This is a genomic window from Ruegeria sp. AI2, assembly GCF_056541275.1.
The window spans coordinates 1-57158 of record NZ_JBQFYB010000016.1; the positions used below are offsets into that span (position 1 = coordinate 1).

Annotated in this window: 55 protein-coding genes (1 of these 55 running past the window's edge); 30 read left to right on the forward strand and 25 right to left on the reverse strand. The window is 56.0% G+C overall.

The features are described from left to right. The first annotated feature begins 268 nt into the window (after positions 1-268). Together ACR0LL_RS18650 and ACR0LL_RS18655 are read left to right on the forward strand one after the other, a co-directional pair. Complete coding sequence (locus tag ACR0LL_RS18650) at positions 269-499, forward strand: type II toxin-antitoxin system CcdA family antitoxin (RefSeq protein WP_209599023.1); 231 nt, start codon at positions 269-271, stop codon at positions 497-499. Continuing rightward, positions 499-798 carry a CcdB family protein gene (locus ACR0LL_RS18655; protein ID WP_209599024.1) on the forward strand — a complete coding sequence of 100 codons (300 nt, stop codon included), beginning with the start codon at positions 499-501 and terminating at the stop codon, positions 796-798. The genes ACR0LL_RS18650 and ACR0LL_RS18655 overlap by 1 nt, the downstream gene beginning before the upstream one ends. Before the next feature lie 54 nt (positions 799-852). Here the strand turns inward: ACR0LL_RS18655 and ACR0LL_RS18660 are convergent, their stop codons facing one another. The 4 genes from ACR0LL_RS18660 to ACR0LL_RS18675 are packed head-to-tail and all read right to left on the reverse strand — an operon-like array spanning position 853 to position 5967. Then, entirely contained in the window at positions 853-1797 is a 945-nt protein-coding gene (locus ACR0LL_RS18660; RefSeq protein ID WP_209506853.1) for an ABC transporter substrate-binding protein, read from the reverse strand. A 44-nt stretch (positions 1798-1841) separates the two neighbouring features. Beyond that, entirely contained in the window at positions 1842-2849 is a 1008-nt protein-coding gene (locus ACR0LL_RS18665) for an ABC transporter permease (RefSeq protein ID WP_480588693.1), read from the reverse strand. After that, the gene (locus tag ACR0LL_RS18670) at positions 2849-4372 is read right to left on the reverse strand and encodes a sugar ABC transporter ATP-binding protein (RefSeq protein WP_480588694.1); all 1524 of its coding nucleotides are present in this window, start codon (positions 4370-4372) and stop codon (positions 2849-2851) included. The genes ACR0LL_RS18665 and ACR0LL_RS18670 overlap by 1 nt, the downstream gene beginning before the upstream one ends. 41 nt (positions 4373-4413) lie before the next feature. After that, on the reverse strand, positions 4414-5967 hold the full coding sequence (locus ACR0LL_RS18675; protein WP_480588695.1) for a UxaA family hydrolase: 1554 nt from the start codon (positions 5965-5967) through the stop codon (positions 4414-4416). Between the two features lie 81 nt (positions 5968-6048). Between ACR0LL_RS18675 and ACR0LL_RS18680 the strand changes: the two genes are divergently transcribed. From ACR0LL_RS18680 to ACR0LL_RS18705, 6 genes are all read left to right on the forward strand, one after another. After that, positions 6049-6786 carry a GntR family transcriptional regulator gene (locus tag ACR0LL_RS18680; RefSeq protein ID WP_480588696.1) on the forward strand — a complete coding sequence of 246 codons (738 nt, stop codon included), beginning with the start codon at positions 6049-6051 and terminating at the stop codon, positions 6784-6786. Beyond that, positions 6783-7835, forward strand: coding sequence for an aldo/keto reductase (locus ACR0LL_RS18685; protein WP_480588697.1), 1053 nt, complete (start codon positions 6783-6785; stop codon positions 7833-7835). The genes ACR0LL_RS18680 and ACR0LL_RS18685 overlap by 4 nt, the downstream gene beginning before the upstream one ends. Further along, positions 7825-8253, forward strand: a complete 429-nt coding sequence (locus ACR0LL_RS18690) for an RbsD/FucU family protein (protein WP_480588698.1) — start codon at positions 7825-7827, stop codon at positions 8251-8253. Before ACR0LL_RS18685 ends, ACR0LL_RS18690 begins: the two co-directional genes overlap by 11 nt. Further along, positions 8250-9080: an amidohydrolase family protein gene (locus ACR0LL_RS18695; RefSeq protein ID WP_480588699.1), complete on the forward strand. Its 831-nt coding sequence runs from the start codon at positions 8250-8252 to the stop codon at positions 9078-9080. The genes ACR0LL_RS18690 and ACR0LL_RS18695 overlap by 4 nt, the downstream gene beginning before the upstream one ends. Before the next feature lie 134 nt (positions 9081-9214). Then, positions 9215-9970, forward strand: coding sequence for an SDR family oxidoreductase (locus tag ACR0LL_RS18700; protein WP_480588700.1), 756 nt, complete (start codon positions 9215-9217; stop codon positions 9968-9970). A gap of 18 nt (positions 9971-9988) precedes the next feature. Continuing rightward, positions 9989-10831 carry a fumarylacetoacetate hydrolase family protein gene (locus ACR0LL_RS18705; protein ID WP_480588701.1) on the forward strand — a complete coding sequence of 281 codons (843 nt, stop codon included), beginning with the start codon at positions 9989-9991 and terminating at the stop codon, positions 10829-10831. Positions 10832-10900: 69 nt separating this feature from the next. Here the strand turns inward: ACR0LL_RS18705 and katG are convergent, their stop codons facing one another. Further along, positions 10901-13081: a catalase/peroxidase HPI gene (gene katG / locus ACR0LL_RS18710; protein ID WP_480588702.1), complete on the reverse strand. Its 2181-nt coding sequence runs from the start codon at positions 13079-13081 to the stop codon at positions 10901-10903. A 107-nt stretch (positions 13082-13188) separates the two neighbouring features. On the opposite strand from katG, the gene ACR0LL_RS18715 reads away from it, so the two are divergent. Beyond that, positions 13189-14121: a hydrogen peroxide-inducible genes activator gene (locus ACR0LL_RS18715; RefSeq protein ID WP_480588703.1), complete on the forward strand. Its 933-nt coding sequence runs from the start codon at positions 13189-13191 to the stop codon at positions 14119-14121. 31 nt (positions 14122-14152) lie between these two features. On the opposite strand, the gene ACR0LL_RS18720 is transcribed toward ACR0LL_RS18715, so the two are convergent. From ACR0LL_RS18720 to ACR0LL_RS18730, 3 genes are read right to left on the reverse strand one after another with little or no spacing between them, the layout of a single operon-like run. Next, positions 14153-14488 carry a carboxymuconolactone decarboxylase family protein gene (locus tag ACR0LL_RS18720; RefSeq protein WP_480588704.1) on the reverse strand — a complete coding sequence of 112 codons (336 nt, stop codon included), beginning with the start codon at positions 14486-14488 and terminating at the stop codon, positions 14153-14155. Positions 14489-14499: 11 nt separating this feature from the next. Further along, positions 14500-15255 carry an amino acid ABC transporter permease gene (locus tag ACR0LL_RS18725; protein ID WP_267365874.1) on the reverse strand — a complete coding sequence of 252 codons (756 nt, stop codon included), beginning with the start codon at positions 15253-15255 and terminating at the stop codon, positions 14500-14502. A 9-nt stretch (positions 15256-15264) separates the two neighbouring features. After that, positions 15265-16005, reverse strand: a complete 741-nt coding sequence (locus tag ACR0LL_RS18730) for an amino acid ABC transporter ATP-binding protein (protein WP_480588705.1) — start codon at positions 16003-16005, stop codon at positions 15265-15267. Between the two features lie 121 nt (positions 16006-16126). Here ACR0LL_RS18730 and ACR0LL_RS18735 point away from each other — a divergent pair, with 121 nt between their 5' ends. Then, complete coding sequence (locus tag ACR0LL_RS18735) at positions 16127-16897, forward strand: transporter substrate-binding domain-containing protein (protein WP_480588706.1); 771 nt, start codon at positions 16127-16129, stop codon at positions 16895-16897. A gap of 73 nt (positions 16898-16970) precedes the next feature. Here ACR0LL_RS18735 and ACR0LL_RS18740 read toward each other — a convergent pair whose 3' ends face one another. The 6 genes from ACR0LL_RS18740 to ACR0LL_RS18765 all read right to left on the reverse strand — a co-directional run bounded on the left by ACR0LL_RS18740 (position 16971) and on the right by ACR0LL_RS18765 (position 23561). Beyond that, positions 16971-17927, reverse strand: a complete 957-nt coding sequence (locus ACR0LL_RS18740; RefSeq protein WP_480508274.1) for a dipeptide ABC transporter ATP-binding protein — start codon at positions 17925-17927, stop codon at positions 16971-16973. Next, positions 17924-18901 (reverse strand): ABC transporter ATP-binding protein, encoded by a 978-nt coding sequence (locus tag ACR0LL_RS18745; protein WP_480484647.1) that lies wholly within the window; start codon positions 18899-18901, stop codon positions 17924-17926. Before ACR0LL_RS18745 ends, ACR0LL_RS18740 begins: the two co-directional genes overlap by 4 nt. Positions 18902-18905: 4 nt before the next feature. Next, on the reverse strand, positions 18906-19808 hold the full coding sequence (locus ACR0LL_RS18750; protein ID WP_480588707.1) for an ABC transporter permease subunit: 903 nt from the start codon (positions 19806-19808) through the stop codon (positions 18906-18908). Further along, the gene (locus tag ACR0LL_RS18755) at positions 19808-20815 is read right to left on the reverse strand and encodes an ABC transporter permease subunit (protein ID WP_480588708.1); all 1008 of its coding nucleotides are present in this window, start codon (positions 20813-20815) and stop codon (positions 19808-19810) included. Before ACR0LL_RS18755 ends, ACR0LL_RS18750 begins: the two co-directional genes overlap by 1 nt. Next, the gene (locus ACR0LL_RS18760; RefSeq protein ID WP_480588709.1) at positions 20815-21909 is read right to left on the reverse strand and encodes a M24 family metallopeptidase; all 1095 of its coding nucleotides are present in this window, start codon (positions 21907-21909) and stop codon (positions 20815-20817) included. The genes ACR0LL_RS18755 and ACR0LL_RS18760 overlap by 1 nt, the downstream gene beginning before the upstream one ends. 68 nt (positions 21910-21977) lie before the next feature. Then, positions 21978-23561 (reverse strand): ABC transporter substrate-binding protein, encoded by a 1584-nt coding sequence (locus tag ACR0LL_RS18765; RefSeq protein WP_480588710.1) that lies wholly within the window; start codon positions 23559-23561, stop codon positions 21978-21980. Positions 23562-24733: 1172 nt separating this feature from the next. Here ACR0LL_RS18765 and ACR0LL_RS18770 point away from each other — a divergent pair. From ACR0LL_RS18770 to ACR0LL_RS18780, 3 genes are read left to right on the forward strand one after another with little or no spacing between them, the layout of a single operon-like run. Further along, positions 24734-25918 (forward strand): M24 family metallopeptidase, encoded by a 1185-nt coding sequence (locus ACR0LL_RS18770; RefSeq protein WP_480588739.1) that lies wholly within the window; start codon positions 24734-24736, stop codon positions 25916-25918. A 3-nt stretch (positions 25919-25921) separates the two neighbouring features. After that, positions 25922-27079: an acetylornithine deacetylase gene (argE, locus tag ACR0LL_RS18775; RefSeq protein WP_480588711.1), complete on the forward strand. Its 1158-nt coding sequence runs from the start codon at positions 25922-25924 to the stop codon at positions 27077-27079. Continuing rightward, positions 27080-27961 carry a DMT family transporter gene (locus ACR0LL_RS18780; RefSeq protein WP_480588712.1) on the forward strand — a complete coding sequence of 294 codons (882 nt, stop codon included), beginning with the start codon at positions 27080-27082 and terminating at the stop codon, positions 27959-27961. A gap of 90 nt (positions 27962-28051) precedes the next feature. On the opposite strand, the gene ACR0LL_RS18785 is transcribed toward ACR0LL_RS18780, so the two are convergent. From ACR0LL_RS18785 to pcaQ, 10 genes are all read right to left on the reverse strand, one after another. Further along, the gene (locus ACR0LL_RS18785; protein WP_480588713.1) at positions 28052-29551 is read right to left on the reverse strand and encodes a mannitol dehydrogenase family protein; all 1500 of its coding nucleotides are present in this window, start codon (positions 29549-29551) and stop codon (positions 28052-28054) included. Beyond that, positions 29551-30324, reverse strand: a complete 774-nt coding sequence (locus tag ACR0LL_RS18790) for an L-iditol 2-dehydrogenase (protein ID WP_480588714.1) — start codon at positions 30322-30324, stop codon at positions 29551-29553. The genes ACR0LL_RS18785 and ACR0LL_RS18790 overlap by 1 nt, the downstream gene beginning before the upstream one ends. Continuing rightward, positions 30321-31325 carry an ABC transporter ATP-binding protein gene (locus ACR0LL_RS18795; RefSeq protein WP_480588715.1) on the reverse strand — a complete coding sequence of 335 codons (1005 nt, stop codon included), beginning with the start codon at positions 31323-31325 and terminating at the stop codon, positions 30321-30323. The genes ACR0LL_RS18790 and ACR0LL_RS18795 overlap by 4 nt, the downstream gene beginning before the upstream one ends. A gap of 12 nt (positions 31326-31337) precedes the next feature. Then, the gene (locus ACR0LL_RS18800) at positions 31338-32168 is read right to left on the reverse strand and encodes a carbohydrate ABC transporter permease (RefSeq protein WP_209506825.1); all 831 of its coding nucleotides are present in this window, start codon (positions 32166-32168) and stop codon (positions 31338-31340) included. 12 nt (positions 32169-32180) lie between these two features. Next, entirely contained in the window at positions 32181-33047 is an 867-nt protein-coding gene (locus ACR0LL_RS18805; RefSeq protein ID WP_480488815.1) for a carbohydrate ABC transporter permease, read from the reverse strand. Between the two features lie 106 nt (positions 33048-33153). Then, a complete protein-coding gene (locus tag ACR0LL_RS18810) occupies positions 33154-34458 on the reverse strand; it encodes an ABC transporter substrate-binding protein (protein WP_480588716.1) in 1305 nt (434 codons plus the stop codon). A 93-nt stretch (positions 34459-34551) separates the two neighbouring features. Then, the gene (locus ACR0LL_RS18815) at positions 34552-35577 is read right to left on the reverse strand and encodes a LacI family DNA-binding transcriptional regulator (protein ID WP_480588717.1); all 1026 of its coding nucleotides are present in this window, start codon (positions 35575-35577) and stop codon (positions 34552-34554) included. Between the two features lie 62 nt (positions 35578-35639). Next, positions 35640-35765 (reverse strand): hypothetical protein, encoded by a 126-nt coding sequence (locus tag ACR0LL_RS18820; RefSeq protein ID WP_480588718.1) that lies wholly within the window; start codon positions 35763-35765, stop codon positions 35640-35642. A gap of 59 nt (positions 35766-35824) precedes the next feature. Beyond that, positions 35825-36481 carry a class II aldolase/adducin family protein gene (locus tag ACR0LL_RS18825; protein WP_480588719.1) on the reverse strand — a complete coding sequence of 219 codons (657 nt, stop codon included), beginning with the start codon at positions 36479-36481 and terminating at the stop codon, positions 35825-35827. Positions 36482-36524: 43 nt separating this feature from the next. Next, positions 36525-37466: a pca operon transcription factor PcaQ gene (gene pcaQ / locus ACR0LL_RS18830; RefSeq protein ID WP_480588720.1), complete on the reverse strand. Its 942-nt coding sequence runs from the start codon at positions 37464-37466 to the stop codon at positions 36525-36527. Positions 37467-37563: 97 nt separating this feature from the next. Between pcaQ and pobA the strand changes: the two genes are divergently transcribed. The 7 genes from pobA to ACR0LL_RS18865 all read left to right on the forward strand — a co-directional run bounded on the left by pobA (position 37564) and on the right by ACR0LL_RS18865 (position 43290). After that, a complete protein-coding gene (gene pobA, locus ACR0LL_RS18835) occupies positions 37564-38733 on the forward strand; it encodes a 4-hydroxybenzoate 3-monooxygenase (RefSeq protein WP_480588721.1) in 1170 nt (389 codons plus the stop codon). Then, the gene (pcaD, locus tag ACR0LL_RS18840) at positions 38733-39521 is read left to right on the forward strand and encodes a 3-oxoadipate enol-lactonase (RefSeq protein WP_480488805.1); all 789 of its coding nucleotides are present in this window, start codon (positions 38733-38735) and stop codon (positions 39519-39521) included. Before pobA ends, pcaD begins: the two co-directional genes overlap by 1 nt. Continuing rightward, complete coding sequence (gene pcaC / locus ACR0LL_RS18845; protein WP_480588722.1) at positions 39514-39891, forward strand: 4-carboxymuconolactone decarboxylase; 378 nt, start codon at positions 39514-39516, stop codon at positions 39889-39891. The genes pcaD and pcaC overlap by 8 nt, the downstream gene beginning before the upstream one ends. Positions 39892-39943: 52 nt before the next feature. After that, complete coding sequence (gene pcaH / locus ACR0LL_RS18850) at positions 39944-40672, forward strand: protocatechuate 3,4-dioxygenase subunit beta (RefSeq protein WP_480560454.1); 729 nt, start codon at positions 39944-39946, stop codon at positions 40670-40672. A 2-nt stretch (positions 40673-40674) separates the two neighbouring features. Next, the gene (gene pcaG, locus ACR0LL_RS18855) at positions 40675-41292 is read left to right on the forward strand and encodes a protocatechuate 3,4-dioxygenase subunit alpha (protein ID WP_480588723.1); all 618 of its coding nucleotides are present in this window, start codon (positions 40675-40677) and stop codon (positions 41290-41292) included. A gap of 48 nt (positions 41293-41340) precedes the next feature. After that, a complete protein-coding gene (locus ACR0LL_RS18860; RefSeq protein ID WP_480488797.1) occupies positions 41341-42162 on the forward strand; it encodes a 3-oxoadipate:acetyl-CoA acetyltransferase in 822 nt (273 codons plus the stop codon). 66 nt (positions 42163-42228) lie between these two features. Further along, positions 42229-43290, forward strand: coding sequence for a 3-carboxy-cis,cis-muconate cycloisomerase (locus tag ACR0LL_RS18865; protein WP_480588724.1), 1062 nt, complete (start codon positions 42229-42231; stop codon positions 43288-43290). Between the two features lie 453 nt (positions 43291-43743). Here the strand turns inward: ACR0LL_RS18865 and ACR0LL_RS18870 are convergent, their stop codons facing one another. Continuing rightward, positions 43744-44526, reverse strand: a complete 783-nt coding sequence (locus ACR0LL_RS18870; protein WP_480488793.1) for a DeoR/GlpR family DNA-binding transcription regulator — start codon at positions 44524-44526, stop codon at positions 43744-43746. A 146-nt stretch (positions 44527-44672) separates the two neighbouring features. On the opposite strand from ACR0LL_RS18870, the gene ACR0LL_RS18875 reads away from it, so the two are divergent. The 10 genes from ACR0LL_RS18875 to ACR0LL_RS18920 all read left to right on the forward strand — a co-directional run. Continuing rightward, the gene (locus ACR0LL_RS18875; RefSeq protein WP_480588725.1) at positions 44673-47096 is read left to right on the forward strand and encodes a GcvT family protein; all 2424 of its coding nucleotides are present in this window, start codon (positions 44673-44675) and stop codon (positions 47094-47096) included. 15 nt (positions 47097-47111) lie between these two features. Then, positions 47112-48044, forward strand: a complete 933-nt coding sequence (locus ACR0LL_RS18880) for a phosphotransferase (protein ID WP_480588726.1) — start codon at positions 47112-47114, stop codon at positions 48042-48044. A 724-nt stretch (positions 48045-48768) separates the two neighbouring features. Next, positions 48769-49338 carry a helix-turn-helix domain-containing protein gene (locus ACR0LL_RS18885; protein WP_480477671.1) on the forward strand — a complete coding sequence of 190 codons (570 nt, stop codon included), beginning with the start codon at positions 48769-48771 and terminating at the stop codon, positions 49336-49338. Between the two features lie 221 nt (positions 49339-49559). After that, positions 49560-51146, forward strand: a complete 1587-nt coding sequence (locus tag ACR0LL_RS18890) for an ABC transporter substrate-binding protein (protein ID WP_480588727.1) — start codon at positions 49560-49562, stop codon at positions 51144-51146. Between the two features lie 54 nt (positions 51147-51200). Then, on the forward strand, positions 51201-52142 hold the full coding sequence (locus ACR0LL_RS18895) for an ABC transporter permease (protein ID WP_480484621.1): 942 nt from the start codon (positions 51201-51203) through the stop codon (positions 52140-52142). Positions 52143-52267: 125 nt separating this feature from the next. Further along, a complete protein-coding gene (locus tag ACR0LL_RS18900; RefSeq protein ID WP_480588728.1) occupies positions 52268-53005 on the forward strand; it encodes an ABC transporter permease in 738 nt (245 codons plus the stop codon). Between the two features lie 10 nt (positions 53006-53015). Further along, complete coding sequence (locus ACR0LL_RS18905; RefSeq protein WP_480588729.1) at positions 53016-54011, forward strand: ABC transporter ATP-binding protein; 996 nt, start codon at positions 53016-53018, stop codon at positions 54009-54011. After that, the gene (locus tag ACR0LL_RS18910; protein WP_480588730.1) at positions 54008-55009 is read left to right on the forward strand and encodes an ABC transporter ATP-binding protein; all 1002 of its coding nucleotides are present in this window, start codon (positions 54008-54010) and stop codon (positions 55007-55009) included. The genes ACR0LL_RS18905 and ACR0LL_RS18910 overlap by 4 nt, the downstream gene beginning before the upstream one ends. After that, a complete protein-coding gene (locus ACR0LL_RS18915; RefSeq protein WP_480588731.1) occupies positions 54999-56798 on the forward strand; it encodes an aminopeptidase P family protein in 1800 nt (599 codons plus the stop codon). The genes ACR0LL_RS18910 and ACR0LL_RS18915 overlap by 11 nt, the downstream gene beginning before the upstream one ends. Before the next feature lie 173 nt (positions 56799-56971). Further along, positions 56972-57158: the beginning of a M24 family metallopeptidase gene (locus ACR0LL_RS18920; protein WP_480588732.1), read on the forward strand. It continues 917 nt past the right edge of the window; the window shows 187 of its 1104 coding nt (coding positions 1-187); its start codon is at positions 56972-56974; its stop codon lies off the right edge, out of view.

A 57158-nucleotide genomic window follows, 5' to 3' on the forward strand; every position in this document is an offset into this window, starting at 1 on the left:
CGCCGAACAGGGAAACCTCGACCAACTCATGCAGAAAAACGGACCCTTCAAAAACCTCTTCGACCAACAGTTCAATAAACACAAACAAAAACAAAAAGTCGCAGAATAACCGGGGAGGCAAGAACTGAGCGCAAAGCTCTTTTCAGGCCAAAAACCTCCTGATTGCCACGTGCCGCTGAACAGAGGGCTTCCACGCTTCACGTAATATGCGCATGTTTGACGCGCATATCGTGTGATGGTAAAATGGCGCAGATCTGAGGGTAATCAAATGAATGCTCCATCTCGTAAACCGACAAATCTATCACTGGATGGCGATATGCTGTCTGAGGCGCGGGATCTGAAGATCAATCTTTCCCGCGCAGCCGAAGACGGCATTCGGGCCGCAGTCGCCAGCGCAAAAGCTGAACGCTGGAAAGCCGAAAACAAGGCCGCACTTGAGAGTTCCAACGCGTATGTCGAGCGTAATGGCTTACCGTTGGACACCTACAGACAGTTCTGATGCCAAAATACGATGTGTTCCCCAACCCGTCAGGTGACGGGTATCTTTTGGACATCCAGAGCGATCTGCTGAGCGGGTTGAACACACGCGTCGTCGTGCCCCTGCTTCCCGAAGCGACCGCGCCGATCCCGGCCACCCGGCTCAATCCCGTTTTTGATATCCAGGGCAAACCGTTTGTAATGGCAACCCAATTCATGGCTGCTGTTCCGGTGGGCATCCTAAAATCGCCGGTCGACAACCTTGATGATCACTTTGCGCAGATCACCGCCGGCATCGACATGCTAATGCAGGGATTCTGACAAGCTTCTGGCCCTTGGAGAACCAAGAGCCAGGAACAAGTTTGACAATGAAGATCAGTCGTACAGCACTGCCGCGATCTTCGGATCGTCGATGTTGGATGCGTCGTAATAGTAGAACCCGGTATCAATCAGGGCAGGAACTTCTTCGCCCTTCATCGCGGCCACAGCAGCCTTGACGGTTTCATACCCGATGCCCACGGGATTCTGAGTGATTGCACCGGCCATCAGCCCGCTTTTGATCGCATCTTTCTGGGCCTTGCCACTGTCATATCCGATGATGACTAGCCCCTCGGTCCCCAGTTCCTGCACCCCGTTCACCACACCGATGGCCGAGCCTTCGTTGGTGCCGAAGATGCCATTCAGATCGGGGTTCGCCGTCAGGATCGCTTTGGTCACCTCGGTCGATTTCAGGTGGTCACCCTGACCGTATTGAACCGTGACAACTTCGATATCCGGGTATTTTTCGGCAATGCGATTGACGAAGCCGTCGCGCCGGTCGATGCCTGTGCGGCTGGTCTGGTCATGTGCAACAACGGCCACTTTGCCTTTGCCGCCAATCATCTCGGCCATCTTGTCCGCAGCCAGCGCAGCCGCGGCCTGATTGTCTGTTGTTGCTGTAGAAACCGGAATGTCGCTGTCAACGCCACTGTCAAAGGCAATGATCGGAATGCCCTTTTCATCAGCTTGCTTCAACAGTGGAATAGCGGCCTGGCTGTCCAGAGCGGCAAAACCGATGGCCTTGGGGTTATTGGCCAAGGCCGCCGCCAGCATGTCGATCTGACGATCCACCATGGTTTCGTTGTCCGGGCCTTCAAAGGTGATCGTGACACCGTATTCCTCGGCGGCCTGTTCCGCACCGGACTTTACCGCCTGCCAGAACTGGTGCTGAAACCCTTTGGACACCAGCGGAATATATATGTCTTCCGCTGATGACATAGTTGCAGGTATCGAAAGGCTGGCCGCACTCAGGGCCCCCAAAATGAAACGACGTGTTAGCATGTCTTCTCCTCCAGTTGGTCTTCGTTTCTGATTTTTGTGACTGTTCAACCTGTCTTCCTGCGCCGCGCCATATCGGCATAAACGGCCAGAATGATGATCGCGCCGGTGACAACGGTCTGCCATTCCTGCGCGACGGACAGCACCCGCAAACCATTGGTCAGAACTGCCATGATCAGGGCACCGATCAGGGTTCCAAGGATTGTACCACGCCCACCGGACAGGGACGTGCCCCCGATCACGACGGCAGCGATGGCTTCCAGCTCGTAGCCAAGCCCCAGCGCGGGCTGCGCCGAATTCAGTCGCGACGCGATCAGAATTCCACCGATACCGCAGATCCCACCTGCCAGAGCGTAAATGCGCATCTTCCAAAGATCGGTATTCACCCCCGATAGGCGCACCGCCTCTTCGTTTGATCCCAGCGCAAAGGTGTATCTGCCCAGAACCGTGCGCCCCAGAATGTACGAAGCTGCAATGGCAACAAGGAAAAGGATCAGCACGCCATTGGGGATCGGCAATGCGGGAAAAACCTCTCCGATCAGCGACCCGCGCGAAATCTGGTCAAAGCCCGGCGTGTCGTTGAAGTAGATGGGCCGCGTGCCGGATATCACCAGCGACAACCCTTTTAGGATCAGCATCATACCCAGCGTGGCAATGAAGGGCGGGATTTTCATCTTGGCGACAAAGGTGCCCGAGCACAGCCCGCAGAACGCACCCGCCGCAATCGCTGCCGTAACCCCCAACAACAGTGGCATTCCGAGATAGGTCAGCACGACACCGGCGATAACGGCACAGAACGTCATCAGAGTTCCCACGGAGAGGTCGATCCCGCCAGTTATGATGACCAGTGTTGCAGCAACCGCCAGCACCCCATTGACCGATGTCGCCTGCAAGATGGCGATCATGTTCGAAGTTTGCATGAAGTTCGGCGACGCGATTGAAAACCCGATCAGCAAGGCAATCAAGCTGGCGAAGGCCAGCAGCTTTTGGTAGGCGCCGCTTTCCGAGAGCCCCGCCAGTGGGCTTTTCTTTTCGATTTCCGTTGCTGAGGTCATTACGTTGTTCCTGTTATCTGCATCGCCGCCGCCCGCTGCGTCGCCAGATGCATGATGTCTTCCTGAGTGGTGGCTTTGCCGCCCGGCAAAATGCCGGTCAGTCGGCCTTCGCACATCACGGCAATGCGATGGCTTAGGCGCATGATCTCGGGCAGTTCCGACGAAATCACGATGATCGTCTTGCCTTGACCGGCCAGTTCTTCCAGCAGCTTGTAGATTTCAGATTTTGCGCCCACGTCGATACCGCGCGTGGGCTCATCGAAAATCAGGATATCGCAATCCCGCAGCAGCCATTTGGCAATGACAACTTTCTGCTGATTGCCGCCGGACAAAAGACGCACCTCCTGCGTGTCCGAAGGCGTGCGAATGCCCAGCTGCGTGATGTAACCCTTGGCCGTCGTGCTGATTTCACCATCGTTCAGAACACCGACACGTCCGGTGAACATATCCATCGACGCCAGTGCAACATTGTCGCGAACGCTCATCCCGGTGGCCAGGCCGAAATGCTTGCGATCCTCGGAAAGATAGCCAATGCCCGCCTTGACGGCATCGGATGGCGTGCGGATCGAGACCACCTGCCCATGCACCCGGATTTCTCCGCTATCCTTCGGATCTGCCCCGAAGATTGCCCGCGCAACTTCGGTACGTCCGGCACCCATCAACCCGGCAAAGCCCAATATCTCACCCTTCAGCACCGAGAAGCTGACATCGCGGATATCGTGACCCCGACACAGCCCGGTCACTTCCAGCGAAACTTCCGCATCGCTCAGATCGGGGGGAACCAGCGGCTCTTCCTTGACTTCGCGACCTACCATCATCGCGATAATCTGGCTGATCGGCGTTGCTGCCGCGTCAACGGTGCCAACGTACTCTCCGTCGCGCATCACCGTAACCCGGTCAGCAATCTGCTTCAGCTCATCCATTTTGTGGCTGATATAGACAATGCCCACGCCTTCAGCCTTCAGACGGCGGATGATCACGAACAGCTCGGCAATTTCAGCATCGTTCAGGGCCGCGGTCGGTTCATCCATGATCAGAACCCTGGACCGGTAAGAAAGGGCCTTGGCGATCTCGACCATCTGTTGTTTCGCAATGGTCAGACTGCCGACCTGCGCCTTGGGGTCGAGGTTTAGGTTCATGGATGCGAAAATCTCGGCCGTCTGTACATTCAACGCAGCATCGTTCAGTCGGCCAAACCGTTTACGAGGTTCGCGGCCGATAAAAATATTCTGTGCCACCGTCAGATCATTCATCAGGCTCAGTTCCTGATGGATGATGCCGATACCCAAAGCCTGCGCCTCGCGTGGCGTGGTTGGGTTTGCATCACGCCCTTCGATTTGCAATGTGCCACCGTCGCGCTGATAAATCCCCGAGAGGATTTTCATCAGCGTGCTTTTGCCCGCGCCGTTCTCGCCCATCAGCGCGTGAACTTCGCCGGGCACCAGATCGAACTGCACTGATTTCAGCGCATGGACTCCGGGAAAATGTTTCTCGATCCCCGACATGTCGACCAGTTTTGTCATTTATCCTCCCAAACACCCCTCTCCCCAAGGGGTGGTGCCGCCTACATCACCGCGCCGATTTGCCAGGGCACAAACTCGACCCCACCAAAGCCAAGTTCTTCGCTTTTTGTTTGTTCGCCCGATGCGACGCGGATCAGCATTTCGAACAGCTCTTCGCCTTTTGCCTCAATGCTCACACCGTCTGTGACGATATCCCCACAGTTCAGATCCATGTCTTCCGACATCCGGGCATACATTTCGGAGTTGGTAGCCAGCTTGATGCAGGGTGTTGGCTGATATCCCGAAACCGAGCCCCGCCCGGTGGTGAACACGATCAGGTTCGCGCCTGACGCTACCTGCCCCGTGACCGAGCATGGATCAAAACCGGGGCTGTCCATGAAAACAAAGCCGGCTTTGTCGATTTTCTCGCCGAACTTGTAAACACCGCGCAAGGGCGCGGTGCCGCCTTTGGCGACGGCGCCAAGCGATTTCTCAAGAATGGTCGTCAACCCGCCGCGCTTGTTGCCGGGGCTTGGGTTGTTGTTCATCTCGCCGCCGTTGCGGTGAGTATATCCCTCCCACCAGCGAATGCGTTCGATCAGCTTTTCGCCGACCTCAACGGTCTCGGCCCGCCGGGTCAAAAGGTGTTCCGCGCCATAGATTTCCGAGGTTTCGGACAGGATCGTCGTACCGCCATGCCGCACCAACAGATCCGACGCATAGCCCAAAGCAGGATTGGCGGTGATCCCGGAATAGCCATCTGACCCGCCGCATTGCATTCCAACCGTTATCGCACTGATCGGCGCAGGTTTGCGTTCGGCCTTGTTCGCGAGGTCGGCAATCCCGCGCAGCTCGTTCAATCCACGTTCAATGGTACGGCGTGTGCCGCCCTCACTCTGAATGGTCATGTAACGCAGCACGCCATCAGGACGGATCGGACGACCCCCAACCAGATCGGCCACCTGCATCACTTCGCACCCCAAACCGATCAGCAGGATACCGGCGAAATTCGGGTGCTGGGCATACCCAGCCAATGTCCGAAACAGTGTGGCGTAGCCTTCATCTTTGCCCGACATGCCGCATCCAGTGCCATGAACGATCGGGACGATACCGTCCACATTCGGGTACGCGTCCAATAAGCCCCGTTTCTCGGCGGCTTCGGCGATGAACCGCGCCACGGAGCCTGAGCAATTCACCGTTGTCAAAATGCCGATGTAGTTGCGCGTGCCTACCTTGCCATCGGCGCGGTGGAAGCCCTGGAAGATACGGTCGCCTGAAATCTCGGGCAGCGGCGCGTTCGCGCTTGCATATGCGTAGTCCTGCTGATGCGCCCCCATACCCAGATTATGGACATGAACATGCTCGCCCGCGGCGATATCCGCTTTGGCCTGACCTATGATCTGTCCATAGCGGATCACATTCTCACCCGCCGCAATCGGGGCGGTGGCAATCTTGTGCCCGCGTGCGATGTCCGTGGGAAGCCGTATCGATATCCCATCCGGTTGCGCGTCGGCCTTCAGGTCGCGCAACGCGATGATCACGTTGTCATCCGGGTTCAGCCGGATTGTGTCACGAGCCGGGCCTCCCGGGGTTTTGATCTCTGAAACTGGGTGCATGGATTCCCCGCTTGTTCGCCACAGAGCTACGGGGATAATCCACTCTTGTCAACTAACATGTTAGTATGATAGTTCAGATTCATGAACGACCCATACGACATTGACGCCACCCGCCTGCCCGACATTTCAACATTTGAGGGATCGCTTGCGCAGAGGGTTTACCAATCCATCAAACAGGCGATCCTGGCACTGGATTTCCCACCCGGTGCCAATCTGAGAAAGGCACCGATCTGCACGCGCCTGGGTGTATCCCGCGCACCTGTCGCGGACGCCATCACCAGGCTTGCCGCAGAAGGGCTGGTGGATGTGGTGCCGCAATCGGGTACACGCGTGTCCTATTTCTCGATGGATGAGATCCGCGAAGGCGCCTTTCTGCGAGAGGCCCTGGAGCTGGCAACAGTGGCCAAGGTTGCGCGTGACCTGACCGATTATCAGCGCAAAAAGCTGAGCCGCAACGTGCGCCTGCAAGAGCTGTTGATCGAAGATGACGACATTGCCGGGTTCTATCACGCGGATGAGGAATTCCACGCCCTGTTGATGGCGTTCACCGGAATGCTGCGCCTGCCGGATGTAGCGCAGACGGTGTCGCTACAGGTCAGCCGCGCGCGTATGTTGCTGTTGCCGACACCCGGCCGCATCGCGGAAACACTGGCCGAACACCGGGCGATATTCGATGCCATCTGCGCTCATGACGAACGTGCAGCACAAGACGCCATGCGCCATCACCTTGGGCAACTGATGCCTCGGATCGAACGGCTACAACAGGAAAGACCGCAGCTGTTCAATTTACCCCCCCAAAACACCCGAGAGGCAGGATGACCGTTTCGCAAACCGCCCTTCTGAACAACAGGACGTCCCGGCCTGTACCGCTGACCCGCATGGGGTTTGGCGGGGCGCCTTTGGGCAATCTTTATCGCAAGGTCTCGGATGCTGATGCGCAGGCTGCGTTGCAATCCGCTTTTGACGCAGGCATCCGGTTCTTCGACACCGCGCCGCAATACGGGTTGGGGCGGTCCGAGTATCGCTTTGGCGAAGCGATCAGGCGGTTTGGGCGTGAGAACATTCAGCTATCGACCAAAATCGGCCGCCTGCTGCTGGATTGCGAACCACATGAGGTGACGCCTGAAGCGTTTGTGGACGTCCCGCAGAAACGCATTGTGTTCGACTATACCTATGACGGCGTCATGCGGTCATATGAGGCAAGCCGGGACCGGATAGGTGTTGCCAATGCGGACATTCTTCTGGTGCATGACGTCTGCGCTTTCAGTCAGGGCAGTCAGGAAATGTCAGACGCCAAAGTACGTGAGTTGTTCGATGGCGGCGGGTACAAGGCGCTGGTTGAACTGCGCGATGCAGGTGAGATCGCTGCGATTGGCGCGGGTGTGAACGAATGGCAGGTTTGCGAAAAACTGCTGGGTCTTGGCGATTTCGACGGGTTCCTGCTGGCAGGTCGGTATACGCTTTTGGAGCAGCAAGCTTTGGACAGTTTTCTGCCACTTTGCGAGAAACGCGATGTGGGCATCATTCTGGGCGGGCCGTATAACTCAGGTATCCTCGCCACCGGAGCGGTGCCTGGGGCCAAGTATAACTACTCCGATGCGCCTGAGGATGTTCTTGAACGGGTGCGCAGGATCGAAACTGTCTGTGCGGCCCATGACACACCGTTGATCGCAGCCGCGCTGCAATTTGTTTTGGGACATCCCGCCGTGAAAACGGTTGTTCCGGGCGCTGTCAATGCGGCCGAGGTTCAAGCCAATGTCGCCCTGCTGGAGCGGACTATCCCCGCCCAGCTTTGGTCAGACCTGCGTACCGAAGGCCTGATCCGGCCAAATGCCCCCTTGCCCAAGGAACCTGTCAATGCTGCGTAACCTCGACCCGCTGTTGTCTCCTGAGTTGCTGTACGCCCTGCGCGCCATGGGCCATGGCGATGACATCGTTATTGCGGACGCCAATTTCCCAGGCTCCAGCCTTGGGCCTGACTGCATCCGTGCGGATGGTTCAACGGCAAGTGATCTGCTTGGCGCTGTGTTGTCTGTCATGCCGCTGGATACATTCGTGCCCGACCCCGTGCTGACCATGCAGGTTGTCGGTGATCCCGAAGCCGTGCCCGAGGCCGTCGCGGATTTCCAGAAGATCATCGACGCGCAGGCTGACAACCCCGCGCAAATTCAGGGTCTGGACCGGTTCGACTTCTACCAACGCGCGGCATCCGCATTTGCCATCATTCAGACCGGCGAGCGCAGGCTGTACGGCAACATCATCCTGAAGAAAGGCGTGATCGCATGAAGATCGACGCCCATCAGCATTTTTGGGCACTGGCGCGTGGTGACTATGGGTGGCTGACACCGGATTTGGGCCAGATTTACCGGGACTTCGGGCCAGATGATCTTGCGCCGTTGTTGCAAGCACAGGGCATCGACGGGACAATTCTGGTTCAGGCAGCGCCGACCGTTGCCGAAACGAAGTACCTGTTGTCACTGACGGACAAGACACCTTTTATCAAAGGTGTGGTTGGCTGGGTCAATTTTGACACTCCGGATGCGAGCGCGCAAATCGCCAAGCTTGCCGCTCATCCCGCTTTGGTTGGTCTGCGGCCAATGATACAGGATATCGCTGATCCGAACTGGATGCTCGGCGCAGCCCTGAGACCTGCCTTTGAGGCCACCCAATCTAACGATCTGACTTTCGATGCCCTCACCCTGCCCCGCCACCTGGGGCCGCTGCGTCAACTTCTGACACAGCACCCGGACATGCGGGTTGTGATTGACCATGGCTCGAAACCTCTGATCCGGGAGGGTGTACTTGACGGGTGGGCCGAAGACATGGCCGCCATCGCGCGGGACACTAACGCGTTCTGCAAACTGTCCGGTCTTGTCACCGAAGCTGCGCCTGACTGGACGGTTCGGGACCTGTACCCCTATGTGGATCACCTACTGAACACGTTCGGGCCATCGCGGTTGATCTGGGGCAGCGACTGGCCGGTCTGCACATTGGCCAGCAGCTATGAACGATGGATAGATGCAACCGACGAACTGCTAAGCGCACTTTCCTCCAATGACCGTGCGGCCATCCTCGGAGGGAATGCGGCAAAGGCTTATCACATCAGGATTTGACGGTGCCGCACCGAACCCCAAACACGCACTGCTTTGCGCCCGCTGAACCTGCCCAATCTTTTCCCTGAGGCGCGAACAACAAGGCAGTTATCCCCAACACACCACCCGGCTTCGGGAAAATCATGAGGACCAGAATGACATCGCATCAGCCTTCTGACCGACTAAAAGGCAAAACCGCATTCATCAGCGCCGCTGGGCAGGGCATCGGACGTGCCACGGCCGAACTGTTCGCTGCCGAAGGCGCGCATGTCTTTGCCAGCGACATCAACGAAACCACTTTGGCCGGGCTTTCGGAGATCAACGGGATTTCTCCAATCCATCTCGACGTGACAGACGCGCATGCCGTGAAACGTGCCGTGGCTGAATTGCCACCGCTCGATATCCTGTTCAATTGCGCGGGTTACGTGGCAAACGGGACCATTCTTGAATGCGAAGAGGACGACTGGGATTTCAGTTTCGATCTTAATGTGAAGGCCATGTATCGCCTGATCCGTCTGACCCTGCCCGCGATGTTGAACAACGGCGGGGGGTCGATCATCAATATGTCCTCGGTCGCCTCGTCGATGAAAGGCGTTCCGAACCGGTTTGTATATTGCGCATCAAAGGCTGCCGTAATTGGCCTGACCAAGTCGATCGCCGCCGATTTTGTCACGCAGGGCATCCGGTGCAATGCAATCTGCCCCGGCACCGTCGACAGCCCCAGCCTGCACGAGCGTTTGAGGGCGACGGGCGATTACGAAAAGGCGATGACAGATTTCATCGCCCGCCAGCCGATGGGGCGCATTGGGACCGCGGACGAGATTGCCGAACTGGCGCTCTACCTTGCGAGTGAAAGCAGCGCATTTACCACAGGTCAGCCCTTTGCCATTGATGGCGGATGGGCGATATAATCTGAAAGGGATCACAATATGAAACTACTGCGGTTTGGCGCCTTGGGTGCAGAAAAGCCCGGGTTGCTGCACGACGATGGCACAATTCGCGACCTGTCAGGCGTCATCGACGATATTTCGGGCGATGTTCTCAACGACGAAGGGTTGGCGCGGCTGCGCGCGCTGGATCCACAGGATTTGCCGATGGTTGAAGGCAACACCCGTTTAGGGGCGTGTGTCGGCCAAGTGGGCAAGTTCATTTGCATCGGCCTGAACTATGCCGACCACGCGGCAGAAAGCGGTATGGAATTGCCGCAGGAACCTGTGATCTTTTTCAAGGCGACATCGGCCATTATCGGGCCGAACGACACGGTGGAAATCCCGCGCGGGTCCGTCAAGACCGACTGGGAGGTCGAATTGGGCGTGGTGATCGGCAAGGAAGCGAAATACATCTCCGAGGCCGAAGCGATGGATCACGTCGCGGGCTATTGTGTGGTCAATGACCTGTCGGAACGTGATTTTCAGCTTCACCGCTCGGGGCAGTGGGTCAAGGGCAAGTCGGCAGACACATTCGGCCCCATCGGTCCATGGCTGGTGACGCGGGACGAGGTTGCAGACCCTCAGAACCTGCCGATGTATCTTGAGGTCAACGGCCACCGTTATCAGGACGGCTCGACCCGGACGATGCACTTCGGGGTGGCAACTGTGATCTCACACCTGTCGCAATTCATGTCCCTGCAACCGGGTGATGTGATCTCGACCGGAACTCCGCCGGGTGTGGGCATGGGGCAAAACCCGCAAGTCTATCTGAAACCCGGCGATACGATGGAGCTGGGCATCGAAGGCCTGGGTGTTCAAAAACAGAATGTGATCGCGGGATAATCGGGCACTATCAGATGTCTGCCCGAACACAATATCAGGCGAGGTTTCCCTCGCCTGATAATTTTTGACTTAGGCTACCAGATCGAACCGGTCGTTGGTCATAATCTTGGTCCAGGCCGCCACGAAGTCGCGCACGAACTTCTGGGCATTATCGTCCTGAGCATAGACCTCGGCGTAGCCACGCAGGATCGAGTTCGAGCCGAAGACCAGATCCGCGCTGGTTGCGGTGAACCTGACCTCACCCGAGGCGCGATCACGCAGTTCATATGTGCCGCCGTCAACCGGGTGCCAGCTGAGCGACATATCCGTCAGGTTGACGAAGAAGTCGGTGGTCAACTGACCCACGCGATCCGTGAAGACCCCATGCGCCGAGCCGCCATGATTGGCGCCCAGCACACGCAGGCCACCCACCAGAACCGTCATTTCCGCAGCGGTCAGACCCAGCAGTTGCGCGCGGTCCAGCATCATCGCCTCGGGTGATACCGCGTATTCCTTCAGCTGCCAGTTTCTAAACCCGTCCGCCAACGGCTCCAGCACCGAGAAGCTATCGGCATCGGTCTGCTCATCCGTTGCGTCGCCGCGACCGGCCGAGAACGGAACCGTCACGTCAAAGCCTGCGGCTTTGATCGACTGTTCCAGACCGACGTTACCCGCCAGAACGATCACGTCGGCGATCGAGGCCCCGGTTTCCGCTGCAATCGGCTCCAGCACGCCCAGCACTTTTGCCAGACGCTCGGGCTCGTTCCCTGCCCAGTCTTTCTGTGGTGCCAGACGGATACGCGCACCGTTTGCGCCGCCGCGTTTGTCCGAGCCACGGAAGGTACGGGCACTGTCCCACGCGGTGGTGATCATCTCGACCGCGGTCAGACCACTGTCGGCGATCTTTGCTTTGACGGCATCGACGTCATACCCGGTCGAACCGACAGGGATCGGGTCCTGCCAGATCAGCTCTTCTGACGGGACGTCTGGGCCATAGTAGTTGACACGTGGCCCCATATCGCGGTGGGTCAGCTTGAACCACGCGCGGGCAAAAGTGTCAGCAAAGTAATCCGGGTCAGCCATGAACTTCTGACAGATAGCGTTGTAAATAGGATCGATCTTCATTGCCATGTCCGCATCGGTCATGACCGGCATACGCCGAACCGAAGGGTCGGTCGGGTCGACCGGCTTTTCCTCTTCCGGCATGTCGATGGGCTGCCACTGTTGTGCACCCGCGGGCGATTTACCCAATTCCCACTCATAGCCGAACAGGTAATCGAAAAAGCCCATATCGAATTTGGTCGGGTTTTTCGTCCACGCACCCTCGATACCAGAAGTGAACGCGTTGGTTGCCTTGCCGTTTTGATCGGGGTTGTCCCATCCCAGACCCTGACCGGAGACCGGGCAGGCTTCGGGTTCGGCGCCGATATGATCGCCCGCCATCGCGCCATGCGCTTTGCCGACCGTGTGACCACCACAGGTCAACGCGGCGGTCTCTTCGTCATTCATCGCCATGCGGGCAAAGGTTTCGCGGATGTGCAGCGCAGTTCTTGCTGGATCCGGGTTGCCGTTCACACCTTCTGGGTTCACATAGATCAGGCCCATATGCACCGCGCCCAGCGGGTTTTCCAGCGTTCCGGGTGTTTCCAGATCGCCATAGCGGTTCTCGGACGGGGCCAACCACTGGTTTTCCGACCCCCAATAGACGTCTTTTTCCGGGCCCCAGATATCTTCGCGGCCAAAGCCAAAGCCAAAGGTCTTCAGACCCATGGATTCGTAGGCAACCGTTCCCGACAAAACAATCAGGTCTGCCCAGGACAGCGCGTTGCCGTATTTCTTTTTCACCGGCCAGAGCAGACGGCGCGCTTTATCAAGGCTGGCATTGTCCGGCCACGAGTTCAGCGGTGCAAAACGGATGTTGCCCGAACCTGCGCCGCCGCGACCATCCCCCAGGCGGTACGACCCGGCAGAGTGCCACGCCAGACGGATCATCAGGCCGCCATAGTGGCCCCAATCGGCTGGCCACCAGTCCTGACTGTCGGTCAGCAACGCTTCGACGTCAGCACGAACAGCATTGAAATCCAGCCCTTTGACCGCTTCGCGGTGGTTGTAATCCGCGTCCATCGGGTTGGTGCGGGTGTCGTGCTGGCTCAGAATGTCCAGGTTCAGCGCATCCGGCCACCATTTGGTGACAGAGTTGCCTGTGCCCGTGTTCCCGCCATGCAAGACTGGGCAGCCGCCGGATTGATGATTGTGGGGATTGCCGTCCATTGAAAATCTCCTGAGTATTTACTGAGGGGTTCAGATGTCTTGACTCGTACCCCACAGTTTCGATAATTGGAAATTTGTAATTACTATCATTGTGATTAGTTTTTTCTATGAAGTCACTCACGCTTAAACACCTGCGCTACTTTGAAGCGCTTGCCACCTACCGCCATTTTGGCAAAGCCGCGGCGGCCAGCGCGATTTCGCAACCCGCGCTTTCCATACAAATCAAAGAGCTGGAGGCCATCATGGGTGGCCCCTTGGTCGAACGCGCAGCGCGCGAGACGCGCCTGACCGCGCTTGGCGAAGATGTCCTAAAACATGGCCGCGAAATCCTGACGCGGGTCGAAGATTTGGGGAATCTTGTGCAATCTTCCGCTGGTCCCTTGTCGGGTCGCATCAGAATCGGGGTCATCCCCACCGTCGCGCCTTACTTGCTGCCATCAATCATCAAGGCACTGTCGCAACGATTCCCACAGCTGACGATCGAGCCCAAAGAGACCATCACCCAAACCCTGATCGGCGAAATTTTGGACTCAAGACTGGATTTTGCCGTTGTCGCTTTGCCGGTATCGGAGCCCAGCCTTCGAGAATTTTCGTTGTTTAACGAAGACTTTCTGCTGGTTCGCCCGGCCCGGGACGCCGGGTTGCCAATGCCAAGTTCGTCACAGCTCAGAACGATGCGGCTGTTGTTGCTGGAAGAAGGGCACTGCTTCAGAGATCAGGCGCTTTCCTTCTGTTCGATCCGCAATATCGAACCGCAGCACATTATGGAGGGCAGTTCTCTGTCCACACTGGTGCAGATGGTCGGGGCGGGCATCGGTGTAACGCTGATACCGGAAATGGCCGTGGGACTGGAAACCCGGTCTGCCGATGTGTCCATCGCCCGCTTTCAGGACACCCCACCAACCCGAACCATCGGCCTGATCTGGCGAAAGACCAACCCGCTGGGCGAAAACCTTCTGAAAATCGGTGCAATTATTCGCAAAACCGCAGAAGAAAACGCGGGAGGCATGGGGCAAATGAAACCGGAACCAAACGGCTGATCACAATCCGCTTTGGTGATTTGCGCGGCAATTACCCGGAAAACACATCATAAGCCTTCAACGCTTTGGCGCTGTAAGCATAAGACGGCCCGCCGCCCATATAGGCCGCCATCGCCAATGCCTCGCACATCTCGTCTCGGGTTGCACCCAGCCGGACAAGGGAACGCACGTGAAACCCTATGCAGCTGTCGCAGCGGGTCGCAATGGCGATGCCAAGGGCCATAAATTCCTTGGTTTTCTCACTTAGTGCGCCATTGGTCTTGGCGGCCTTGCCCATGATGCCAAAGCCGCGCACGGTTTCGGGCACTTCCTTTGAAAAGGTTCCGATATTGGCCTCGGTCTCGGCCATGAAAGCTTTCCAGTCCATATCCATTCTCCTTATCCGCGCTCGTCCGCGCCCATACGACGCTCCAGCCAGCGCACACCCGCACTGATGATCAGAACCAGGATCAGGTATTCAAAGATCAACAGGGTATAGATTTCCAACGGGCGGTATTCCGTAACCACCAGCTCATTCGCGCGGCGGGTCAGTTCCTGCATCCCGATGACGCTGGCGAATGCACTCATCTTTACGATGTAGATGAACTGGTTTGCCAAGGGCGGCAGAATGCGCCGGATTGCCTGCGGCAGGATCACGTAGCGCATGGTCTGCACATAGTTCAGCCCGATGGTCTGCGCCGCTTCGCTTTGACCGCGCGCAATGGATTGAATGCCTGCGCGGTAAATTTCCGCAGTGAAGGCGCTGTCGGAAATCGCCAGGGTGATGATTGCACCCCAGAACGGGTCAATTGGTACGTTCATGCCCATCGACTTGAACACGATGGGCAAGCCGTAAAAGACCCAAAACAGCATCGGCAGCAAGGGAATGGCCCGAATGAATTCAACGTAAACACGGTTGACCAGCCGCCAGCCACGTTTTTCGGACAATCCCGGCAGGGCCACCAGCAATCCGATGACGATCGACAGCACGGCGGCGATCAGTGAAATCTGAATCGTTGCACCCATCCCCGAGATCAGGAATTTCACATTGATCCACCCCGATGCTGTAGTCGGGTCGATCACATACCAGCCCCAGGTCTGGGATGAAGAACAGCCTGCCAGCAGCAAAGGTACGATTAGTAGAAGTTTTTTCATCTGCCCCTCTCAGTGCTGCAGTATCTGAGACAGGAATTTGCGACAGCGGTCAGACTGAGGGTTGGTAAAGAAATGCTCCGGCTTGCCTTCTTCGACAATCTCACCGGCATCCATGAAGATCATCTTGTCGGCAACTTTGCGGGCAAATCCCATCTCGTGGGTCACGACCACCATGGTCATGCCCTCATTCGCCAGCTCAACCATAACTTCCAACACTTCCGAGATCATCTCGGGGTCCAGAGCCGACGTGGGTTCATCGAACAACAGCACGCGCGGTTCCATGCATAAGGATCGCGCGATGGCCACGCGTTGCTGCTGACCGCCAGACAACTGCATGGGCTTTTTGTCCGCCTGATCGGGGATATGTACCCGATCCAGATAGTGGCGCGCTTTTTCTTCAGCCTCTTTGCGGCCAAGACCGCGCGCCTTGATCGGACCCAACGTCAGGTTTTCCAAAACGGTCAGATGCGGAAACAAGTTGAATTGCTGGAACACCATTCCGACCTCGGACCGTATGGTTGCCGCAGACTTAGCGTCATCCGTCAACTCGACCCCATCCACCCGAATAGTGCCTTTCTGGTGTTTTTCCAACCGATTGATACATCGAACGATCGTCGATTTTCCTGATCCAGAAGGCCCACAGATCACCACCTTTTCACCGCTGTTGACCGTCAAATTGATGTCCTTGAGAACGTGAAACGTGTCGAACCACTTGTTCACGTCCACAAGTTCGATTGCGGCGTCTGGCATAAGATGAACGGCCTCCGTTTTAGTCCCAGTATAATATTTTCTTGAGGTTATCTTTCCCTTTGCGCTTAAATCAATGAACAATACGGCCACAAGCTCGAAACATAACCAACAGGAGACGTTTATGAACACCTTTTTGAAAGTCGCGGCTGCGGCCGTGCTTGGACTTGCAATGTCAGGTGCCGCGCAGGCGCAATCTGCGCTGAACGAAGTGCTGGATTCCGGCGTGCTCAAAGTTGGGACCACAGGTGACTGGAACCCGATGACTCTGCGCGACCCGGCAACAAACAGTTACAAAGGTTACGACATCGACATCATGAATGCATTGGCCGCTGATCTGGGGGTTGAGGTCGAATATGTGCCAACCGATTGGAAAACTCTGGTGAATGGCGTGGTCGCGGGTAAGTACCACCTGACCGGGTCGGCATCAATTTCACCACCGCGGATGAAAGTTGCGGGTTTTTCCGACAGCTATATTTCTGTGGAACTCTACCCCTACACCACCAAGGACAAGGCCGACAAATTCGACGGCTATGACTCGATCAACCAGGCTGATGTGAAGGTCGCCACGACTTTGGGCACCACGTTTGAAAAACGGGTCCGCGAATGGTTCCCGAACGCCGAGATCAAAGTGGTTGAGGCCCCGGCCCGCGGTTTTCAGGAAGTAATCGCCGGTCGTGCTGACGTGTTCATCACTTCGAACATCGAGGGCTCGACACTAGAGGAGAAGTTTCCTGTTATCCGCGTGAAAAACGCCGGCGCCCGTTCACCCTCGCCGATTGCAATGATTCTGCCACAAGGCGATCAGATCTGGATCAACTATGTGAACAACTGGATCGAGGTTAAAAAAGCAGAAGGCTTTTTTGAAGCAAACCGCGAGAAATGGGGGCTCTGACGCCTTCAAGGACGTGCGGACTTCCTGACGCCCGGTCCTATGGCCCGGGCGTTTTCGTCTGCCATCTGGTTCTTCAGAAAAGAGGGTGCAGACACGCGACCTGATGGGTTTCGTCATCCAGTTCAGGCAATGTTTGCCTGCACTGGTCCGTCGCAAGCCAGCATCGTTGCGCAAAAGCGCACCCTTTCGGGATATTCATCGGTGACGGCAATTCGCCTTCCAGCTTGATCCGCTCTTTCCGGGCATCCGGGTCGGCACGGGGCGTCGTGGACAGCAACGCCTTGGAGTACGGATGTCGGGGTGCCGCGAACAGCTGCTCTTTCGGGCCTTTTTCAACCGCGCGCCCCAAATACATGACAATCACGTCATCGGCGAAATGCCGGACAACCGACAAGTCATGTGAAATGAACAGGTAGGCCAGGTTCAGCCGTTCCTGAAGATCGACCAGCAGGTTCAGGATCTGCGATTGAATCGAAACATCCAGCGCCGAAACAGGTTCATCCAGAACCAGCACCTTGGGATCCAGCATAAGCGCCCGCGCAATGGCGATCCGCTGGCGCTGCCCACCCGAGAACATATGCGGATAGCGGTCATAATGTTCCGGGCGCAGGCCCACCATCTCGATCATCTTGCGAGCGTGCTTTTCGCGATCGGCGGCCGTCATCTGAGGCCGGTTTATGATCAGCGGTTCCTGCAGGATCTGGCCGATGCGCTGACGCGGATTCAACGAGCTGTAGGGGTCTTGAAAGACGATCTGTACCGTCTCTCGCATCTTGCTCCATTGCGAAGGGGTAATATCGACCCCGTTGATCGTCAGGCTGCCCGAGGTTGGTTCTTCGATCATTGTGATCAGTCTGGCCAGCGTAGACTTGCCACAGCCTGACTCTCCGACAATGGCCAGTGTTTTTCCTGGCAGCAGGTCGAAATCCACCCCCGACAGTGCCTTTACGGTTGCGGGTTTGGACAGCAACCCACCTTTGACCGTATAAAACCGGGCCAGGTCTTTGGCCTGAACGATAGGTGTGGTCATACCAGCTCTCCGGCGGCAATCTTTTCAACATGGTGACAGCGCGCCTTGCCAAATGCCTCGGCATGAGGGGTCGGCGGGGTTTGGGCGCAGGTCGCATCGGCAAAGCGGCACCGTGGGCTGAAAAGGCATCCTTTTGGACGGTCGAATTGCCCCGGGACAACACCCGGAATCGTCGGCAGAATCTTGGACGTCGCCCGCTCCGGCAAAGCACTTAGCAGGGCCGTGGTATAGGGATGGCGGGGGGTTCGGAACAAATCCCTGACAGGCTGTTCTTCGACCTTTTGCCCAGCATATTGCACCTGAACCCGCTCGGCGGTTTCCGCAACGACACCCATGTCATGGGTGATCAGAACAAGACCCATGTCATGCTCATCACGCAACCGGATCAACAGGTCCAGAATCTGCGCCTGAATGGTCACGTCCAGCGCGGTGGTCGGTTCATCTGCAATCAGCAGCTTGGGCTTGCAGGCAATGGCCATCGCGATCACAACCCGTTGGTTCATGCCCCCTGACATTTGATGCGGAAAGGTATTCAGACGGCTTTCAGGCGCGGGAATGCCAACCTGATCGAACAATTCGACCGCACGCTCATGACGCTCTTTTCGGTTCAGGCCAAGGTGGATGCGCAATGCCTCTTTGATCTGGAACCCGACAGTAAAACAGGGGTTCAGCGAGGACATCGGTTCCTGAAAGATCATCGCCATGTCCTTGCCAATGATCTTGCGCCGTTCGCGGGCCGAGATACCGGACAGGTCACGGCCCTCAAAGCTCATCTCATCGGCGGTGATCGTGGCGGTCCAGGGCAGCAGGCCCATCAGTGCCAGCATCGACACGGACTTGCCCGAACCGCTTTCGCCAACGATGGCCAGCAACTCGCCTTTGTCGACCGACAGATCGACACCGTCCACGGCGCGAAAACTGCCGGAAGATGTGGCGAACTCGACAGTCAGATTACGGATCTGCAAAAGGCTCATGCGATCAGCTCCGCTTCAGTTTCGGGTCCAGCGCATCGCGCAACCCGTCGCCCATCAGGTTGATGGCAAGTACGGTGACCAGGATTGCGAGACCGGGGAAGGTTACAACCCACCATGCGCGCAGGATGAACTCGCGCGCTTCAGCCAGCATGGTGCCCCATTCCGGCGTGGGGGGCTGCGCGCCCATGCCCAGAAACCCAAGGGCCGCCGCGTCCAGAATGGCAGTCGAAAAAGACAGGGCCGCCTGCACGATGATCGGTGCCAGGCAATTGGGCAATACCGTGATGAACATCAGCCGCGACTTGCCAGCACCGGCCACACGGGCCGAGGTCACATAGTCTTTCTGCCGTTCCGCCAGAACCGACGCGCGGGTCAGGCGCACGTAATGCGGCTGGAACACGATGGCGATGGCGATCATCGCGTTGGTCAGTGATGGGCCCAGAATAGCGACCAGAACAAGGGCAAGCAGCAGAGACGGGAAAGCCAGGACGATGTCCATCACCCGCATGATCAATGTATCAACCCATTTGGGCGCAAACCCCGACAGAAGTCCGACCATTACGCCGCCCGTCACGGCAACACAGACCACAACGATCCCCACAAAGAAGGAATAGCGTGACCCCATGATCAGCCGCGACAGCATATCCCTGCCCAATGGATCGGTACCCAACGGGAAGGCCCAGCTTCCACCTTCCTGCCAGGCAGGGGGTTGCAGGATATGGTCCCGGAACTGTTCGGTCGGATCATAGGGGGCCAGCAATGGGGCAAAGGCCGCACAGAACACAAATCCTGCAAAGACCCACAACCCAATCACGGCACCCCGATTTTCGCTGAAATAGTACCAGAACTCTCGCAGTGCGCTGGGACGATTTTCGGCTATTGGCTGAGTCGAAGAAAACTCGGTCATCATCGTCTCCGGATTTTGGGGTTGATGATGCCGTACAGGACATCGACCAGCAGGTTTACCAACATCACGATCACCGCGATCATCAGCAAACCCCCTTGCACCACCGGGTAATCCCTGCGGAAAATACTATCGACCATCCACTTGCCGATGCCCGGCCAGCTGAAGATGGTTTCAGTAAGAATTGCCCCCGCCAGCAATGTACCAACCGACAACCCGATCACCGTGACAACCGGTATCAGCGCGTTACGTAGCGCATGCAGCCCGTTTACCCGGGTCGGCGACAACCCTTTGGCGCGTGCGGTGCGGATATAATCCTCACCCAGTACCTCTAGCATCGCCGACCGGGTCTGACGCGCGATCACGGCCAGCGGAATAGTGCCCAGCACAATCGTAGGAAGGACCAGATGACGAACGGCCGACCCGAATGCGCCTTCCTGCCCGGACAATAGACTGTCGATCAGCATAAAACCGGTGACACTTGGGAAGTAATAAAGCAGGTCGATCCGGCCGGACACCGGTGTCCAGCCAAGATTGCCCGAGAACACGATAATCAGCAGCAGCGCCCACCAGAAGATCGGCATCGAGTATCCGACCAATGCCGAGGACATCAGTGCCCTGTCAAAAAACTTCCCCCGGTTCACCGCCGCAATCACTCCGGCAGGCAGACCCAATGCAATGGCGAAGATCATGGCGCAGAGCGAAAGTTCCATTGTCGCGGGGAACAGCGAAAAGAACTCCTCCCAGACCGGTTTTTTGGTGACAAAGCTTTCGCCAAGATCGCCCTGCAATACCCCGGCAAGGTATTCCCAGTATTGCTGCAACACCGGTTTGTCGAAACCCAGCTTTTCTACCATTTCCTGATAGCGTTCTTCAGTCATGCCTCGCTCGCCGGCCATGACGATGATCGGATCACCCGGCAGCACCCGGATGAACATGAATGAGATCAACGTCACGCCCAGAAAAGTCGGGACGAACAGGCCAATGCGGGTGAGTAAGTAACCAAACATCAGCGACCTATGATTGTAAGCTCTTTGGAGAAATGGGTCAGCGACCGGCAACCATCCGCAGTGACAAGCACGTCATCTTCGATGCGAACGCCAAAACTTTCGAGCGCGTAGAGACCTGGTTCATTCGTCCAGACCATGCCCGGCAGAATTTTCTGGTGGTTTCCGCGCATGATATAAGGCGCCTCGTGCACATCCCGGCCAAGCCCGTGACCCGTTTTGGTACGTATACGATCCGCAAATGGCGAGGCCTCGAGCACGCTGATGACCGCATCGTCGATGTCATGGGCCGTTGCACCCGGGCGGCAGGCATCGAACCCGGCTTTGTTGGCGCGCAGAACGGTATCGTAGACTTCCCTACCCTCGTCCGATACGTCTTGAACAAAGAAGGTTCGCGTGATGTCAGCGGCAAAACCATCTTTGCAGGCGCCGAAATCGAACAGTAACGCGTCGCCTGCCCTGATCTGGTAGTCGCTGCGCGCTTTCCCATGCGGCCGTGCAGAATTGTCGGCAGCCGCCACGATGGGCGAAAACGCCAGAGACTCGGCTCCTTCTGCAAACAGTGCCTGTATCAGGGCCTGCTCGACCTGTTTTTCAGTCTGGCCGACACGCACATCTGCAATCACACGACCCAGAGCACGTTCCGAGATATCGATGGCCGCCTGCATCGCAGCAATGTCTTCATCGGTTTTGATAATGCGCAGGCCCGAGATTTCGCGTTCACCGTCAACGATCCGCAAGTCCGGCATAGCACGTGTAAAAGCCGCAGAGACAAAAACCCGCATCACCTGACCTTCCACCGCAAGCGAGCGGATCGGCATATGTGCGGCCAAAACAGTAAACGCATCGTCATAACCGGTCTGATCGCGCCAATCGAAAACAGCGCCCTCGAAACCGACAAGATCCCATGACGCCAGTTCCAGATTGGGCACAATCGCCGCGGCCTGTCCCTCGGCTGGGACAACAACCACGAAGGGCCGTTCGTGGCTCATGAAAGCTTGTCCCAAAGCGCGAGTGAAGTTTGGGCCAGGTACAAGAGCCAATGCGTCGACTGACAGGTCCCGTGCCAGTTGACGATATTCGGACAGATCCGGCATTCAGGCCGACCTCCTCAATAAAAAAGGCGGAGCCGCCAAACAGGCAGCTCCGGTGAGTGAGTGATGGCTTACTCGACGCTCACACCATAGAAGATGTGGCCGCCCAGCGGGTGCACTTTGTAGCCTTGCACCTTGTTGCTCATCGGCATGAATACAACCGAGTGAGCAATGGTTGCCCATGGGGCCTGCTCTTTGAACACGACCTGCGCTTCTTCATACAGCTTGGTCCGCTCTGCCTGATCGGTGCTTTGCTTGGCTTTCAGGATCAGATCCTCGAACGGCTGGTGGCACCATTGTGCACGGTTCGATGCTTCGACCCCGTCACAGCCCAGCAGAACGGCCAGAAAGTTGTCCGGATCGCCGTTATCACCGGTCCAACCCAGCAGAACAGCACCGTCGCGGTTCAGTTCTTTCGAGCGTGACAGGTATTCGCCCCACTCGTATGAGACGATTTCGACGCCCACACCAACCTTGGCAAAATCAGCCTGGATCAGCTCGGCCATGCGGCGGGCATTGGGGTTATAGGGGCGCTGAACAGGCATCGCCCAGATCTTCATCGACAAGTCCGAGACACCTTCGGCATCAAGCATGGCCTTGGCCGCTTCGGGATCATATGGATCGTCCACAATAGCGTCGTTATAGCCCCACATGGTTGGCGGGATCGGGTTCTTGGCAGCCTGGCCCGAGCCCTGGAAAACCACGTCGATGATCGCCTGCTTGTCGATCGCCATGTTCAACGCTTTACGAACCTTGGGGTTGTCGAACGGCGCCATCGTGGTGTTGTAAGCCAGATACCCGACGTTCAGCCCTTCCTGCTCCATCATGTTGATGTCTGCATCATCCTTCATCGCTTGAATGTCAGCCGGGTTCGGGTAAGGCATCACATGGCATTCGCCAGCTTTCAGCTTTTGATAGCGAACAGACGCGTCCGGCGTAATGGCAAAGATCAGGTTTTCGACCTGCGCCGGTTCCTTCCAGTAGTCGCCATTGGCGGCATAGCGGATCACCGCGTCTTTCTGGTAGGCCACGAACGAGAAAGGCCCGGTCCCGATGGGCGCGGTATTCAGTTTTTCAGGCGTTCCGGCAGCCATCATAGCATCGCCATATTCGGCTGACATGATCGATGCAAAATCCATCGCCATGTTCGCAACAAAGGGTGCCTCTGGCTTGGACAGGGTGAACTTCACCGTGTAGTCATCAATCTTTTCGATAGAAGAGACCAGATCCGGCATCCCCATACCCTGGAAGTATTCCCACGTGCCACCAGACACTTGGTTATAGGGGTGGTTCTCGTCCTTTTGGCGCATGAACGAAAAGATTACGTCATCAGCGTTGAAGTCGCGGGTCGGGGTGAATTCGTCATTCGAATGGAATTTGACACCCTGGCGCAGCTTGAACGTGTATTCCAGGCCATCATCACTGGCCTCGACACTTTCAGCCAGACCGGGGATCACATTGGTTGTACCGGTTTCGAATTCAAGCAACCGGTTATAGATAGGATGCGACGAAGCATCAAAGGTAGTTCCTGCAGTAAACAGTGCAGGGTCAAACCCCTCGGGTGAACCTTCGGAACAATACACCAGGGTATTTGCCTGTGCCACGGCACCCGACAGGGCTATTGCCGTGGTTGCGGCCAGAAGATTGAGTTTCATGATTTTCTCCCAGAAATGGACTTGGCAAGACAATCGCAGGGCTCTTTGTCGTCAGAGCGTTCAGTGACAATACAGTTCGTTGCGATATCCCTGACAAATGTATCCAAAATACAAAACCTGTTGTCAACCGGCTCTGTCACTGACTTTCGTGAAAGATGCCTGTTGCCAGGGTGTGTCTTGAACCTGAAAGCGCCCTGCCCCAAGGAAATCACGAAGGGCAACACTTACATTCCACTGGGCTCGGCAGTTTGGCCACAGATATCGACTGTCATTGACCCGAAGTCATTCAGCTAAGAATGGATATCTAACTTTGACCGTTAGCTGATGAAGTATCCTTGCGCATATCGCGAATGCAATCGTAGCCCAGCCAGAATAAGACTGTCAGTGCAACCAGAAATACGTAGGGAAGCAGCGAGATATGCATAACCAACACGCCATAGAACATGGCGGCGTACGCAGCGATTTGGACTATCACCAACAAACCCCACGCAACCATTCCCCAAAGATTGCGCGCTTTCCTCTGACCGGTCGAGTTGCGCAGGCTCTGACACTCTGCCTCGTTCACCACAGGGGACGCGGCACGCGTTGAATTGAGATGGCCGTTGGTGTCGAGCGCGCTGGATCGACATGCATCGAAACAAGGGGCCGCCTCTCGACAGGTGGGCGCAGTGTGTAGCATTGATTGAGTCCTTGGACATCTGGGGTTTGGCAGCGAGCTTTCACTGTGCCCCAAGACACCGACCCCCTGCACCATGCCGCGCGCGAGATCAGGTGCCACCGTTGCCGTCTTGCAATCATATCCAGCGGAGAAATGCCGATCCTCGCTCAGGCGCAGCATAAAACCGCACAAATAGTCGATTGGCCCGCGAAAACCGCGATCAGATGAGGTCTGAAGAAATTTCTCATGTCCCTCGGTGGCTCATGACTTTTGGCGCGGTTTCGGAAACGCACTAACCGCCGAACAGGGACCTTCGCGTGCTTCCAGCGCTCTATTCTACGGCGTCCTTCGATGCTGAGGGTGAATACCCTGTACGCGTACCATGATCTCCTCGTTAGATAACCCAATAACTTCTAATAGGGGTTTCGGTTCAGGTATCGCTTACAAGTTCATTTGTGTACAAATTGGTAAGATTGCGCTCAAGTACGTGTCATATCCAGCCTCCGAGGATGCCATGCCGATTGAACACGCCCTTTTCAGCCAAGCGGAATATGACCGCAGGATCGCCAAGACCCGAAGCGCTATGGAAAAAGCGGGGCTAGAGCTACTGTTTGTCACCGACCCTTCGAACCAGGCTTGGCTGACTGGCTATGATGGTTGGTCCTTTTACGTGCATCAGGGCGTATTGCTCGGCATGGAAGGTGAGCCGATTTGGTGGGGACGCCAGATGGATGCATTGGGTGGGTTGCGCACATGCTGGATGTCCAAGGACAACATTCGCGGCTATGCAGACCACTACGTTCAATCAACCATACGCCATCCAATGCAGGATCTAGCTGGCCACATTCGCGCGCTTGGGCTGGACGCGGTCTGTATCGGCGTTGAGATGGAGAACTATTACTATTCCGCAAAGGCACACGAGGTTTTGGGCAAGGAATTGCCCGAAGCGACGCTGGTGGATGCGACGGCACTTGTAAACTGGCAGCGTCTGATCAAGTCGGAAGAAGAAATTGTCTTTATTAGCAAGGCGGCCCGGATCTCCGAAAAAGTAATCCAAACGGCCATTGATCGTGCAGCGGTGGGCGTGCGCAAGAACGACCTTGTCGCAGATATCTTTCATGCCGGGATTACCGGGGTTGAGGATGATTGGGGGGATTACCCGGCCATTGTCCCTTTGACACCCTCAGGGCTGGATGCCACTGCCGCGCACCTAACATGGAATGGCGCGCCGATGAAAGAAGGTGAGGCAACATTTTTCGAACTATCAGGCTGCTATCGGCGCTATCACGCTCCGCTTTGCCGCACGGTATTTCTTGGCACTCCGCCGCCAGAAATGCGGGACGCGGAACGCGCGCAGATCGAAGGGATAGCGGCGGGTTTAGAGGCTGCACGGGCTGGCAATCGGACCAGCGACATTGCAACCGCTTTTCTTAAGGTTCTTGCCCGTCACGGAATCGAACGGGAGGGGCGCATGGGATACCCTATCGGCCTGAGCTATCCGCCAGATTGGGGCGAACGGACAGCGTCGATCCGCGCCGAAGACGAGACCATTCTGCAACCGGGCATGGTTTTTCATTTCATGCCTGCGCTGTGGATGGACAGCTGGGGGCTTGAGACCACGGAAACCATTCTTATCACTGAAAACGGCCCCGCCGAAGCCCTATGCAATATCGAGCGAAAGCTCTTTGTGAAAGACTAAGCCTTGAGCATCCTCGAAGACGCCAAGACCCTGCTGGGCGAACTGATCAGCTTCCCCACGGTTTCGTCAGACAGCAACCTGGACATGATCAAGCACCTCGCGGGCCGGTTGAGCGATTGCGGTGCAGCGGTGGAAATATGGCATGACGAAACCGGCACCAAAGCCAATCTTTTTGCCACGTTGGGCCCAAAGCGCGACGGTGGTATCGTTCTGTCAGGCCATTCCGATGTAGTGCCTGTCGCCGATCAGGACTGGTCCTCGGACCCGTTCGTGATGGAGGAGCGGGACGGCAAGTGGTTTGGGCGCGGAACCTGCGATATGAAAGGGTTTATCGCGGCGGCAGTCGTCATGGCCCCGTATTACGCAAAGCTGGACCTTCAGCGCCCAGTGCATTTTGCCTTTACCTATGATGAAGAAATCGGCTGTTTTGGCGCGCAGGCTTTGGCCAAGACCCTGCGGGAGAAAGAGATAAAACCCGCTGTGGTCATCATCGGCGAGCCCACCTCGATGCGCATCATCGAAGGCCATAAGGGCTGCTTTGAATATACAACGCATTTTACCGGGTTCGAAGGCCATGGCTCGGCCCCCGAGCGCGGCGTTAACGCTGTCGAATACGCAGTGCAATACGTGTCGAAACTGCTGGCGCTGAAGGCAGATTTGCAAGGGCGAGCACCGGAAAACAGCCCGTTCGACCCACCATGGACAACAATCAATACCGGTACGTTGGTGGGCGGGGTGGCCCATAATGTGATCCCCGGTAAGGCGCGGGTCGATTGGGAGATGCGACCAGTGCAAAAGGCGGATGCGGATTACGTCAAAGACGAACTGCACCGGTTTTGCGCGCAAACCCTGATCCCGGCAATGCAGACTGTTCATCCCGATGCCGGTATCAAGACCGAAGTAATCGGTGAGGTCGACGGGCTGGAGCCAATGGACGACAACGAAGCGCGTGACCTTGTGATGGAACTGACAGGGGCAAATGGCGCCGACGTTGTACCTTTCGGCACCGAGGCCGGGATATTCCAGCAGTTGGGGATGAGCGTCGTTGTCTGCGGCCCCGGATCAATCGATCAGGCGCATAAACCGGATGAATACGTCTCGGTCGACCAGATGACCCAGTGCCTTGATATGCTTGGGCGATTATTTTCGAAGCTGGAATAGATGATGACCTCGGCCCGCGCGGTATCGATATTCTGGTTGGGTGCACCGGTTCTGTTCGTGCTGTTCTGGGCGGGTGGATACAGTTTTGCCAAGCTGGGGCTGCCCTATGTGGAACCGATGACCATGCTTGCGATCCGTTATGGTCTGGCTGTTCTGTGTCTTCTGCCGCTGCTGGCGGTGTTCCGCCCTGCCCTGCCGCGTGATCCGGCGCACTGGGCCGCGATGGCAGCAAGTGGGTTTCTTATTCAGTGTGTTTACTTCGGTCTGGCCTATCAGGCGATGAAACAGGGGTTGGGTGCCGGCACCACTGCCATCGTGATGGCCTTGCAGCCCGCCCTTGTCGCCGCCCTCTCTCCCCTGGTCGGAGAAGCGCGTGGACGGCCCGTGATGTGGGTTGGCCTGGCGCTGGGTTTTGCGGGGGTTGCAATCAGCGTCTTTGACAAGACTAGCGCAGTGCCTCTTTCCGCGGGGCTGCTTGCGGTTAGTGCATTGGTCGGCCTGACCGCCGCCACTTTGCTGGAAAAACGTCACGGGCGGCGCAGCGACCCAGTGTTGGGAAGTGCTGTTCAATATGTGATCGGATTTGCCGTGCTGCTTCCCATCGCAATGGCGACCGAAACGATGGAAGTCACCTGGCATCCAAACCTGATCCTTTCCCTTGCGTATCTGGTCATCGCCAATTCCCTGATCTCGATCAGCCTCTATGTCGCACTTGTTCAGCGCGGCGACGCGACCCGCGTGTCCACATTGCTTTACCTTGTCACACCTTTGGCAATTGCACTGGCTTGGATGATCCTGGGCGAGCCGGTAACCTGGCGCATCGCCTTTGGTTTCGTTCTCTGCCTCGCAGGCGTATATATCGTGCGGAAATCCAAAGATTGACGCCTATGGCAGTTTTCGATCGGACAACTGGAAATTCAAAGCCTGCGACCAGTTCAATAATGGAAACCACCTGAACCGAGATCACAACCGTCAGGAAAGCGCATTCAGATAGCTTTTGATCGTCGTCCGGCATCCGTGCTGCCAGATCCGTGGCAACCAGCGTGTGAAGGCTTCTGCGAACTGGGCTTCACGACCAGTACTTCCGTACAGGTTTGCTGCCTCAAGCCACTTTTCGGGCTGTTCCCTGGCGGCAAGGGCCGCACTCTGCAAATCGCTCCAGATGGGATCATTGGGCGCAATCTCTGATCCGTCCTCACGCAGACCGGCGCACATCCGGCACCAGAAAGCTTCAACCAGCGCCAGACCGGTGACAGATGTACCCGAGGCCAGTGCATCGCGAAGGGACGGGAGCAAGAATCCGGGGTGGCGTGCAGACCCATCAAAGGCCACGCGCCGCGTGGTGTCGTGAATAGCCGTGTTCGAAAACCTGCGTTTGACCAGATCCAGATACTGTTCCGGTGTCATCCCGGGAACTGCAATGGCGTGCGGAAGAATTTCTTCGCTCTGTACTTTCAGGAAGAATGCCGAAATTTCCCGGTCGTTCATGCAGTCCGAGATTGTGGGGATGTTCAGAACCTCGCCCACATTCGCCAGAATCTGGTGCCCGCCGTTCAGAATACGCAGTTTCAGGGTTTCATATGCGTGTACGTCTTTGGTGATCGTAACGCCGACTTTCTCCAACATCGGCCGCCCGGCGCAGAAATCATCTTCAATCACCCATTGGCGAAAGTTCTCGTGTGAAACCGGAACGCTGTCTTCAATTCCAAGGGCGCGGGTCTGGGTTCGGACATGATCAGTGGTTGCGGGAACAATGCAATCCACCATCGAATTCGGGAACGCCCCGTTCTGATCGATCCAATCCGCAAGATCAGGGTCCGTAAGGCGTGCCAGTTCAACAACGCAATTGCGCAGCATGGTACCGTTGCCCTGAAGGTTGTCACAGCTTAATGCCGTAAAGGGCAGATGCCCGGCGGCACGGCGATTGCCAAGTGCCGCCACAATGGCACCAAAGACCGTGAGAGGCTGTTGCGGGTTTTGCACGTCGTGTCGAATATCACCGTGGTCCACGTCGAAAACACCCGACTTGGCATCCAGAAAATAGCCACCTTCCGTAACGGTAAGGGACACGATCCGAATGGCGGGATCGGACATCTTCCTGATCAGAGGCGCATTTCCGGGTTCAATGGGCAGATAGTCGATCAACGGGCCGATGACTTCGGCCGAAACACCGGACGGGTCAAGCTCGATCAAAGTTGTCAGACAGTCCTGCCGGATCAGCTTTTCGCGCATGTCCGCGTCATAGGCCCGAACTCCGGCCCCGATGATCGCCCAGTCCAGGGCCAACCCTTTTTGCATCAGCCTGTGGATGTACCACGCCTGATGCGCACGGTGAAAATTCCCAAGTCCGATATGAACAATCCCAGGTGCCAAATCTTCTCGCCGGTATCCGGGTTTCTTGATATCTGCCGGAAGCGCCCCAAGGTGGTTAAGGCGCAACTCTACCGGTGTTATGTCCGCCAAAGGGGTCATCAGCTCATCCAATTTCCGCCATCGACATTGTAAGTCTGGGCCACGATGTATTCCGCTTCATCAGACGCCAGAAACACAGCCATCCCGGTCAAATCCTCGGCCCGTCCCATTCGGCCGAACGGTACCGCTGATGCAACTTCGTGCTTCTTCTGTCCCGGTTGTTTATTTTCATACTTCGCAAAGAAGGCATCGACGCCATCCCAATGTTCTCCATCCACAACACCAGGTGCGATCGCATTCACATTTATCCCGTGAGCGATCAGATTGAGTCCCGCTGACTGCGTCAAAGAGATTACGGCGGCCTTGCTGGCGCAGTAAACGGCGACCAGAGATTCGCCACGCCGACCAGCCTGTGAGGCCAGATTAATGATCCGGCCTTTGACATTGGCGTCGATCATGTGTCGCGCAACGGCCTGCAGTGTAAACAGGGTGCCCGAGACATTGATATCGAAGACGCGTTGGTAATCGGCGCGGTCGATTTCGGTGATTGGCGCTGCTGAAAAGACGGCGGCATTGTTGATCAGAATGTCAATCTGGCCGAACTGATCCACTGTGCGCGCAACAGCATTGTCGATGCTGTCCTGATCAGCGACATTCATTTCGACCGCCATTGCTGCGCCACCTATTTCCGAGGCTGCGGCTTGCGCCCGCGTGATATCAATGTCGGCAATGGCCACACGCGCACCTTCAGCGACGTAAGCTTTTGCAAAGGCCAGCCCGATTCCGCGCGCAGCCCCGGTGATGAGCGCGGTTTTTCCGTCCAGTCGCTTCATTCGATCCGCAGCCCTTGGGCGTCAAAACGATGAAGCACGTCGGCACGTGGCGTCAGGTAGATACGGTCGCCATGCCGAAATCCAACCTCTCCGTCCGCGCGCACCGTGATTGTTTCCGCCAGACCGGTTTCATGTATGTGGAAAAACGTATCTGATCCAAGATGCTCGGACACGCCCACGACACCGCTCCAGGTTCCTTCGCTCTCGGACACAGCAATATGTTCGGGGCGGATACCGATTGTATGTGCGCCGTGTTTTGCAGCCTCTTCGCCTTCGATAAAGTTCATCTTGGGCGAACCGATGAACCCGGCGACAAAAAGGTTTCGCGGCGTTCGATATAGGTCCAGCGGGCTTCCGACCTGCTCGATCACACCAGCCTGAAGCACGACGATCTTGTCGGCCATCGTCATTGCTTCGACCTGATCATGGGTCACATAGATCATGGTTGTCGCCAACCGCTCGTGCAACTCGCTGATCTCCAAACGCATGCCAACGCGCAGCGCGGCGTCCAGGTTGGACAGCGGCTCATCGAACAGAAACGCTGCGGGTTCGCGGACAATGGCACGCCCGATGGCCACACGCTGGCGCTGGCCACCGGACAGCTGACCGGGGCGGCGATCCAGATAGTCGGTCAGGTTCAGAACCTGCGCGGCCCCTTCCACACGTTTGTCGATTTCGGCCTGGTCCAGTTTTGCCATGCGCAAGGGAAAGGCGATGTTCTTGCGAACGGACATGTGCGGGTACAAGGCATAAGACTGGAAAACCATCGCCAGACCGCGTTTTGCAGGTGGTACGTTTGTTGCATCGGCCCCATCAATGTCGATGGAGCCAGAGGTGATGTCCTCCAAACCCGCAATCAGGCGCAGCAAAGTGGACTTACCGCAACCCGATGGCCCGACGAACACCGTGAACTCTCCGTCTTCGATGGTCAGATCCAGTGGCGGGATAACCTGCACGTCGCCAAAGCTTTTGGTCACGGACTTGAGTTGAATACGTCCCATGAGAAGTGTTCCTTATTTCACAGCGCCAAAAGTCAGGCCGCGGACAAGTTGTTTCTGGCTAAACCAGCCAAGGATCAGGATCGGTGCAATGGCCATTGTTGAAGCCGCGCTGAGCTTGGCAAAGAACAGGCCCTCGGGGCTGGAATAGCTGGCGATAAATGCGGTCAGCGGGGCGGCGTCAACGGCTGTCAGGTTGAGGGTCCAGAATGCCTCGTTCCAGGCAAGAATGAAGTTCAGCAGGACAGTCGAAGCGATGCCCGGTACAGCCATGGGTGTCAGGATGTGCAGGATTTCCTCTTTCAGCGTTGCCCCGTCCATCCGCGCAGCTTCAAGGATTTCACCGGGAATTTCGCGAAAGTAGGTGTAGAGCATCCAGACGATGATCGGCAAGTTGATCAGCATCAACACGACAACCAGTCCACCTCGTGTATCAAGCAGCCCCAGACGGATGAACAGCAGGTAGATCGGGTAAAGGACACCGACTGCCGGCAACATCTTGGTAGAGAGCATCCAAAGTAAAATGTCCTTTGTACGTTTCGAAGGAACAAACGCCATTGCCCATGCTGCCGGTACGGCAATGATCACACCCAACAGGGTTGACCCGCCTGCGATGATGACTGAGTTCCAAAGGAAACGCATGTAGTTCGAGCGTTCCTGCACGACAGCATAGTTCTCGAGCGTCCAGTCGAAGTTCAGGAACAGTGGCGGGCTTGCGATGGCCTGTGCTTCGGTTTTGAAGCTGGTCAGGATGGTCCAGAGGATCGGGAAAAAGATCAGCAGACCGACGGCCCAGGCCAGGGCAGTGTTCAGCGACTTGCGTTGGATTGTAACGGTGCGGGCCATGGTTTTACCTCTTCACGCGTCCAGGTTCTTGCCGACGATGCGCATCAGGAAGACCGCAACGATATTGGCGAGAATGATCGCATAGACACCTCCGGCTGATCCGAGACCGACATTCTGGCTTTCCAAAACGCGCTGGAAGATCAGGTAGGTGAGTGTACGGGTGCCGAACGCGCCACCTGTGGTGACGAAAATCTCGGCAAAGATCGAAAGCAGAAAGATTGTCTGGATCAGGATTACGATTGTGATTGCACGGCTCAGGTGCGGCAGAATGATGTGGTAGAACCGCTTGAGCGGCGGTGCGCCATCCATTTCAGCAGCTTCCAGTTGCTCACTATCCAGCGACTGGATTGCGGTCAAAAGAATCAGTGTCGCAAATGGCAACCATTGCCACGACACGATCATGATAATCGAGGTCATTGAAGCTTCGGACAACCACGAGACCGGTTCAGCCCCGAAAAAGCGCCACAGATGGGCCAGCAACCCGTTGACCGGGTCCATGAACATGTTTTTCCAGACCAGAGCTGACACAGTCGGCATAACAAAGAATGGTGCAATAACGAGGATGCGCACCACCCCCTGGCCCCACATCGGTTGATCCAGAAGCATGGCGAGCAGGATGCCCAGTAGGACCGTAATCGCTAACACGCCGATAACAATGACAAGCGTTGCCTGTACCGCAGGCCAAAACGAACTGGACGAAACAAATCGGATATAGTTGTCGAAACCCACCCATCCGAGATCTCCGCCCCGCAAGGGAAGGTATTTCTTGAAGGAAAAATACAGGGTCATCGTCAGCGGCACGAGCATCCAGCCAAGCAGCAGCACCACTGCGGGTGCCATCATCAGGCGTGCAACTGATCTGGAATGTTGAGTTGCCATTGTGCAAGACCTCTCTGTTCAGGCGTAAGGCAGCCTGCGAGAAAAACACGAATTGTGGAAGTGGGAGCAGGGGACAGAAGGTCTGCCCCCCGCTGGGAAGGTTGCCTCAGTACCCTGCGGCTTCCATCTCTTCTGCTGTGAAGGCCTGCGCTTTGGCAAGCGCCTCATCCACTGTTTGCTGCCCGGCATAAACGGCCGAGAATTCCTGACTTACCTGTGTGGCAATCCCTGCAAATTCCGGAATGGCCACGAACTGTACACCGGTATAGGGCGTCGGCTGCACACAGCAATTCTGCGGGTCAGCCATCAGGATCGATTCCAGAGTCATTTTTGCGAATGGAACTTCCTTGTAGTTGTCATTCTCATAAAGCGAGGTCCGCGCGCCCGGAGGCACATTGGCCCAACCTTCGTTTTCAGCCACCAGCTCGATGTAGTCTTTCGAGGTTGCCCATTCGATGAACTGCTTGGCTGCATCTTCTTGCTGAGTTCCCGCCGGGATCGCCAGCGCCCAAGCCCAAAGCCAATTGGCGCGCTTGTCGACGCCTTCCGAATTTGGTGCAAGTGCGAAGCCAACCTTGTCAGCTACGGTTGAGTCGTCCGGATTTGTCACAAAAGATGCGGCGACGGTGGCGTCAATCCACATACCGCACTTGCCTTGCTGGAACAAAGACAGGTTCTCGTTGAAACCGTTAGTGGCGTAGCCAGCTGGGCCGGATTCACTCATCATGTCGACGAAGAACGTCAGCGCCTCTTTCCACTCGGGCTGATCGAACTGCGGCTTCCAGTTTTCATCGAACCAGCGCGCACCGAAAGAATTTCCGGTTACGGTGATAAAGGCACCACCTTCACCCCAACCTGCCTTGCCACGCAGGCAGATGCCGTTGATGTCGTTGTCACGATCGGTCATGGCAGCCGCAGCTTCACGGATGAATTGCCATGTAGGTGCTTCGGGCATTTCCAGACCGGCCTTTTCCATCAGGTCGGTGCGGTACATGATCATCGAGCTTTCGCCATAAAACGGCGCAGCGTAAAGCGTGCCATCATGGCTCAACCCGCCTGCCATCGCAGGTAGCAGATCACCAACATCATATTCATCGGACAAACCGTCCAGCGGTACCAGCCAGCCGTTCGCGCCCCAGATCGGAGTTTCGTACATGCCGATGGTCATGATATCGAACTGACCGCCCTTGGTCGTGATGTCGGTGGTCACGCGCTGACGCAGTACGTTTTCTTCAAGCGTCACCCACTCGACATCGATGCCGGTCGCTTTAGAGAATTCGTCTGTGTAGCCCTGCATCCGGATCATGTCGCCATTGTTGACGGTCGCGATCGTGATGGTTTCCGCTTGGGCTGCTGCCGTAGCGACGAAAGTCAACGCAGTCGCCGCACGAAGTGCGTTCTTCAAATACATCCCTGTCCTCCCTGAGCTTGGATGCTGTACAGAGACCCTAGTTTATAAATTGTCGCGGCGTCAATAATAACTTTACGCGCGTTAAGTTTTAGTTCACGCGGATTCTCTCAAGACAAGCCGTGCCGGAAACAGAGTTTCCGTCCGATCGTCAAATTTTCCTCCGCTTTCAATGAGTTTAAACAAGGTATCCACACTGCGCCCAGCCACGTTGTCATAATCATGCGCAGCTGTTGTCAGCGATGGGCAGGTAAATTTTGCAAAGGGGTGGTCGTCATTTGATGCGACACGGAGTGAGCAATCTTCCTTTCGCCCAACCCGAATCCCCTGCTCATAACAGGCTGCCAGAAATCCGATCGCAAGACGGTCATTGCTGCACAAAACTGAATTCGTCCTGAGAGCACCTTTCTCCAACACTCTCAAAGCACCCTGATGCCCGATCTCTTCAAACGCCCAGCCTTCACCATCGATTTTTATGACATGGGGCTCGAACCCCAGACGTTCCATAACCTCAATATATGCCTTGCGTCGCTTGTTGGCGTTTGGGTTTGCTGGCGTGCGCATTTCAAAGAAAGACGGAGGTTCACCCGTCCGGGTCATGTATTCCACGGTTTGGGAAACAAAACTGAAATTGTCCGACCCTATAAACGCTGCACCCAAACCTTCGAGGTTGCTGTCAAACAGAACTGTTGGCACCTCGGCGCAAAATTTCTCGATGTGAGCTCGGTCCGACCCGCGCCCCAAAGGAGCAAACAGTACTCCGGCCGGCTTGAGCGACCGCAGGCTGTCGAGTATTTCGTTCTCGAGTTCCTGCTCACCGTGCGAGCTGAAAAGAGATGGACGATACCCGGCGACAATACAGCTCTGCTCAAGGTATCTGGCCATCTCGGCAAAAAATGGATCGGCAAGATAGGGAACAACGATACCGATATTCTTGGTCAGCTTTCGGTTCTGGTTCACCGCATAGATATTTGGACGGTAATCGAACTTTTCCAACGCTTCTTCTATACGCGCCCGCGTAGAGGAACGAACGCTTTCCGGGTCGTGGAAATATTTGGAAACCGTTGGCCGAGAAATCCCGCTCAGGGCCGCGAACTCCTCCATATTTCTTATTTTTGTCATACCTACCCGCTTGCGGAACTCTTTTGCTTTGACCTTACATCTTCTTTACGCGCGGCAATAAATCAATAGGCAGCGGTATCCGCGCGAATGGCCAGATGCGTGACACCAACGCCGACAGGCGAAAACCTCCTGATCACGTCGCGACGTTTTGGACTTGAGCCCAATATACCGCCCCTCAGCGCAGCCATCTTGGCAGTCAGGTCTGTTCAGGCTCATTTTGCTTCTTAGCAGTACCTGCTGCGACGTCCTAGTAGTCGCCCTGAACACCATAAGAAGCGAAACCGGATAGCGTTTCGGAAATCTGTTCATCGGTCAGGATCACCGGACCGAGGGCCAGGGAAAGGTAATATTGACGGGCAATGGTTTCCAGCTCGACTGCGCGCCATATGGCCTTGTCCAGGTCCTCTCCCATGGCAATGGACCCATGATTTCCAAGCAGACAGGCGGTTCGCTCTTGCAGCGCTTCGATCGCCAGCTCCGACAGCTCGGGCGTGCCAAAGCGTGCATAGGGTGCGCAGCGAACATTGGGACCGCCGAAGGCCGCGACCATGTAATGCGCTGCCGGGATTTCTTTGTGTGCAATCGCCAGCGCCGTGCAATAGGTCGGATGTGCATGGACCACCGCGCCCATATCGGGGCGGGTCTTTAGAATGTCGAAGTGAAACCGCCATTCGGTCGAAGGTTTGAGCGGGCCATCCCAGGTCCCATACTCTCCATCAAATGGCATTGAGACGATCATCTCGGGGGTCAGCTTGTCATATGGCGTCGCCGAAGGTGTGATCAGCATCCGGTTCTCGTATCGGGCCGAGATATTGCCGGATGTTCCCTGGCTAAGACCACTGGAATTCAGAAAAAGGCATTTCTCGATAATCGCCTCACGGATTCTGCGTTCCTTGTCATCCATCTTGTGCTCCTGTCCTAGCGCCACCCGGCAGAATGGACCAGCCTTAGTTATCAGAGGTCGCACCATCAGGCGACAAGCCCAACCTTGCAATTGCATTGTCCAAAGCCAACCCGAAAACCTGCGCCTGAGGTGACAGGACCTGGTCAGGCCGACGCATCAGGCCAACGGGCCCGCGTGTGATCGACGTATCAAACGGCAGCGCCACAAGGTGGCCATCGCTGATTTCATTGGCGACCACCCCCGCCGAGATGATCCAGATCGCATCGGTCTGCCGGGTATACACCCGCCCGAAAGCACCCGAGACAGTTTCCAGACGATCTTCGATTTCACCAATCCCGTGCGCGATCATGAGGCGATCCACCAAGGGCCGAATTGCCGATCCTTCAGGCGGATAAAGCACTTGCCACTCGGTAATCCGCCTGAGATCGGGGGCTTTCAGCAGCGGGTGATCCGCGCGCACGACAAAGACGACCTTCTCCTCGTAAAGCTGGGTAAAGGAAATGCCCTGCATAGTTTCAGTGCGACCCAAACGCCCGATAACAAGCTCCAGGTCGCCCAGACGAAGACGCTCCATCAAATGGCCATGTGGACCGTCGAAAATGCTCAGTCGGGCATTGCCCGCAAGTTCGGAAAACTCGGTAGCAACGGCTGGCATCAAACGGGCCGCAACCGAAGGCAGCACCCCGACCCGAAGGCTGGCCCTGCCCCGCGCCTCGATCTGTTCCACACCAGAAAAACCTTGCTGCAAAGCGGCCAGCGACATTTCGGCGAAATGCAGAAACACTTCACCCTGCCGTGTCAGAGAAACACCGGACCGGTTACGGGACAACAGCACAGTGCCCAGAATATCCTCAAGCTCCTTAAGTGTCTTGGATATCGCCGGTTGCGTGAGAAACAGCTTCTCTGCCGCAACTTTCAGGCTTTTCTCGCGACATATCTCAATAAAACATTGAATATGCCTAACTTTGATGCGGCGATCTATCATTACTTTCCAATTCCGGCAACTAAGTTCAAGCAGAACTCATTTTACATATCGAGATATGGCGTTCAATTATTAGATACGCGAAATCAGGAGAGCCAACATGCGCGTTCAGGTCGCGATCATCGGCGGTGGACCTTCAGGTCTTTTGCTCAGCCAGTTGTTGCACCGCAAGGGCATAGACACCATCGTGTTAGAGCGCAAAACCAGGGAATATGTTCTGGGCCGCATTCGCGCTGGCATTCTGGAAACCGGTTTTGTGGAACTGATGCGCGAAGCCGGTGTGGCAGAGCGGATGGACAAGGAATGCTTTGTCCATGACGGCACAGTGATCTCGTATGGCGATATCGAATTCGGCATCAACTTTAAAAAGCTGACAGGCAGTCATGTGGTTGTTTACGGACAAACTGAAGTAACCCGTGACCTGTATGATGCGCGCGAGGCAATGGGCGGTAAGATCGTTTTCAACGCCGATGATGTTCAGATTCACGGGGCTGACAGCGATGCACCCTATGTGACGTATCAAGCGGATGGGACCGGACACCGGATTGATTGCGATTTTGTCGCCGGTTGCGACGGATTTCATGGGGTGTCGCGTCAAACCATCCCGCTGACCGTGCGCCGGGAATATGAAAAGGTTTATCCGTTTGGCTGGCTGGGCGTTTTGTCCGAAACACCCCCGGTCCATGACGAACTGATATATGCCGGATCGGAACGCGGTTTTGCGCTTTGTTCCATGCGCAATGAGAACCTCAGCCGGTACTACATTCAATGCTCGCTGTCCGACAGTGCCGATGACTGGACTGATCAAGCCTTCTGGCAGGAACTGAAACGCAGGATCCCTGCGCAATATGCTGAGACACTGATTACCGGGCCATCGGTCGAAAAATCAATTGCGGCGCTGCGGTCTTTCGTGACCGAACCAATGCGCTGGGGCCGTTTGTTCCTGTGTGGGGATGCCGCGCATATCGTGCCCCCCACAGGGGCCAAGGGGCTTAACACGGCGGCAAGCGACATCCACTATCTGCACAACGCACTGCTGCAACTCTATGAAGACCGCGACAGCGAAGGCATCGACCGCTATTCCGAAAAAGCGCTGGCCCGGATCTGGAAGGCCGAGCGGTTCAGCTGGTCCACGACCAATCTGTTGCACCGTTTTCCGGAACAGAACGGCTTTGACCTGAAAATGCAGAAGGCTGACATTGATTTCCTTCGCGAAAACAAAGAGGCGCAATCGGTGTTTGCACAAAACTATGTCGGGCTGCCCTACTGATGCAGATTGCGGCGCTGGATAACATTCACCTGCATTGGCGTGAGGATGGCGATCCAGATGGCACGCCTGTGGTGTTTGCCAACTCGCTGGGAACTGACCTGCGCCTTTGGGACAAGGTTGTGCCCTTGCTGCCCAAGGGCCTGCGCCTAATCCGGTTCGATCTGCGTGGTCACGGCCTGTCGGAATGCCCTCAGGCGCTTTACAGCATGGCTGAGCTGGCGGATGACGCCGAGGCTTTGCTTGACCATATCGGGGTTCGCGACACGGTGTTTGTCGGCCTGTCTATTGGCGGGATGATCGGTCAGGCGCTGGCTTCGCGCAGACCGGACCAGATCCGCGCCCTTGTTCTGTCCAACACCGCCACGAAAATGGGGACGGCGCAGATGTGGCGTAACCGGATGGGCGCGATCCGATCGTCCGGCATCGAGCCTGTCGCAGACGCAATTCTGGACCGTTGGTTTGCGGCGGGTTTCAGGGCAACCGATAACGTGCTGCTTTGGCGCAACATGCTGGTACGTACCCCTGTTTCTGGGTACCTGGGATGCTGCAACGCGATTGCAGATGCGGATCTTGAACCCATGACCCGGGTGCTGCGATTGCCGGTTCTGGCCATTGCCGGATCAGATGATCGCGCCTGCCCGCCCGAACTGGTCCGGCAGACCTGTGCTATGATCCCCGGGGCGCGCTATGCCGAAATACCCAACACCGGGCACCTGCCATGTGTGGAAGCCCCCGCTACCTATGCTGAAGACTTGTCCGCCTTCCTGATGGAGAACCGCAATGAGTGACAAATACGAGTCCGGTATGCGAGTGCGGCGCAGAATTCTGGGCGATGCCCATGTGGATCGCGTCGAAGACGCCAAGTCTGATTTGGACGGTCCATTTCAGACGCTTATCACCGAAGGCGCGTGGGGCACCGTCTGGGCCTCGGACGGGATCAGCGACCGTGAGAGATCCATGCTGACGCTGGCTTTGCTGGCTGCGTTGGGCAATTTCGAAGAAATCCCGATGCACATCCGCGCCACAGCCCGTACCGGCGCCAGCAAGCAGGATGTACTTGAAGCGTTTCAGCACGTCGCAATTTACGCGGGCGTGCCACGCGCCAATCAGGCCCTCAAACTGGCAAAACAGACCTATGATGAAATGGAACAGGACTGAATGGGAAACGCGTAGGAACCCCAGTCAGACAAAAAGGAAGTGTGATCCGACAATGTTGAAACAAGGTGAATTCTACCAGCGTGACCGCGAGTGGCACCCACCTGCGTTGACGCCCGACTACAAGACCAGCGTGACCCGTTCACCTCAATATTCGCTGATCTCGCTGCAAAACTCGATCAGTGAGGTCACCGGCCCGGTTTTTGGCCACAACGATGTTGACCCTCTGGATAACGACCTGATCTCGAACTATGCGCAACCCGGCGAAAGCCCGATTGGCGAGCGCATCATTCTGCACGGCAGGGTGCTGGATGAAAACGGACGTCCGGTGCCAAACACGTTGGTGGAAATCTGGCAGGCGAATGCGGGTGGGCGCTATCGACACAAGAAAGATACCTATCTGGCACCGATCGATCCCAATTTCGGTGGTTGCGGCCGCACCCTGACAGATGAAAACGGGTATTATTTCTTCCGCACCGTAAAACCCGGTGCCTACCCCTGGCGCAATTGGGTGAACAGCTGGCGTCCCGCCCATATCCACATGTCGATATTCGGAACAGGTTTTGCACAGCGCCTGATCACACAATGCTATTTCGAAGGTGACCCGTTGATCGACAGGTGTCCGATCGTGAAAACTATTCCTGATGCCGATGCGATCAGCCGCCTGATTTCGCGGCTCGATATGAATTCAACGATCCCTCTGGATACCATCGCCTATAAATTTGACGTGGTCTTGCGCGGTCGGCGCTCGACCCTGTTTGAAAACCGTTTGGAGGGGAACTGAAGATGCAACAGCTGAATTATCTGAAGGAAACCCCCTCGCAAACAGCCGGGCCTTACGTCCATATCGGTCTGGCGCCCGGGGCTGCCGGATTTGAAATCTACAGGCAGGAATTGGGCTGGGACATAGCCGGACTAAATGCCGAGGGTGAGCGTATTCGGGTCGAAGGACTGGTCGTGGACGGGGCAGGATCTCCCATCAAGGATGTTCTGCTTGAGGCTTGGCAAGCAAATGCCAAGGGCGTCTATGCCCATCCTGAGGGCGGCGGCGATGTCGAAGACGGCTTTCGCGGCTGGGGACGCGTCATCACCAACTTTGAAACCGGCGAATGGGCGTTCGACACAGTCAAACCCGGTCCGACACCGGGGCGAAACGTGGGCCAGCAGGCCCCTCATATCAACCTTTGGGTTGTTGCCCGGGGCATCAATGTCGGCCTGAATACGCGTATCTATTTCGAGGACGAGGAAGAGGCCAATAGCAAGGACCCGGTCCTTAATCTCATCGAATGGGAACGCCGCCGCGCAACGCTGCTGGCCAAACGCACCAATCGGGACGGTCAAGTTGTCTATCGCTTCGATATCAAGATACAAGGCGAAGATGAGACCGTCTTTTTTGATATCTGATTACTTGGTGCTGCCTTGCCAAGGCGGCACTTAATTCAGGAAGTCACCATGACCAAACCCTGCATCATTTGCGTGGCCATCACTGGTTCCCTGCCCACCAAAAAGAACAACCCCGCGGTGCCGATCTCGGTTGCGGAACAGGTCGAAAGCACGCAAGAGGCGTTCGAGGCCGGGGCCAGCATTGTCCACGCCCATGTTCGCAACGATGATCAGACACCCAGCAGCGACCCCGAGAAATTCGCCCTCCTCAAAGAGGGTTTGCAAAAACACTGCCCCGGAATGATTATCCAGTTCTCTACCGGTGGGCGGTCAGGCGCCGGTCAGGCAAGGGGCGGAATGCTGCCCCTGTCACCTGACATGGCTTCGCTGTCTGTTGGGTCGAACAACTTTCCCACCCGGGTTTATGAAAATCCACCCGACTTGGTGGACTGGCTATCAGCCGAGATGCAAAAATACAAAGTTACACCCGAGATCGAGGCGTTTGACCTGTCCCACATCCTGCAAGCGATCAGATTGCACAAGGAAGGCAAGCTGTATGGCAAGCTGTATGTTCAATTTGTCATGGGTGTCAAAAACGCGATGCCGGTCGACAGGGCCGTGTTCGACTTCTACGTAAAATCCATGCAGGATCGCGCACCGGATGCCGAATGGTGTGCCGCCGGGATCGGTCCAAACCAGATTGTGGTAAATGAATGGGCCATTGCTGCGGGCGGACACACGCGGACAGGTTTGGAAGACAATGTCCGGCTGGATCGGAATACACTAGCGCCTTCGAACGCTGCGCTGGTCAATCGCGTGACCGAGCTATGCGCAAAGCACGAACGTCCGGTCGCCACCTGGCAACAGGCCCGCGAGATTTTGGCTCTTTGAGCGCAGGGAGGAATGGTGCCATGACGATTGATATCCGCTCGCTTCATGTCAAAGGCCACACATAAGATGGAACAGCTTTCCACTCATCCCTGGCTCAGCGGGCTGTTTGAGGACCCACAGACCTCAGAGTTGCTGGGTGCAGAGGCTCAGCTGAGACACATGCTGGCCGTCGAGGCCGCATATTCAGAGGCTTTGGCGGCGGTCGGCACCGTACCACCAGAGGTGGCGGAAACCGCGGCAAAACTTATCCGACAACACCGTCCCGACATGCAGGCGCTGCGCGACGGGACGGCATTGGATGGCGTTGTGGTGCCCACGCTGGTGCGGTCGCTCAAAGCGGCATTGCCTGAACATTGCCACGTCGCGCTGCATACGGGGATGACGTCGCAGGATGTTGTCGACACCGCTCTGGTTTTGTCAATCAAGGACATTCTGGAGGTGTTTTCGGCCCGTCTTTCAGACCTGATAGATGCGCTTGTGGCGTTGGAACAGGCATATGGCGAACACGTGATGATGGGACGAACCCGAATGCAGGCGGCATTGCAGATTTCTGTTGCCACGCGCCTGCGAAACTGGCGGTTGCCATTGGCCGATCACCAGAAACGCCTGACCCAGTTGCAGCCCAGATTGCTTGTGCTGCAACTTGGCGGTGCCGTTGGGGATCGCACCGCGATGCACGGATCCGGACAGGTAATCGCAGATCATGTAGCCCGTGGGCTTGGCCTGGCCAGCTGCGATGCAAACTGGCATACCCGCCGGGACAATCTTGCAGAATTTGCCTCATGGCTTTCATTGATAACCGGATCGCTGGGAAAGATCGGTCAGGACGTGTCGCTCATGGCCCAGCAGGGGGTGGACGAGGTTTCTCTGGCAGGTGGCGGTGGATCTTCGGCGATGCCTCACAAGCGCAACCCGGTCCGCGCGGAACTGCTGGTCGCACTTGCTCGTTTCAACGCAACCCAACTGTCGGGCATGCATCAGGCGCTGGTGCACGAGCAAGAACGTTCCGGCGTTGTCTGGACGCTGGAATGGATGATCCTGCCCCAGATGATCCTGGCAACGGGGCAGGCTCTGATCAGCTGTGGTACGTTAGTGCAACAGATCGAACGGATAGGCATGGTGGAGTGACTGCACTGGCCTCTGAGCCCGACGTTACTCAGGTGCGACGCTGACTTGGCGTCGCAGGTTCTGTCACTTGTTTCCCATCGTGTTTCCTCCGTTTTCCCAATCACAACGACGGGCCACTTCAGTAGCGAAGGATCAGTGATGGTGCGGGCAACCTTTAGTCATCGAAGAAACGAGAACAGGCAGCGTTCCTGATCAATGTGATGGCCGAGGATCGCCCTGACGATCTGTCGCTGGCCTATTTCACAGCCAAGGAAGTCAGCCTACGTTGGACGGAACATATCGGAATTTCGTTGACGCGGATATCAGGACAGCTGCCATTTTGGAGTGCCGGAGTATGTCAGATGTCGCCGACAATATTGATGCGGCCCACGCGTTATGCAAGCGACGCAATCCCGCCACTCCACACAGCTTTGTGGTAAATAATAGGAAAAAACGTCCGTTCCCAAAGGCCAATCACTCATCAAAAGCTTGAAACTGATCTGCGGCGATTACTGTCTTTGCCCGACCTATGACGCCTTCAAATTTTGGCGCAGGCTTCCGCTCGGTTATCAGGAAGTCACTTGCCGAAAGAGCCGGAAGACGCAAGGCCGGTTTGGGTTCGGATGCCTGGAACTTGGTCGAGTCCACTGCCATGAAACATCGTTCGCTGATCGCCTTCATTGCGACCGCAATATCGACTTCGCATTGTTCGAACACCAAAAAACCCTGTTTCGGATCCACACGTGACGCCGACAGGATTGAGTACTCCACCGACATATTTGCAATAACGTCAAAGGCCGCGCGGTCGAACGCTGCCCCGTCATGATTTCGAAGCTGTGTGCCTGCCATAAAGACCCGGTTGCCGTTCCCCATGGCCAAAGTTGTTGCGATGAACGCTGAATTCGTCACCACGGTAAGATCTCTGCGCGCCTTGAGGGCTTGGGCCACAAAACCCGACGTAGATCCCGTATCGATAGCAATGGACGCGTTATCTGGCACAAGGTTCAATATTGACTTGGCAATGGCGACTTTCGCTGCGCGGTTGGTTGTCATACGCGCTATGAAAGGGGGATCCAGAACCTTTTGGGTGCTGATCAACGCGCCGTGAACCTTGTCGATTTGCCCCGCATCCACCAACGGCTTTACAATTCGACGAATTGTCTGATCGGAAACGTTAAGCCTCTGCGCCAGGTCCATGACCGAGATTCGGCCATGCATGTTAACCGCGCTCAGGATGTCCTTTTCGTATTTTGACATTCAGTCACTCGGATGTTGGACTTTAACAGGATAAATTGTAGTTACCCCCTTAAATCTACAGATTTCAACACTCTTGTTTAATTTTTGTTGATTTATATTGGCCGATACGGTGATCTGGCACCCAATTTGTCGACAGAGGCGAGGCCATGACAACCCATTCTGCAAAACACCTTATTATTGGCGGCGGCATCATCGGATGCTCAATCGCTTATCATCTGGCCCAGGCAGGTGAGACGGATGTCGTCCTTCTGGAAAAGGCATCTCTGACAGAGGGGGCAACGTGGCATGCCGCCGGGCTGGTTGGGCAATTGCGATCTTCCCGCAATACAACCCGGATGCTGAAACGGTCAGTCGCGCTCTACGACCGGCTGGCCGACGAGACCGGTATGGAATTCGACTGGAAGAAAGTCGGCAGCTTGCGGCTGGCGGCAACCAAGGAACGGTTGCTGGAGGCAAAACGCTTGGCAACGATGGCACGCAGTTTTGACCTGGAGATGGAAATCATCTCACCTGCCGAAGCGAAGGCCCTGTTTCCCTATATCGATGCCGACGGGTTAGAGGGGGCCGCCTTTATTCCCTCGGATGGCCACGTTGACCCCGCTGGCCTGTGTCTGGCGATTGCAGCCGGTGCGCGTAACCACGGCGCACAGATCAGGCAGGGGGTGAAGGTTGAGGATTTCGAAATCCGCAATGGTCGCATAACCAAAGTGATGACAACCAACGGCGACTATGAGGCGGAAACCGTTGTGCTGGCCTCGGGCATGTGGAGCCGTGAACTGGCGGCAAAACTGGGCGTCGTGGTGCCAGCCTGCGCTGTCGAGCACCAATATGTCGTAACAGAACCGTTGCCAGAGCCGGAATTGGTCAAGGGCCTGCCCACACTGCGCGACCCCGAGCGTCTGGTTTATTACAAGCCCGATGCTGGCGGGCGTCTGGTCATCGGAGGTTACGAAGACGACACATTGCCATTTGGAGAACGGGGCATTCCCGGAGAGTTTGTGCGCCAGTTGTTGCCTGACAATCTTGACCGTTTTGCGCCGCTGGCTGAACTTGCCGGTGTCGTCACCCCTGTCGTGAACCAGGTCGGAATCCGGCAAATCATCAATGGACCGATCCCCTATTCCGCCGATGGTGATTTTGTCATGGGCTGGGCCCCTGAGATCAAGAACCTGATGCTTTCGAACGGGTTCCTCTACGGCATTGCGGCTGGCGGGGGCGCGGGGGAAATGATCGCCGAATGGATTCTGAACGGGCGCCCAAGCCTGGATCTTTGGCCATTGGACGTGCGGCGGTTCAGCCCACATCATGCGACCAAGGCCTTTATGTATCCCCGAGCCGTCGAACATTACGCGCATCACTACAAGATGCGCTATCCGGGCCAGGAGGCCGAGACCGCACGTAATTTGCGCTTGTCTCCACTATATAACCGATTGAAAGAACACGGGGCGGTTTATGGATCGAAGAACGGGTGGGAACGGCCTTTGTGGTTTGCCCCAGCTGGGGTCGCCCCAGTTGATCAGCTCGATTTCCTCAATCCCGGTTGGCATGTCTTCGCGGCCGAAGAACACCGCGCTGCCCGCGAAAGTGTCGTTCTGATCGACCAGTCGAGCTTTTCCAAGTTCGAGCTGATCGGCTCTGGCGCGTTGGGTGTGTTGCAACACCTGGCGGTCTCAAACATGGACAAGCCGGATGGCAGCGTAATCTATACCCAACTTTGTAACGACAAAGGCGGCGTCGAGGCGGATGTCACCATCACCCGCCTGGGGCGCGACCATTTCTATATCGTGACCGGCGCCGGATTCGGGGTGCACGATTCCGACTGGATCCGACGTCATCTGCCGGAAGACGGATCAGCACATTTAATCGAGGTTACCTCTTCCCGCGCGGTGATCAACATCTGCGGACCAAAAGCGCGCGACGTCCTGCAGACGGTAACCGAAGAGGATATCTCAAACGCTGCGTTTCCCTTTGCAACCGCGCGCGACATTACAGTCGGAGCAGCAAGAGTGCGTGCAGTGCGCATAGGCTATACCGGCGAGTTGGGCTGGGAGCTGCACATCCCAACCGAATTTGCACTTCATGTCTATGATCAGCTTTGGAAGGCCGGGCAGGCCCATGGCATCCGCGATATCGGCTACCGGGCCATTGACTCGCTGCGCCTGGAAAAGGGGTATCTTTACTGGAGCACTGACATCACCCCGGACTATACACCTGTAGAAGCGGGCCTGGGCTCTCGCGTCCACCAGAAATCGAAGGAAAGTTTCATAGGGCGCGATGTGCTGGAGGACCAGAAATCCAATGGCACGGCACAGATACTCTATACCTTCGTGACCGAAGAAAAATTGCCGATGACCGGGGGAGAAACCATCCTGCACAATGGCGTAACCGTTTCGCGCGCCAGCAGCGGTGGTTATGGGTACCATGTCGGGAAAACGATCATCTACGGCTATCTTCCGGTGGCGATGACGGACCAGACCGAATTCGAACTCGAACTGTTCGGTGACCGCAAACAAATCTGCCGGGTGGACGGGCCTCTGTTCGACCCGGCCAATGAACGGCTAAAAGCCTGAGGGGGAGGGCAGAAAATGACTGACGGAAACACTGACCGTGTCCTGAGTGAACTTCGCAACCTGAAAGGCTTTGAGGACACCTCAGCACAAAACAGCAAAATCAAGCGGCTGGGTGGGTTGACCAATCTGGTCTACAGAGTGGAAACCTGCGGGCACACCATAATCGTCCGCATCCCCGGAGACGGAACCGCGGATTATATCGATCGTGGCGTTGAGATTCACAATGCCAAGGTCGCAGCCGAAGCTGGTATCGGTCCCGCTGTGCTTTGGGCGGATGCAGATACCGGTGTGATGATCAGTGACTGCATTGACGATATCGTCACCATGACACCCGAGCTTTTCGCAACGCGCACCGGAGCGGCCGCGCGTGCCGGACATGCCCTGCGGCAACTACACGAGTCACCCCGCCCTTTCGAGTTCCGGTTCGAACTTTTTTCGATGATCGATGAATATCTGAAAGTCCTGGCAACAAAGGATATTTCCCTGCCCGAAGGCTATACTGAAATCGTCGCCGAAGCGGCACCGATCAAACAGCTGCTGCAGGACAAGCCGGGCGCGCTGGTTCCCAGCCATTGCGATCCACTTTGCGAGAACTTTCTCGACAACGGTGACCGTATGTGGATCGTGGATTTCGAGTATTCCGGGATGAATGATGCTCTTTGGGACCTCGGCGATTTATCAGTCGAAGCCGGGCTAACCGAGAAGCAGGAAATCGAGATGCTGACGTCCTATTTTGGCGCGGCACCAACAGCGGCTCAATTCGGGCGAATGGTGATCTACAAGGCGATGTGCGATCTTCTGTGGACACTCTGGGGCTTGATCCAACATGCCGATGATAATCCGGCCGAAGATTTCTGGGCCTATGCTACGGGTCGGTTCGACAGGTGCAAAGCACTGATGTTCAATCCTGCTTTCGCGGCGCATGTTCAGGCAGTTGCGAACGAATAGTGCAGATGGATAAGTTGCATTCTCTTGATGAATGACTGGCATGTGGAAATAAAAAAATGGTTCGGACAAATGGGATTCGAACAGGTTTCACGGTAGGCTCTTTGAGGGGCCGCAACGTCCCCAAAACGTCGGTTAAAATGCTGTGCAATTCTACCTGAGGCACAGTTTCCTGCCGTGATCGAACAGATATCATAGCTGAATGCGGTCCGAGAGTTGATCTGGCGACTTCAACATACGGGTTGCGATTTTCCACGGTTGGTCTTTGCACGGGCACATTCGAAGGAACGCTAAGTGCAGAATTCCTGGCGCTTGGGCGAAACGTATATCAACGCAACAGGTACGCGGGCGTTTCTTCGCCCCTTCTTGAATGAAGACGTCAATATCACTGATTTCCTTCTGTGCGCGCGGTGAAGTAAGTCGACTGCAACAAGGTCCCTTGTCAGATCTGAGTCTGTCATAGCGGCGGGCTGATTTGGCTAGGTTCCTCACACGTGTTCGCCAAGACAACGCCTCTCATTCAGAAACTTGTAGCGACACGAAGGTCCGAACCTAATTTGCTTTTCAGGGTTAAAAACGCTTTTAGTAGAAACTTAGCCAATGATAACCGTACCGGTTATGAAGTTCGCCTAGTTAAGCGAATCGCTGTCCCCTTCGGACACAGGTACAGGATTTGCTGAAACAAGGCCTCTGAGAGCTGTCGAGCTCTACCACTAGAGAAGAAATGATGGATCAGAAAAATCACCCGTCTCAACTGGGGAAAGCAATTCGACGCCGCCGGAAAGCGCTTGGCAAAACACTTGTCGAGGTTGCGGATGAAGCTGATTTGACGACAGGATTCATATCGCAGGTTGAACGCGGCATCAGTGCCCCGTCCCTGTCTTCGCTTATGGCAATTGCTGCATCTTTGAAGACCAGCATTGAACAGCTAGTCAGCGTTCCCGAAGAGTACACCGAATACGTTCGCAAAGATAGGCGTCAAACCTATGCTTTGGGAGTCAACGGGCGGTTCTATGAAAAGTTGGGTCCGGGGTTTTCGGGCGCGCTTTTGTATCCTTGTATTGTTCATCGCCCTGCGGGTCACATGTCCGAGAAGATGTGTCACGAAGGCGAGACCTTTTGTTATCTGATTTCGGGTCAGTTGGAATATCATCTGGGTGACGAAGTCCACATCATGTCGAGCGGTGACACGATACATCACGACGCGTCCAAGCCGCATTATTCGATCGTTCTAGGAGATACCGAAGCGGTTGAATTGTGGGTGGATACGACGCCGATCAAAAATACGTCCAAGTAATCGCACCGGCTGAACCGCTTACTGAAAGTTCTCCGAATTCTATCGCGGGGTCGCACTTGAAAGTGCTGCCCCGAACGTCGTGGCGTGCCCCGAAATTCTCAATCAATGCTTCTGTGAACACAATATGCAATTTACGCATAGCTAAAAAAAGTTTTAGCAGTAATGAAATTAATATATACCACTTTCACGCGATGGAGAATCGCTTTGGGAGGAACTCATCAATGAAACGTAATTTGATGGCAGCGACTGCCGTCGTGGCCGCTGCAATGGCCCTACCTTTGTTTGCACAAGAGCGTGGTGGCATTCTGAATTTCGCCAGATATGACGGATCAAACCTGATTGACCCTATTTATGCCGATCGAAACCCTGACATCTGGATGGTTGGCAGCCTTTTCGACACGCTTTTGCGCCCCAGTGAAGATGGGAACTCTGTCATCCCAGGACTGGCCGAAGAATACAGTATCTCCGACGATGGACAGTCTGTATCGCTTGCCTTGCGCAGCGGCGTCTCGTTTTCGGATGGAACACCTCTGACCGGAGAAGACGTTGTCTTTTCGCTGGATCGCGCCCGCAATCCCGATCTGAGCCCATGGGCTGGGCTTCTCGGATCCATCGACAATGTAAGCGCGGAAGGAAACGTCATCTCGATCAGCCTGAAAGCGGCTGACCCGACAATCCTCTCTATGCTTGCCACTTTCACAACCGGCATTGTCTCCAAAGCCGTCTTTGAGGCGGCCGAAGGTTCCACTGACCAGGAAAAGTCCGCCGCAATCTTTGCAGCCAAAGGCCCCGGTGTCGGGTCCGGCCCTTTCTATCTGTGTGGATTTGAGCAGGGAACTTCCATGGAGTTCTGTGCCAACAAGAATTACTGGCGCATAGGGTCCGACGGCAAAGCGCTGCCCTACCTGGACGGTGTGCATTTCGAGATCATACCCGATGACGCAACCCGGATTCTGAAGCTTCAGGCCGGTGAGGTGGATGCCGCCGAGTTCATTCCCTTTTCACGTGTGCCGGAGCTTGAAGCAGACCAAGCGATCAACATGAACCTCTATCCGTCCACACGGATCATATATTCGCCGATCAACACGCGTGAAACCCGTGCTGACGGATCGCCTAACCCGTTGTCAGACGCTCGGGTTCGGCAGGCACTCAACTATGCCACCAACAAAGAGGCACTGATCGGGCTTGTGCTACAAGGCGCCGGCAAGCCAATGACGTCGCCTTTGATGGCGGCGGCGACCCAGCTTTCCGCGAATCTTGATCCGTTGTATGCCTACGACCTTGACAAGGCGAAAGCTCTGATCGCCGAGGCCGGCGTAGCGCCAGGAACCGAAATCACCTTTACGACTTTGGCTGGCTCTGCGGATGACAGCACAATATTTGCAGCTCTTCAGCAAATGTGGGCTCCGTTGGGGATAAACCTGTCAGTCGAACAGGTGGATGGACCGACACGTGGCGCCAAAAACCGCTCGGGTGAGTTTGACATCCACACCTATGGCTGGGTGAACGACGTAAACGACCCCAGCCAGGTCGTGGGCTGGTTGGGTCATACACCTACGGCCAATGCGGTCGGTACTGGTTGGGAAAACGCGGAATTCAACGCTCTGTTTGAAGCTTCGGCAACCGAAATCGACGCCGAAAAAAGAGCGGCCCAGTATGCTGAAATGCAGGAAATATATGCAGATGCTGCTCCCTTGCTTTTCATGTATGAGACGCCTTTTGCGGTGGCCGTTTCGACCAGCGTGGACGGATACGTTCAGACACCACTGGGAAACAACGTCTTCGATCAGGCGACCGTCAGCCGCTGATCGCTTATATGCCGCCGGCAGTACCTGCCGGCGGTTCTTTTGACGGAGGCCTTGATGGCAACCCTTCAATACACGTTCAAACGCTTGCTGTTGATGATCCCGACATTCATCCTCGTGATGATCATCATCTTTGTTCTGGTTCGTCTCCTGCCGGGGGACCCGGCCATCGCCATCGCAGGAGATCGGGCATCGGATGCGGATCTTGCTGCTATCCGCGAACGGTTGGGACTGAACGAGCCGCTTTTGGTACAGTTCTGGCTGTTTCTGACAAATACGCTGCAAGGCGATTTGGGCCGGTCAATCCTGATGCGCGCACCGGTTACTGAAGTCATCATCAACCGTCTTCCGACCACGGCTTTTCTGACGATCTATGCTGTCCTCATGTCTTTGTTGATTGCAGGACCACTGGCGTTTGTTGCAGCTCTGAACCGCGGACGGTGGCCCGACGCAGTGATCCGCACGGTCTTCCAGGTGGGGTTGTCGATGCCTGTGTTTTACATCGGTCTGATTCTGCTGACCTTTCTTGCCGCACAGCTCAGGTGGTTTCCAGTCGGCGGCTACGGCGACACCTTTGGCGACAGGCTTTATCACCTGTTCCTGCCTGCCGTAGCGGTGGCGTTATATACGTCGGCGATCATCATGCGAAATCTGCGTGCTGCCATCATCGAGGTTCTGGATGCTGAATACGTTCAGTTTGCCCGAGCCAAGGGTTTGCCTGATAGGCTGATTTTGGGACGCCATGTGCTGCGTAACGCGCTGATTTCGACCGTTACACTTTTGGGTCTGTCCATCGGCAACCTCATGAGCGGAACACTGGTTACCGAAACAGTTTTTGCCGTGCCTGGTGTCGGACGTTTGATGCTTGAGGCGATTTTCGCGCGCGACTACCCGCTTATCCAGGGATTGACGCTGACCTTTGCGGTTCTGGTCTCGGTCGTATTCCTGCTTACGGACCTGTTTCAAAGCTCGTTGGACCCGAGGATGCGATTGACATGACCAACACTGCCACTTCTCCTGTTGGGGCGGGTGAGCCGCCAAGGACGCGCATGCCAGCGGCGCTGCGAAAACCGGGTTTCATAATAGGCCTTTGCATCATTGGAATGTCGACTTTGCTTGCGATCATGCCAAATGCTTTCGCCCCCTATGATCCCAATTTCATTGATTACACCGCGGTTCGCCAGCCACCAAGCTGGGCCCATCCCTTCGGCACCGACCTGCTGGGGCGCGACAGTCTGAGCCGCGTTATTTCAGCCTATTCGGTAAACATGCAGATGGCAGTCCTTGCCACAGTCTTTGCCCTGATCATTGGCGTCGTGGTTGGCGCGCTTGTCGGCTACTACCGCGGAATTGCCGATATGATCTTCGGGCGTGTCGTAGACGCGATCATCACGTTCCCATTTCTGGTTCTTGTTATCGCGGTCGTCGCCGTGCTTGGGCCGGGTTTGGTCAATATGTACATTGCGATAACGGTTGTTGGTTGGGTCTACTATGCCCGGTTAATGCGGGCCGAGGTCATCGCACAGATGGGAAACGACTATGCTGCTGCTGGCATCGTCATGGGATACTCTGACAGGCGCATTATCTTTCGCCACCTTCTGCCGAACGCGATCACGCCGGTTATCGTTTACTGGATGACGGACATGGCACTGGCAATTCTGCTGGGTTCGTCGCTGGGTTATCTGGGTCTTGGCGCACAGCCACCGCAGGCGGAATGGGGTGTCCTGATCGCGGAAGGACGCAATTTTATCACAACGGCCTGGTGGTTGAGCCTGATGCCCGGCATCGCGATCGTTATCACAGGTCTTGGATTTTCCCTTATTGGCGATGGGTTAGCAGACCTGCTCAGGCCACGTGGGTAAGGAGTTGACAATGACAGGCAATCAGCAACCTATCCTCGAAGTCAAAAACCTGAGTACAACCTTCTGGAAGGAAGGAACCCCTCTGCCAGCTGTGCGAGACGTAAGTTTTTCCGTTCGACGTGGCGAAGTGCTGGGATTGGTCGGTGAAAGCGGTTCTGGCAAGAGTGTCACTTTGCGTTCGGTTCTGGGACTGTCGCGGCGCTATGGTGAAGTCACAGGAGTTGTGAATTGGCAGGGGCAAAACCTTGTTCCGCTTTCCGAACGAAAACTGAGGCGCATTCGCGGTGGCGAAATTGCGATGATCTTTCAAGAGCCGATGACATCGCTTAACCCGTTGTTGACGGTTGGCATGCAGCTGACCGAGACGTTGAAAGCGCATACCGACCTCAATCGCGCAGCGCGCCGTGATCGGGCGGTTGAGATGCTGGATCATGTAGGGATTCCATCTGCTGCGTCACGTTTGGACGAATACCCACATCAGTTTTCTGGTGGTATGCGGCAGCGCGTTATGATCGCGATTGCTCTGGCAGCAAATCCGAAACTGTTGCTTGCCGATGAACCAACCACCGCATTGGACGTAACAATTCAGGCACAGATTCTTGATCTGATCCTGTCCTTAGCCGATGAGCTTCAAATGGGCGTGGTTCTTGTCACGCATGATTTAGGTGTGGTCGCTCAGACCTGTGAATCCTTGGCGGTCATGTATGCCGGGCGGGTGGTTGAACAGGGGGCTGTGCGTCAGGTTTTGAATGCACCACGCCACCCTTATACCGTAGGGCTGATGCGGTCTGTCCCTCAGAATGTGCCGCCGCGTACACCACTCTATTCGGTGCCGGGCACGCCTCCGAGTCTTGTGAAGTTGCCGGTCGGATGCGCCTTTGCCCCACGGTGTCAGAGCACCATCGACGCGTGCCTGAACGCGCGTCCGCCGTTGTCGGCGATATCCGAAGGCCGTCATGTGGCGTGCTTCAATCATGTGCCCGCAGCTCAGGGAGACGTCGCATGACAGATACGGTCATGGAGATAAATGATGTGGGTCTTCAATTTCATTTGTCACGGTCGGTTCTTGACCTGATCAGCCAGCGACCCGGGCGGGTTGTCAACGCGCTGAACGGTGTTAGCCTCGAGCTCAAGCGAGGAGAAACACTGGGAGTTGTCGGTGAGTCCGGCTGCGGTAAGTCCACACTTGCACGTTGCATAGTTAGGCTCCACCAGCCTCAGACCGGCAGTATCCGTTTCACTGGAAAAGATATCTTTGACCCGAAATATCGTAACGAGCGCGATTATAATCGTCGCGTTCAGATGATGTTTCAGGATCCTTATTCGTCCCTGAACCCCCGCATGACGACTGGTCAGATTCTGTCCGAGGCTCTTAGTGTTCACAAGATGCGCCCCGAGAGTGAAATCCCCTCGCGTGTTATGGAACTGTTGGATCTGGTACGCCTGCCACAGGACGCCGCAAACAAATTACCGCACGAGTTTTCGGGGGGTCAGAGGCAACGAATTGCGATCGCTCGCGCACTGGCAGTCGAGCCGGAAGTTTTGATTGCCGACGAACTGGTTTCCGCGCTGGACGTTTCAGTACAGGCACAAGTGGTCAATCTTCTGCTTGAATTGCAGGACAAACTGAACCTCACAATTCTGTTCGTCGCACACGACTTGCGACTTGTACGTCACGTCTCGAACCGGGTGGCTGTGATTTATCTGGGCCGGATTGTGGAGATCGGCGACAGTGAAACCTTGTTCTCCGATCCCTCACATCCTTACTCCCAAGCTCTGCTCAGCGCCGCGCCTTCGCTTGATCCGGATGACAAGGGGAACGTCATTCGACTGGAAGGTGAATTGCCATCACCTATGAACGTACCGCCCGGATGCCCGTTCCACGTGCGCTGTCGCTTTGCCACAAGCCTGTGTCAGCGCGACGTTCCCGCACTCAGACAATTTGGGGGTTTTGGAGAAGTCGCCTGCCACCACGCGGAAGAGATCAAAGCAAATGCTGGATAGGTTTCACTTATGTCCGAGCGAGAGAATTTCGCTGTTCCGTGACCAACTGATTGTGCAGGACCTGGATGCCTTTGTACTACCGCGATTTGATGCTCATCAAGGTGAATACGTCGCACCGCATGACGAACGTCTGGCGTATCTGACCGGGTTCACCGGATCTGCCGGACTTGCTTTTGTAACACCCGAGATCGTCGCTCTTTTTGTCGATGGTCGATACAGCTTGCAGGCTGCGCAAGAGTGCAAAGGCGCGTTGTTCTCTCATCACCACCTTCATGGCGAGACGCCCGAAAAGTGGCTGAGAAAAGAAATGCGTATTGGTTGGCGGCTCGGATTTGACCCGATGCACATACCCCCGTCGTGGTTTGACCGGTTTGACGCAGCTTGCAAGGAAGTGGGCGCAACGATGGTGCCGCAACAAGTCAATCCAGTCGACGCGGTTTGGACAGATCAACCAGCACCACCCTGCGGTCGTGTGACAGTATTACCGTCGCAAATCGCCGGGAAAAACTGTACTGAAAAATGTACTAATCTGGCAAACTATCTGGTTGAGCGACAGGCCGACTTTGTCGTCGAAACACAACCTGACAATATCGCCTGGTTACTGAACATCCGCGGGGCGGATGTTAACTATAATCCGGTAGTTAATTCCTTTCTTCTCGCACATCGCGATGGGGCGCTGGTTTGGTTTGTCGATCCGAAAAAGCTGGATGATTTCGTAGAGGGGGCACTGCCTTCTAATCTTCAGATAGTTCCTCAGGCTGAGTTTTTACCCACGCTCAAGGCCAGCTTTAAGCCAGGTCAGTTTGTTTTGGCTGATCCGGATTTCTCACCTGTCGCGGTAAGGCAAACCATTGAAGAAGCCGGCGCAAAGTTTGGTTCTGAACGCAGTGTGATTACCCTGACTAAGGCATTGAAAAACACGATTGAACTGGAGGGTCTTCGAACCTGCCATTTCATCGATGGAATTGCGTGGGCAGAATTTGGGGCCTGGCTTGCAGACACTGTTCCCGTTCGCGCCGAAAGCGGTGACCCCCTGACCGAGCGTGAAGCAGAGCAAAAACTGAGGGCGCTGCGCTGCGCACAACAAGGTTTCCTTGATGACAGTTTTCACGCGATCTCAGCAGCAGGCGTGAACGCGGCGATGTGCCACTATAGCGCAACCGCGGATCGGAATGATCCTATCCGACCGGATCAAACCTATCTTATGGACAGCGGCGGACAATACGAGACTGGCACAACCGACACCACCCGGTGCTACGCTTTTGGATCACGACCGGAAGGGTTTGATGAGGCATACACGGCAGTCTTCAAGGCCTTCCATGCCTTGGCCACCTTACGGTTCCCACCTGGTACCCAAGGGCACCATATCGACGGGATCTGTCGTCGCCCGTTGTGGGACCTCGGGCTGGACTATGACCATGGGACCGGTCACGGCATCGGCCATCGACTGTCAGTGCACGAACACCCGCAGAGAATAGGAAAACCCTATAACCCGATTGATTTGGAACCGGGCATGGTCATGTCGATTGAACCGGGGTTTTACAAGGCCGCCAGCTTCGGCATCCGCATAGAAAACGTCTTTGAGGTCGTCACAGAAGACAACGGTTTCCTCGCCTTCCGCAATATGACTTTTGTGCCAATTCAGACTGACATGCTGATTGTAGAAAACCTGACTCAGGCCGAACGGCACTGGTTAAATCAATATCATCGTCAAATCAGACAGATGCTTTCACCGCGATTGAGTGAGCCTGCAAAGGGGTGGCTGACAAAAGTGACGACTGCAATCTGAAACACGAACCGAACTATTGTCCGGGCTGTATACTGCTGTGCCGCGAAACGAATGGCAGCGTTTCCAACTGTCAGAATACCAAACCAATGACGGTTCGCGTGTGGCGCAAGAACAATAAGATCTGCCGAGATCGCCGAAGCGGGTGGTTTTGGTCACAATAAAGGTTGGTAAGGATGCCAGATTTATCAGAATATCGCCGGTTGGCCCGTGAAATCTCTGTCGATGCCGTGGCATTGGTGCCGGGTCCGAATTTCGACCGAGCCATGGGCAAGTCTTTCATGACCAACGAACGCCCCATCGTGGTTGTGATCCCCGCATCAGGAGAACCCGCTGCCATTGTTCCAAATCTGGAACTTGGCT

Bases quoted from the DNA above. Each gene is read 5' to 3' on its own strand.
- ACR0LL_RS18770 (WP_480588739.1), top strand. From the start codon at position 24,734: ATGCCGATTGAACACGCCCTTTTCAGCCAAGCGGAATATGACCGCAGG.
- ACR0LL_RS18900 (WP_480588728.1), top strand. From the start codon at position 52,268: ATGCCAAATGCTTTCGCCCCCTATGATCCCAATTTCATTGATTACACC.
- ACR0LL_RS18660 (WP_209506853.1), bottom strand. From the start codon at position 1,797: ATGCTAACACGTCGTTTCATTTTGGGGGCCCTGAGTGCGGCCAGCCTT.
- ACR0LL_RS18755 (WP_480588708.1), bottom strand. From the start codon at position 20,815: ATGTTTGGTTACTTACTCACCCGCATTGGCCTGTTCGTCCCGACTTTT.
- ACR0LL_RS18885 (WP_480477671.1), top strand. From the start codon at position 48,769: ATGGATCAGAAAAATCACCCGTCTCAACTGGGGAAAGCAATTCGACGC.
- ACR0LL_RS18915 (WP_480588731.1), top strand. From the start codon at position 54,999: ATGCTGGATAGGTTTCACTTATGTCCGAGCGAGAGAATTTCGCTGTTC.
- ACR0LL_RS18810 (WP_480588716.1), bottom strand. From the start codon at position 34,458: ATGTATTTGAAGAACGCACTTCGTGCGGCGACTGCGTTGACTTTCGTC.
- pcaH (WP_480560454.1), top strand. From the start codon at position 39,944: ATGTTGAAACAAGGTGAATTCTACCAGCGTGACCGCGAGTGGCACCCA.
- ACR0LL_RS18805 (WP_480488815.1), bottom strand. From the start codon at position 33,047: ATGGCAACTCAACATTCCAGATCAGTTGCACGCCTGATGATGGCACCC.
- ACR0LL_RS18825 (WP_480588719.1), bottom strand. From the start codon at position 36,481: ATGGATGACAAGGAACGCAGAATCCGTGAGGCGATTATCGAGAAATGC.
- ACR0LL_RS18705 (WP_480588701.1), top strand. From the start codon at position 9,989: ATGAAACTACTGCGGTTTGGCGCCTTGGGTGCAGAAAAGCCCGGGTTG.
- ACR0LL_RS18725 (WP_267365874.1), bottom strand. From the start codon at position 15,255: ATGAAAAAACTTCTACTAATCGTACCTTTGCTGCTGGCAGGCTGTTCT.
- pcaG (WP_480588723.1), top strand. From the start codon at position 40,675: ATGCAACAGCTGAATTATCTGAAGGAAACCCCCTCGCAAACAGCCGGG.
- ACR0LL_RS18750 (WP_480588707.1), bottom strand. From the start codon at position 19,808: ATGACCGAGTTTTCTTCGACTCAGCCAATAGCCGAAAATCGTCCCAGC.
- ACR0LL_RS18680 (WP_480588696.1), top strand. From the start codon at position 6,049: ATGAACGACCCATACGACATTGACGCCACCCGCCTGCCCGACATTTCA.
- ACR0LL_RS18860 (WP_480488797.1), top strand. From the start codon at position 41,341: ATGACCAAACCCTGCATCATTTGCGTGGCCATCACTGGTTCCCTGCCC.
- ACR0LL_RS18795 (WP_480588715.1), bottom strand. From the start codon at position 31,325: ATGGGACGTATTCAACTCAAGTCCGTGACCAAAAGCTTTGGCGACGTG.
- ACR0LL_RS18910 (WP_480588730.1), top strand. From the start codon at position 54,008: ATGACAGATACGGTCATGGAGATAAATGATGTGGGTCTTCAATTTCAT.
- ACR0LL_RS18760 (WP_480588709.1), bottom strand. From the start codon at position 21,909: ATGCCGGATCTGTCCGAATATCGTCAACTGGCACGGGACCTGTCAGTC.
- ACR0LL_RS18765 (WP_480588710.1), bottom strand. From the start codon at position 23,561: ATGAAACTCAATCTTCTGGCCGCAACCACGGCAATAGCCCTGTCGGGT.
- pcaQ (WP_480588720.1), bottom strand. From the start codon at position 37,466: ATGATAGATCGCCGCATCAAAGTTAGGCATATTCAATGTTTTATTGAG.
- ACR0LL_RS18785 (WP_480588713.1), bottom strand. From the start codon at position 29,551: ATGACCCCTTTGGCGGACATAACACCGGTAGAGTTGCGCCTTAACCAC.
- ACR0LL_RS18865 (WP_480588724.1), top strand. From the start codon at position 42,229: ATGGAACAGCTTTCCACTCATCCCTGGCTCAGCGGGCTGTTTGAGGAC.
- ACR0LL_RS18890 (WP_480588727.1), top strand. From the start codon at position 49,560: ATGAAACGTAATTTGATGGCAGCGACTGCCGTCGTGGCCGCTGCAATG.
- ACR0LL_RS18655 (WP_209599024.1), top strand. From the start codon at position 499: ATGCCAAAATACGATGTGTTCCCCAACCCGTCAGGTGACGGGTATCTT.
- ACR0LL_RS18670 (WP_480588694.1), bottom strand. From the start codon at position 4,372: ATGACAAAACTGGTCGACATGTCGGGGATCGAGAAACATTTTCCCGGA.
- ACR0LL_RS18905 (WP_480588729.1), top strand. From the start codon at position 53,016: ATGACAGGCAATCAGCAACCTATCCTCGAAGTCAAAAACCTGAGTACA.
- ACR0LL_RS18800 (WP_209506825.1), bottom strand. From the start codon at position 32,168: ATGGCCCGCACCGTTACAATCCAACGCAAGTCGCTGAACACTGCCCTG.
- ACR0LL_RS18895 (WP_480484621.1), top strand. From the start codon at position 51,201: ATGGCAACCCTTCAATACACGTTCAAACGCTTGCTGTTGATGATCCCG.
- ACR0LL_RS18675 (WP_480588695.1), bottom strand. From the start codon at position 5,967: ATGCACCCAGTTTCAGAGATCAAAACCCCGGGAGGCCCGGCTCGTGAC.
- ACR0LL_RS18875 (WP_480588725.1), top strand. From the start codon at position 44,673: ATGACAACCCATTCTGCAAAACACCTTATTATTGGCGGCGGCATCATC.
- ACR0LL_RS18730 (WP_480588705.1), bottom strand. From the start codon at position 16,005: ATGCCAGACGCCGCAATCGAACTTGTGGACGTGAACAAGTGGTTCGAC.
- ACR0LL_RS18650 (WP_209599023.1), top strand. From the start codon at position 269: ATGAATGCTCCATCTCGTAAACCGACAAATCTATCACTGGATGGCGAT.
- ACR0LL_RS18880 (WP_480588726.1), top strand. From the start codon at position 47,112: ATGACTGACGGAAACACTGACCGTGTCCTGAGTGAACTTCGCAACCTG.
- katG (WP_480588702.1), bottom strand. From the start codon at position 13,081: ATGGACGGCAATCCCCACAATCATCAATCCGGCGGCTGCCCAGTCTTG.
- ACR0LL_RS18700 (WP_480588700.1), top strand. From the start codon at position 9,215: ATGACATCGCATCAGCCTTCTGACCGACTAAAAGGCAAAACCGCATTC.
- ACR0LL_RS18745 (WP_480484647.1), bottom strand. From the start codon at position 18,901: ATGAGCCTTTTGCAGATCCGTAATCTGACTGTCGAGTTCGCCACATCT.
- ACR0LL_RS18780 (WP_480588712.1), top strand. From the start codon at position 27,080: ATGATGACCTCGGCCCGCGCGGTATCGATATTCTGGTTGGGTGCACCG.
- ACR0LL_RS18695 (WP_480588699.1), top strand. From the start codon at position 8,250: ATGAAGATCGACGCCCATCAGCATTTTTGGGCACTGGCGCGTGGTGAC.
- pobA (WP_480588721.1), top strand. From the start codon at position 37,564: ATGCGCGTTCAGGTCGCGATCATCGGCGGTGGACCTTCAGGTCTTTTG.
- ACR0LL_RS18815 (WP_480588717.1), bottom strand. From the start codon at position 35,577: ATGACAAAAATAAGAAATATGGAGGAGTTCGCGGCCCTGAGCGGGATT.
- ACR0LL_RS18820 (WP_480588718.1), bottom strand. From the start codon at position 35,765: ATGGCTGCGCTGAGGGGCGGTATATTGGGCTCAAGTCCAAAACGTCGC.
- ACR0LL_RS18740 (WP_480508274.1), bottom strand. From the start codon at position 17,927: ATGACCACACCTATCGTTCAGGCCAAAGACCTGGCCCGGTTTTATACG.
- ACR0LL_RS18690 (WP_480588698.1), top strand. From the start codon at position 7,825: ATGCTGCGTAACCTCGACCCGCTGTTGTCTCCTGAGTTGCTGTACGCC.
- ACR0LL_RS18790 (WP_480588714.1), bottom strand. From the start codon at position 30,324: ATGAAGCGACTGGACGGAAAAACCGCGCTCATCACCGGGGCTGCGCGC.
- ACR0LL_RS18665 (WP_480588693.1), bottom strand. From the start codon at position 2,849: ATGACCTCAGCAACGGAAATCGAAAAGAAAAGCCCACTGGCGGGGCTC.
- pcaD (WP_480488805.1), top strand. From the start codon at position 38,733: ATGCAGATTGCGGCGCTGGATAACATTCACCTGCATTGGCGTGAGGAT.
- pcaC (WP_480588722.1), top strand. From the start codon at position 39,514: ATGAGTGACAAATACGAGTCCGGTATGCGAGTGCGGCGCAGAATTCTG.
- ACR0LL_RS18870 (WP_480488793.1), bottom strand. From the start codon at position 44,526: ATGTCAAAATACGAAAAGGACATCCTGAGCGCGGTTAACATGCATGGC.
- ACR0LL_RS18720 (WP_480588704.1), bottom strand. From the start codon at position 14,488: ATGGACTGGAAAGCTTTCATGGCCGAGACCGAGGCCAATATCGGAACC.
- ACR0LL_RS18685 (WP_480588697.1), top strand. From the start codon at position 6,783: ATGACCGTTTCGCAAACCGCCCTTCTGAACAACAGGACGTCCCGGCCT.
- ACR0LL_RS18715 (WP_480588703.1), top strand. From the start codon at position 13,189: ATGAAGTCACTCACGCTTAAACACCTGCGCTACTTTGAAGCGCTTGCC.
- ACR0LL_RS18735 (WP_480588706.1), top strand. From the start codon at position 16,127: ATGAACACCTTTTTGAAAGTCGCGGCTGCGGCCGTGCTTGGACTTGCA.